We start from the raw sequence: 47,536 nt of genomic DNA on the forward strand, positions 1-47,536 counted from the left end.
CCTGGGACTTTAAGTCCCCTGAAGGGCCGTTGAAGACGACGACGTAGATAGGCTGGATGTGTAAGCGTAGCGATACGTTGAGCTAACCAGTACTAATGACCCGAGAGGCTTAACCTTACAACACCGAAGGTGTTTTTAGAGAGACGAGATTCAGCTTGTTCAAAGATTGGTTCTGGTGGTTGCACGGGAAGAGAGTGTAACGGCTGGAATGAAACAGAATTTGCCTGGCGGCGATAGCGCGGTGGTCCCACCTGACCCCATGCCGAACTCAGCAGTGAAACGCCGTAGCGCCGATGGTAGTGTGGGGTCTCCCCATGTGAGAGTAGGGAACTGCCAGGCATTAATTTAAGGTGCACAGCACCGGTTACTGGAAGACGATTATCCGGTAACGATACAGAATCGGTGGAGCGGTAGTTCAGTTGGTTAGAATACCTGCCTGTCACGCAGGGGGTCGCGGGTTCGAGTCCCGTCCGTTCCGCCACCCTATTTAGGGGCGTAGTTCAATTGGTAGAGCACCGGTCTCCAAAACCGGGTGTTGGGAGTTCGAGTCTCTCCGCCCCTGCCAGGAAATAACCCTTCACATTCTGTGAAGGGTTTTTTTTATCCTTTTTTAAATCCTATTCGATGGATGAATCACACATCCGGCGCACTCTCCTTTTTGTTTTCAATAGAGCTCTACCTTTCAACCCCGAGTAACCGGGACACCACAAAAGACGTATTTCCTTACTGCATTTTGTCTTCTACATCACTGAGTCGTGATGGTATCTAACGATGAGATTGGGACTTTCAGCAACTGCAGTATCAACGCCTGGTGATCGCTATTTTGCAGCCATACGGCATAAAAAGAACGGTTAACTACAGGAGCGGTATCGACGACTTGAAGTTCTCCATATTGCTGTTGCCAATGGTTAGGTAAGAATGCACATCCCCCCAATGTAGATATCAACTGACGCGTTAGCTGGGCGGATGTGGTTGTCATCACCGGCATATGGTCGTTCGGGAATAATCGGTTCTCCTGTTGACGAAAATCGACTCCCCATTCGAGCCTGATATAGGGAAGATGTTCTTTTGATTGTTGCCCCTTAAGCGTAAAAAGCGACAACGAGAAATTTCCGAGCAGTTGGCTGGCAAGTTCTTCCATTTTCGGAGGTTCAGTCGTGATAAGGAGATCTAACTGCCTCTCAAGCAACTGCTGCACCAGAGATTGGCGTAGCGCGATTCTCGCTTCCAATTGGAGCAATGGTCGTTGCAAATAGAGTTCATTGAGCCATGACGTCAAGTAAGCCTCCCAGAGAGAAGCCGTAGCGCCGATGGAAAGAAGGCTATGTTGCTGTGAACGAGCAACCTCTTTCTTCGCGATAGACCAGGTATTGATGAGATTCTCGGCATAGGGAAACAGCCTCTCACCTGCTGGCGTCAGGCGAATATTATTACGATGTCGAGTAAACAGATTAGCGCCAAGTTGGTTCTCGAGTTGACGGATACGGAAGCTAACTGCCGACTGTGTTAGATAGAGCGATTCCGCAGCACGACCAAAGTGCCTGGTTCTACTCACTTCCAGGAAGGTTTTCAATAAGTCGGTGTCCATGCGCTCTCCAAAAAAAATTTATCGTGATGATTTAAATGTTTTGTTTTACAGGAAGTCAAGCCTATCTAATACTCCGCGCCATAAAGGGCACGACCATAAAGCATTAGGAGCGTGTAAAATGGCAGAAAGCTTCTCAACAACCAGTCGTTTTTTTGACAACAAATTCTATCCGCGTGGTTTTTCTCGACACGGCGACTTCACGATTAAAGAAGCCCAACTGCTGGAGCGTCATGGCCATGCAATGCATGAGCTTGATATCGGTAAACGTCAGCCGAGCACGGATGAAGAAATTCAGTTTTTAGCCGTTTGTCACGGTGAACGTAAACCTGAAACAGAATTGGAAAAAATCTGGATAAAATATACGACACGTGTTCGCCGTCCTAAACGTTTTCACACTTTATCGGGTGGAAAACCTCAGATGGACACAGTTGAAGAATTCACAGAAAGTGAAGATTGATAAAATGGGGACGAGGTCCCCATTTTATCTTTTGGCTGAAGGTTATTTCTCTTTAAGCCAAATTTTTATGCAGTTGAATTAATAATCGATCCATACAGCGGTAGCTCAGCGCCTCCGCTAAATGGTTTCGGTTGATACTGACTTCCTCCGACAAGTCTGCAATGGTGCGGGCAACTCTTAGAATCCGATGCCACGCGCGTACTGAAAGCCCGAGCTTACTCATAACCTCTTCGAGATATTGCGCGTCTTTAGATGTCAGATGACAGTGAATTTCTATTTCCCTGGGCCTTAAATAGGCGTTGATCTTATCCGAGCGATCTAATTGCCGTTGCCGTGCAACCGACACGCGCGCACGCACTGTGGCGCTATTTTCCCCCTGACTACGCTGTTTGCGCAGAATTCCCGGCGGCAACAGCGGCACTTCGATAGAGATATCAAACCTATCTAGAAATGGTCCCGAGAGCCGAGTGAGATAGCGTAGAATTTGCTGCGCCGGCATGCGGTTGTGGATGCCCTGATAGTGCCCGGATGGGCTTGGGTTCATCGCCGCGACCAGTTGAAATCGTGCCGGATAGCAGACCTTGGCACGGGCGCGGGAGATAACGATTTCGCCCGACTCAAGCGGTTCGCGAAGCGAATCGAGAACGCGCCGCTCAAATTCCGGCAGTTCATCCAGAAAGAGAATGCCATTATGGGCGAGGGATATTTCTCCAGGCTTAGGTAGAGAGCCGCCGCCAACCAGAGCTGCGATTGACGATGTGTGATGAGGCGCCCGAAACGGCCTGCTACGCCACTTATCCGGCCCGTTATAGCAGCTCACCAGACCATTTATCGCCGCGCTTTCCAATGCCTCTGAATCATTCAGCGGCGGAATCAATCCTGCCAACCGACTCGCAAGCATGGTTTTCCCCGTACCTGGAGGTCCGAGAAACAACAGATTGTGACCCCCCGCGGCGGCAATTTCCAGCGCACGTTTGGCTTGCTCTTGGCCGACGATATCCTGCAAATCTAGCTCGGATTCCACATGATGCTGCTCAGGTGGCAACAGACGATTGCTCGACAGTGTTACCTTGCCATGTAAAAAAGCGCATACCTGCAGCAAATGATTCGCCAGCACCGCTTCACCCTCAGGAATCAGCGCCATCTCCCGTTGATTATCTTCGGGGACGATCAACTGCCTACCCACTTTCTGAGCTTCCAACGCTGCCGAGATAGCGCCGTTAACGCCACGCAGCGCGCCTGATAGGCCCAATTCCCCCAGGAATTCATACTCACGCAGTTTATTACCAGGAACCTGTTCAGACGCCGCTAAAATCGCTAAAGCGATAGGCAGATCGTAACGCCCGCCTTCTTTAGGAAGATCAGCAGGAGCCAAATTGACGGTAATACGTTTGGCGGGAAAGGTGAAACCGCAGTTAAGAAGGGCGCTCCGCACCCGATCGCGGGCTTCCTTCACCGTGGTTTCCGGCAGGCCGACCAGCGTGAGTGCAGGCAGGCCATTGCTGATGTGTACCTCGATCGAGACCTCCGGAGCCTGCATTCCAATCGTTGCCCGTGTAAAGGCTATGGCGAGTGTCATCGTGTTTCCTCCCTTTGCAGGGAATTATGACCGCCGTTTTTTGTGGTAAAAGAACGTCAGAGCGATTTTGCGAAGCGGTGCGAGGAAATAATTCGGCCGCGCTCATTCAGGTATGGAGAATTCCACCCTACGATATTCCGCTCGCGGCAAGCGAAAATTGGAATCGGCTATTGAAGTCATTTATTAAATTTAATAACTGAATAATAAGAATTTTATTTTTCTTAAGACGGAAGTCATCAAATAATAACGGAAAAAAAATGTTGTCAGTCCTCACCTGACTATGGTAACTCTGTAGTCATTCGTTCGACACTGATTAATGAATAAACCGAAAATGAAAGCGTTTGCCCTCGTGATTAGCCTAGTCGTCATTAGCGTGGTGGTGATTATCAACCTACCGTGCGGGGCAGCACTTGGACGAAGAATGGCTTAAAAATCAAGGCCGAATTCAAGAAAAACCCCCGCACCAAATGGTCGGGGGTTTTTTTATGGGATCGAAATTTGTAACAAGGGAGCAGAGAATGGTCAATAGCATAAAATCCTGTCATACCCAAAAGAATTTGGGGAAATAACTATGAATGGGGCTAAGTGGGTGGTACAAGCGTTGCGAGCGCAGGGAGTGGATAGTGTATTTGGCTATCCTGGTGGCGCAATCATGCCGGTTTATGATGCATTGTATGATGGGGGCGTCGATCACCTGCTATGTCGCCATGAACAAGGCGCGGCGATGGCCGCTATCGGCTATGCTCGAGCGACAGGTAAAGTCGGCGTATGCATCGCCACTTCCGGACCAGGAGCAACCAATCTGATCACTGGCCTGGCTGATGCGCTGTTAGATTCTGTACCGATTGTGGCGATCACCGGTCAGGTCGGCTCTTCACTGATTGGGACCGACGCCTTCCAGGAAATCGATGTTCTTGGCCTCTCGCTGGCGTGCACTAAACACAGTTTTCTTGTCGACTCCCTCGAATCCTTACCGGAAATCATGGCGGAAGCCTTTGCTATCGCCCAGAGTGGACGTCCTGGACCGGTACTGGTCGATATCCCCAAAGATATACAGCTGGCCGAAGGCGGCGAATTTACCCCTTACATTCTCCCTCCGGTAAAGACCGACAGCCTGCCGACGCAGTCGCTGGCCGATGCCAATACGTTGCTGGCTCATGCCAAACAGCCCATGCTGTATATCGGCGGGGGCGTGGGAATGGCGCGTGCGGTTCCCGCTTTGCGCGAGTTTCTGGATACGACGCAGATCCCCTGTGTCGTGACCTTGAAAGGGCTTGGCGCCGTAGAGACGGATTACCCCTACTACCTCGGCATGATTGGCATGCACGGGACAAAAGCGGCGAACCTCATGGTGCAGCAATGTGATCTGCTCATTGCTGTGGGTGCGCGCTTTGACGATCGCGTGACCGGTAAACTGAATACGTTTGCCCCTAATGCTAGTGTGATCCACATGGATATCGACCCGGCAGAACTGAACAAGCTGCGTCAGGCTCATGTGGCGTTGCAAGGGGATTTAAACCAACTGTTGGCCGCATTGAAACAGTCGCTGCACATTGATGCCTGGCGTCAGCAGGCGATGTTGATGAAAGCCGAATATCCGTCACGCTACGATCATCCGGGCGAAGCCATTTATGCGCCGGCCCTGCTGAAAACATTGTCTGAACGGATGCCGGCTAACACCGTCATTACTACCGACGTAGGACAACATCAGATGTGGGCTGCCCAACATATGCGGGTTAGTCGTCCGGAAAACTTCATTACGTCTAGCGGTCTCGGCACGATGGGTTTTGGGGTGCCCGCCGCAGTTGGCGCTCAGGTCGCCCGGCCGGATGATACGGTTATCTGTATCTCCGGTGACGGTTCCTTCATGATGAACATCCAGGAGCTGGGCACGATCAAACGAAAGCACCTGCCCACGAAAATCGTGCTGTTGGACAACCAACGATTAGGCATGGTCAGGCAGTGGCAGGAATTATTCTTCGAAGAACGCTACAGCGAAACGACGCTCTCCGATAACCCTGACTTCCTGACGCTAGCCAGCGCATTCGGTATCCCCGGCCAAAGCATTACCCGTAAAGACCAGATTGATTCCGCCTTGAACGCACTGCTGAGTAGCGACGGGCCGTACCTATTGCATGTATCCATCGATTCGTATGAAAACGTCTGGCCGCTGGTGCCGCCCGGTGCCGGCAATGAATCTATGTTGGAGGAGAACGAATGAAACGCCATCAGATTTTAATTCAGGCCCGTTTTCGCCCAGAAACGCTGGAGCGTGTGTTGCGCGTCACTCGCCATCGCGGGTTTCAAGTCTCCGCCATGAACATGTCGTCGCAGCATGACGGCGGCCAGATAAACATCGAGCTGACCGTTGCGAGCCAGCGGCCGGTCGATTTACTGTCAACTCAATTAAACAAACTACTGGACATCTCGCGCGTCGAGATCCAGTCACTGAAAGCATAATAGATACGTGCCTGAGGCACTGAGAAGGAAATTAATAATGACAAAGAAAGCTGACTATATCTGGTTCAACGGCGAAATGGTTCCCTGGGCAGACGCGAAGGTTCACGTAATGTCTCACGCCTTGCACTACGGGACTTCCGTCTTCGAAGGCGTCCGTTGTTATGACTCTCACCGTGGGCCGGTCGTGTTCCGCCACCGCGAGCATATGCAGCGTCTGCATGACTCCGCCAAGATCTACCGTATGCCGCTATCTCAGAGCGTCGACGAACTGATGGAAGCGTGCCGAGAAACGCTGCGTAAAAACAACTTATCCAGCGCTTATATCCGTCCGTTGGTGTTCGTCGGCGATGTCGGCATGGGCGTGAACCCGCCGGATGGTTATAAAACAGATGTCATCATTGCGGCCTTCCCGTGGGGAGCTTATCTGGGCGAAGAAGCGCTGGATCAGGGCATTGATGCGATGGTGTCTTCATGGAACCGCGCGGCGGCCAACACGATCCCGACCGCGGCCAAAGCAGGCGGTAACTATCTGTCCTCGCTGTTGGTGGGGAGCGAAGCACGTCGTCATGGCTATCAGGAAGGGATCGCGCTGGATGTTCATGGCTACGTCTCCGAAGGTGCTGGCGAAAACTTGTTCGAAGTGAAAAACGGCATCATCTTCACACCGCCGTTCACCTCTTCCGCGCTGCCGGGGATCACCCGCGACGCCATTATCACGTTGGCGAAACAAAAAGGATTCGAAGTCCGCGAACAGGTGTTGTCTCGCGAGTCACTCTATCTGGCTGACGAAGTCTTCATGTCCGGCACTGCGGCGGAAATCACGCCGGTACGCAGCGTCGACGGTATTCAGGTAGGCATCGGAAAATGTGGTCCTGTCACCAAGCAGCTTCAGCAGGCGTTCTTCGGGCTGTTCACGGGTGAAACAGAAGATAAATGGGGCTGGCTGGATCCAGTTAACCGTTAATCACATCACCGACTTTCTTTTCTTACCGGCAGCGCAGCTTTGCTGCCGGTCATCTGTTTTGAACTGGAGTAATCAGAGTATGCCTAAGTACCGTTCAGCCACCACCACGCATGGTCGTAATATGGCTGGAGCGCGAGCCTTGTGGCGCGCCACAGGGATGACCGACGCCGATTTTGGCAAGCCTATCATTGCCGTTGTTAACTCGTTCACGCAATTCGTTCCCGGCCACGTCCATCTACGCGATCTGGGCAAGCTGGTCGCGGAACAAATCGAAGCATCAGGCGGCGTAGCCAAAGAGTTCAATACCATTGCGGTCGATGACGGCATTGCGATGGGCCACGGCGGTATGCTCTACTCCCTGCCTTCCCGCGAACTGATTGCGGATTCCGTGGAGTACATGGTGAACGCACACTGCGCTGACGCCATGGTCTGCATTTCCAACTGTGACAAGATCACTCCGGGAATGATGATGGCGGCATTGCGCCTCAACATTCCGGTGATTTTCGTTTCCGGCGGCCCGATGGAAGCCGGTAAAACCAAGCTGTCCGACCAGTTAATCAAGTTGGATCTGGTCGACGCCATGATTCAGGGCGCCAATCCTAAAGTCAGCGATGAAGACAGCCTGCAGATCGAGCGTTCGGCCTGTCCGACCTGCGGCTCCTGCTCGGGTATGTTTACCGCCAACTCAATGAACTGTCTGACCGAGGCGCTGGGCCTGTCGCAGCCGGGTAACGGTTCTCTGTTGGCGACGCATGCCGACCGTAAACAGCTGTTCCTCAACGCCGGTAAGCGCATCGTCGAGCTGACCAAACGTTACTACGAGCAGGATGATGAGAGCGCGTTGCCGCGTAACATCGCCAACAAACAGGCTTTCGAAAATGCGATGACGCTGGACATCGCGATGGGCGGCTCCACCAACACGGTGCTCCATCTGTTGGCTTCCGCGCAGGAAGGCGAGGTCGACTTCACCATGGAGGATATCGATCGCCTGTCGCGCCGAGTTCCGCACTTGTGCAAAGTCGCGCCGAGCACGCAGAAATATCATATGGAAGATGTTCACCGCGCGGGCGGCGTGCTGGGAATTTTAGGCGAGCTGGATCGCGCGGGTCTGTTGCACCGTGATGTGACCAATATTCTGGGCATGTCGTTGCCGGAAACATTGGCGGCCTATGATGTTATGCAGACCGAAGATGAAAGCGTGAAGAAAATGTATGCGGCGGGTCCGGCGGGTATTCGTACCACGCAGGCTTTTTCGCAGGACTGTCGTTGGGATTCGCTGGACACCGACCGAAAGGAAGGGTGTATCCGCACCAGGGAATTCGCCTACAGTCAGGACGGTGGTCTGGCCGTACTGTATGGCAATCTGGCGGAAGATGGCTGTATCGTCAAAACGGCAGGCGTGGATAAAAACAGTCTGGTGTTCACCGGTCCGGCCAAGGTCTATGAGAGCCAGGATGATGCGGTAGAAGCCATTTTGGGCGGCAAGGTAGAAGCTGGCGACGTCGTGGTCATCCGTTACGAAGGGCCGAAAGGCGGTCCGGGGATGCAGGAAATGCTGTATCCGACCAGCTTCCTGAAGTCGATGGGGCTGGGCAAGGCTTGCGCGCTGATTACCGATGGCCGTTTTTCGGGCGGAACATCCGGTCTGTCCATCGGTCATGCTTCACCGGAAGCGGCCAACGGCGGCCTGATTGGGTTGGTGGAAGACGGCGACACCATCGCCATCGATATTCCAAACCGAGGGATTGTTTTGGATGTCCCCGAGAGCGAGCTGGCCCAGCGCCGGGAAGCGCAGCTGGCGCGTGGAGACGCAGCCTGGACGCCGAAAAACCGCGACCGTCAGGTCTCATTTGCATTACGTGCCTACGCCAGTCTGGCGACCAGCGCTGACAAAGGTGCCGTCCGGGATAAAAGCAAGCTGGGAGGCTAAAGCTGATGGCAGTTTCACAACCCCTTTCCGACGCCCCTTGCGGCGCGGAATATCTGCGGGCGGTTCTCCGCTCGCCGGTGTATGAAGTCGCGCAGGTCACGCCGCTGGAGCGGATGGACAAGCTATCCGCCCGTTTGGGCAATGACATTCTGGTGAAGCGGGAAGATCGCCAGGCTGTTCACAGTTTCAAACTGCGTGGCGCCTACGCCATGATGGCCGGGCTGAGCGATGAACAGAAATCCCATGGCGTGGTGACGGCTTCGGCCGGCAACCATGCTCAGGGCGTGGCGCTCTCCGCCAATCGTCTGGGCATTAAAGCCCTAATCGTCATGCCGGTCGCCACGGCGGATATCAAAGTCGATGCCGTACGTGGCTTCGGCGGTGAAGTGTTGTTACATGGCGCTAACTTTGATGAGGCCAAAGCCAAGGCCATCGAACTGTCTGAACGGGATAAAATGACCTTCGTTCCGCCGTTCGACCACCCGGCCGTGATTGCCGGGCAGGGCACGCTGGCAATGGAACTTTTGCAGCAGGATGCGCATCTTGACCGAGTATTCGTCCCGGTTGGCGGCGGCGGCCTGGCGGCGGGCGTGGCAGTATTGATTAAACAGCTGATGCCGCAAATCCAAGTCATCGGCGTTGAAGCCGAAGACTCTGCCTGCTTGCGCGCCGCGCTGGATGCGGGCGAGCCGGTGGATTTAGCTCGCGTCGGTCTGTTTGCCGAAGGCGTGGCGGTCAAACGTATCGGCAACGAGACTTTCCGTCTGTGCCGGGAGTATCTGGATGACGTCATCACGGTCGATAGCGACTCGATCTGCGCTGCGGTCAAAGACCTGTTTGAAGACGTGCGTGCGGTTGCTGAGCCATCGGGCGCGTTGGCGCTGGCCGGGATGAAGAAATATATTCAGCAGCACAACATTCAGGGCGAGCGTCTGGCGCACGTGCTGTCCGGCGCCAACGTCAACTTCCACGGGCTACGCTACGTGTCTGAACGCTGCGAGCTGGGCGAACAGCGGGAAGCGCTGATGGCGGTTACCATCCCCGAGCAGAAAGGCAGCTTCCTGACGCTATGTCAGCTGCTGGGCGGTCGAGCCATCACCGAATTCAACTATCGCTACTCCAGCGATGACGAAGCTTGCATCTTCATGGGCGTCCGCCTCACGCGCGGTCATGAAGAACGGCAGGAAATCCTGTCCGATCTACAGGCGGGCGGCTATCAGGTGGTCGATCTGTCTGATGATGAAATGGCGAAACTGCACGTGCGTTACATGGTGGGCGGGCGGCCGTCCAAGCCGCTACAGGAAAAACTCTATAGTTTTGAGTTCCCTGAATCACCGGGTGCATTGCTGAAATTCCTCATTACGCTGGGAACGCACTGGAATATTTCTCTGTTCCATTATCGTAGCCACGGAATGGACTATGGTCGCGTGTTGGCCGCGTTTGAACTCGCCGAGCGCGATGCCTCGTTTGAGCGCCACTTGAAGGATCTGGGTTATGAGTGTCACGAAGAAACCCAAAATCCGGCTTTTCGATTTTTTATGAAAGGCTAAGGCGACGCTGAGTTTCGCGTACCGGTAGACCGTCGCGCGCCCGCTGGAGGTTCTTCCGCGGGCGCGTAATCATTTGTGGAGAAAGCGGGTGACCGTCGCCTGCTTCCCCTCACTTTTACGGTGGTCATGAGGCATGGCGCCAGGATTCATCGGATTTCGCAACAGGGACTCACCTTTTTGCAGCCGCTGCTTCAACACAACACCAAAGAGTGGTTTGAGGCGCATCGAGCCGACTATGAGGCCACGCTCCTGGTGCCTTTTCGCGCGTTGGCGCACGGGTAAAACCGTAAATTGCTGGCGGCGTGGCTTCCCGTCAGGACATGTCACCGTTGTTTCGTGGCGAATTGGTGACGATGCAGGCCGAAGGCTTCACCCGGCTGGATCTGTTATTCCGCTATCTGATGGACATTGAGGGGACGAAATGGGCCGAGCAGGCAGGCGCTTTCGACGCCTTGTCCGACCGGTCTCTGCCGCCGCAACGGCGGCATCGATCGCGCTATTGCGTCTCCTGTAGCGTCTCCCAGAAGGCGGCAATCAGTGGTTCGCTCAGGCGCTTTTTCTGCATACAGATCCCGAGCGGAATGGGCTCCAGAATTTGTTCTTGCAAGACGAACACACGCTTACGCACGGGGTCAGGGCTATTTTCCAGCACGACGTCGGGGACCAGCGCCACGCCACACCCCACCGCGACCATCGATACCATGGCTTCATGTCCGGCGACGGTCGCATAGATGAGCGGATTGGCGATCTTCTGATGGCGGAACCAGCGTTCGGTGAGTTTTCTGACCGGTCCGTACTGCGGCAAAATGAAGGGAACCTGAGCCCAGTCAGGGTCAGGATCCTGCATTTGCACCTGGACAGGACAAGGCATCGTGGGGATGACCAGCGCGATGCGAATGTTGCCGATGGGGATGAAAACCATGCTGGGCGGCAGCGTTTCGGGATGGCCGGCGATGCTGAGATCGGCGACGTTCGAGCGCACCTTGTCCACGGCGTCGGCGGCATCGCCCGTCGTCAGCTTGATTTCCACCAGCGGGTGGCGAGCGCGGAAGCGATCCAGAATCGTGGGCAAATGACTATAGGCACCCGTCACAGAGCAAAATACCCGTAGTTCGCCGCTGAGCGACTGGCCGTGCTGCGACATCGCCAGCTGCATCTGCTGGTACTGCAACAGCGTTTGCTGGGCGAAAATTTTCAGATGCTCGCCGGCCTCGGTCAATCGCACCGTGCGGTTGTCCCGTAGAAACAGCGCCTGCCCGATGTCTTCCTCCATACGCTGTATCTGGCGCGACAGGGTTGACGGGCTGATATGCATAGCCTTGGCGGTGTGACCAAAATGGTGACTGTCCACCAGGTGCAGGAATAATTTGAGATCGCGTAAATCCATCGAATGCAGGCCTTGTTTGTTATGTTGCAGATTATGCAATGCAGCGTTGTTAATATATCAATTTAAGCAATGCAATTCCTGTCATATGATGTGTCTATTCCGGGGCCGCCGAGGCGGCAACCCAAAGAAACAACGGCAACCAACACATCATTATGGAGCATCTCCACATGGCTAACTACTTTGATACCTTGAACCTGCGTCAGAAGCTGGCGCAATTGGGTAAATGTCGCTTTATGAACCGCGACGAATTTGCTGATGAAGCTAACTACCTCAAGGGCAAAAAAGTCGTGATCGTGGGATGTGGCGCTCAGGGGCTAAACCAGGGGCTGAACATGCGCGATTCCGGTCTGGATATCGCTTATGCCCTGCGTAAAGAAGCGATTGCCGAGAAGCGTGCTTCATGGCGCAAAGCGACCGAAAACGGCTTTACCGTCGGCACTTACGAAGACCTGATCCCGCAGGCGGATCTGGTGGTCAACCTGACGCCGGACAAACAGCACTCCTCCGTGGTACAGGCCGTACAGCCGCTGATGAAACAGGGCGCTGCGTTGGGTTACTCTCACGGTTTCAACATCGTGGAAGTGGGCGAGCAAGTGCGTAAAGACATTACCGTCGTGATGGTTGCGCCGAAATGCCCAGGTACGGAAGTGCGTGAAGAGTACAAACGGGGTTTCGGCGTGCCGACCCTGATCGCGGTTCACCCGGAAAACGATCCGAAAGGCGAAGGTATGGCGATTGCCAAAGCCTGGGCTGCGGCGACCGGCGGTCATCGTGCGGGCGTTCTGGAATCCTCCTTCGTGGCTGAAGTTAAATCCGACCTGATGGGCGAACAGACTATCCTGTGCGGCATGCTGCAGGCGGGTTCTCTGCTGAGCTTCGACAAACTGGTCGCTGACGGCGTTGAACCAGCCTATGCGGAAAAACTGATTCAGTACGGTTGGGAAACCATCACCGAAGCGCTGAAACAGGGCGGTATCTCCCTGATGATGGATCGCCTGTCTAACCCGGCGAAACTGCGTGCCTATGCGCTGTCTGAACAGCTGAAAACCCTGATGGCGCCGCTGTTCCAGAAACACATGGACGACATCATCTCCGGCGCGTTTTCCCGTGGCATGATGGAAGACTGGGCCAACGGCGACGTGAAGCTGCTGACCTGGCGTGAAGAGACCGGTAAAACCGCGTTCGAAAACGCACCGCAGTTCGAAGGCAAGATCAGCGAGCAGGAATACTTCGACAACGGCGTGCTGCTGATCGCCATGGTGAAAGCCGGGGTTGAGCTGGCGTTCGAAACGATGGTGAGTTCTGGCATCATCGAAGAGTCCGCTTACTACGAATCTCTGCACGAACTGCCGCTGATCGCGAACACTATCGCCCGTAAGCGTCTGTACGAAATGAACGTGGTCATTTCCGACACCGCTGAATACGGCAACTACCTGTTCGCCAACGCCGCGGTGCCGCTGCTGAAAGAGACATTCATGAGCAGCCTGCAGCCGGGCGATATCGGTAAATCCGTTGCCGCTACCGCTGTTGACAACGCGCAGCTGCGTGACGTCAATGAAGCCATCCGCAACCATCCTATCGAAGTCGTCGGTAAGAAACTGCGTGGCTACATGACCGATATGAAACGCATTGCGGTTGCCGGATAATCCTGCAGATCGCTAAGACGTTATCCCGGTAATAACAAAGGGCGCAACGAAAGTTGCGCCCTTTTTGATCGTGCCCATCTCCAACGGAATCAGCGCGAGAGCGGCGGATGGATCACCCGCCAGCCCGGCTCTCGTGATTAACGGCGATAGAGCACTTTGATGATGTGGTAGCCGAACTGGGTTTTGACCGGTCCGCACGGCTTGAGCAGCTCGCAGGAGAACACGGCTTTATCAAACGTCGGCACCATATCGCCCTGGCGAAATTCGCCCAGGTCGCCGCCGTTGCGTTTTGACGGACAGGTGGAAAACTTCTTGGCCAACTGCTGGAAGTCCGCGCCTTGTTCTAACTGGGCCAGGATGTCGTTGGCCTGCTGTTCCGTATCAACCAGAATGTGCAGCGCCGAGGCTGTTTTTGCCATGGTATATACCTTTTTAATCGGGGGATGCTGGCAGGCACTGTAACCCGCGTCCAATAGCAATAGCAATGCGCCGTGTCTCGTCGGCGATCGGTTCTGCCACTCTTCCCCGCGCGAGTTTTGCTACAATCGCCTTCCGTTTGAACAAAGAGCAAGACAGATCCATGCGTTTAAATCCCAGCCAACAACACGCCGTCGAGTTCGTGAGCGGTCCCTGCCTGGTCCTGGCCGGCGCCGGTTCCGGCAAAACGCGCGTCATCACGCAAAAGATAGCCCACCTGATACGGGAGTGCGGCTATCAGGCGCGGAATATCGCGGCGGTCACCTTTACCAACAAGGCGGCTCGCGAGATGAAAGAGCGTGTGGCGCAGACGCTGGGGCGGAAAGAGAGTCGCGGCCTGATGATTGCGACTTTTCACACGCTGGGACTGGAGATCATCAAGCGCGAATATGCCGCGCTGAATATGAAATCCAATTTTTCCCTGTTCGACGATCAGGATCAGCTGGCGCTGCTAAAGGAACTGACGGAAACCTGGCTGCAAAATGATAAAGAGCTGTTGCAACAGCTGATCTCGACGATCTCCAACTGGAAAAACGATCTGATCGAACCGGCTCAGGCCGCCGCGCAGGCGAGATCCGAACGGGATCGTTTGTTCGCCCACTGTTACCAGCTTTACAGCGAACATCTGCGCGCCTGCAACGTGTTGGACTTTGACGATCTCATTCTGCTGCCCACGCTGTTGTTCCGGCGTGATGAACAGGCTCGCGAGCGCTGGCAGCATCGTCTGCGCTATCTGCTGGTGGACGAATATCAGGACACCAACACCAGCCAGTACGAACTGGTCAAACAGTTGGTCGGTCGCCGCGCGCGCTTTACCGTGGTGGGTGATGACGACCAGTCGATTTACTCCTGGCGCGGCGCGCGTCCGCAGAACCTGGAGCTGCTGCAGCACGATTTCCCTGCGTTGCAGGTGATTAAACTGGAGCAGAATTACCGTTCGTCCGGACGCATTCTGAAAGCGGCCAATATCCTGATCGCCAACAACCCGCACGTCTTCGAGAAACGACTCTATTCGGAGCTGGCGTACGGCAACGAGCTAAAGATTATTACCGCCAATAACGAGGATCATGAAGCCGAACGCGTCGTGGGCGAGCTGATCGCGCATCACTTCGTCAATAAGACTCAGTACCGTGATTACGCCATTCTTTATCGCGGCAATCATCAGTCGCGGCTGTTCGAAAAAGTGCTGATGCAAAACCGCATACCCTACAAGATTTCCGGTGGCAGCTCTTTCTTTTCTCGTCCGGAAATCAAGGATCTCTTGGCCTACCTGCGCGTGTTGACCAATGCTGACGACGACAGCGCGTTTCTACGTATCGTGAATACGCCGAAAAGAGAAATCGGACCGGCCACGCTGAAGAAACTGGGTGAATGGGCGAATCAGCGCAACCGCAGCCTGTTTAACGCCAGCTTCGACGTAGGGCTTTCTCAGGTCCTGACCGGCCGCGGTCTCGAATCGCTCCAGCGTTTCACGCAGTGGCTGGCCGAGATTGCGCGTCGAACGGAGCGGGAGCCTGTGGCGGCGGTTCGCGATCTCATCCACGGGCTGGATTACGAAAGTTGGCTGTATGAAACCTCCCCCAGCCAGAAAGCGGCGGAAATGCGCATGAAAAACGTCAACCAGCTGTTTACCTGGATGACGGAAATGCTGGAGGGGAGCGATCTGGACGAGCCGATGACGCTGACGCAAGTCGTCACGCGCTTCACGTTGCGGGACATGATGGAGCGCAACGAAAGCGAAGAAGATCTCGACCAGGTGCAACTGATGACGCTGCATGCGTCCAAAGGGCTGGAGTTCCCCAATGTCTATCTGGTGGGGATGGAAGAAGGATTGCTGCCGCATCAGACCAGTATTGATGAAGACAACGTCGATGAAGAGCGGCGATTGGCCTACGTCGGTATCACGCGAGCGCAAAAAGAGCTGACCTTCACGATGTGTCGGGAGCGTCGCCAGTATGGTGAACTGATACGCCCGGAGCCGAGCCGTTTTCTGTTGGAATTACCGCAGGATGACGTTCAGTGGGAGACGGTAAGAAAAGTCGTTAGTGCGCAGGAGCGGATGCAAAAGGGGCAAGGGCATCTGGCGAATATTCGTGAGCAGCTGGCGAAGGCCAGAGAGAAAAAGTAGTCAGGAAGTTACGCCGTCGGAGAAGCCGAACACCGGGTGACCGTTGTTGACGAGGAACACGTATCGTTTACCCCATAGGTGCGTGCGTGGTGCTGAAATGGAAACGCCAGGCGAGATGACTCGCCTGGCGGAAAGCAGATTGCGCTATTACTGGGTCCGCGTTTTGCCTTCAATAGTCACGTTTTTCACCGTGCCGATTTTCCACGGCGTCGTGCCGTTAAGCAGATTCGTGAAGGCCACATGGCTGAACGTGCTGTCTTGCATATCGTTTATGGAGGCCGGAGGGACGCTGTCCAGTTTCAAGTTGTTAAAATTCAGCTGACTGTGCCAAATCCCCTTCGTGCTGTCGCCTACGACCTCAATCGACGGATAGGCGCCTGACGTGCCCTGTACGGTGACGTTGCTGACCGCAAAGTCGTAGAAGCGGGCGGGTGTTTTGGCTGCCGGGTAATCTACGGTCGCATTCGAGTCCGAATAGCTGAGCGTGACGACCACCGCCTGTTTAACGATGTTCTTCATCGCATTGTTACGAAATACCACGCCATGTGCGCCCCCGCCGATATCCGGCGCGCTTTTGGCGCGCAAGCCCACGTCGGTTTTCTGCATTACGTTGTTCTCCGCCACAATATCTTGTATCCAGGCCCCGGTATGACTGCCGGTCACTATCGCGCCATGCCCCATACGGAAATAGTTGTTGAACAGCCATGCGCCTTTCATCGGCTCTTGCTGGTTGGCGTTTTCGCCGGTGCCGGCGGCGAAGTTGATGCAATCATCGCCGGTGTCGAAGACGTTGTTAAACGCCATCACGTTCTGGCTGTTGCCAAACTCCACCCCGTCGGCGTTGTTGGCGTCATAGGTCTGGTGCGTCAGGCCATTCACCACCGCATTGTGGTTTTCCAACAGCATAATGCCGTGGAACGCGGGGTTCCGGACGGTGAAGTCCGCGAGGTAGACGTTTTCCACGCCGCGTAGCGTCATCAGGCTGGAGCGGCCTTGGCCGTAGGCCAGTTTCGCGTCAACGCCATTGTTGACCAGCTTATCCACCTGATTTTTGGCTAAAATACCATCTTGGCTCACTTTGCTGCTATTGCTGGCGACGTATTGAGGCAGCGCCGTACGGGCTTCGTCCGTCACCGTGGCGGTGGTCGCACGCTTCCAGCCATTGCCGTCGATAACGCCCTGACCCACGATACGGATGTTCTGAAACGTTCCCGGCGTACTGCTGTTTTGGTCGATCGCATTGATTAATGAAGCCGGGCGGGTGAAGGTGGAGTAGGGGTATAGCTTATAGCCGTCAGGATAATCGCTGGGGCTGTCCGACCCCAGCAGCGTCGCCCCCTTGACCAGATTAAGCGTCATGTTGCTTTTCAGCCATAGCGCGCCGGTTTTGAATACGCCCGCAGGAATGTCTATCCGACAGCCCGGTTTGCACGCATCAATGGCTTTCTGGATAGCGGCTGTGTTTAGCGTCACGCCATCGCCTTTTGCGCCGTATCGAGAGACGTTCAGCACCTGCGGCGTGCTGGCGGTTTTTGCGGTAACGGCGTTGCTGTCACCGGATACGGTGCCGTCGGCATAAACGACCCGAACGGTAAACTGATACTCGGTATTGGCCTTCAGGTTATCGACTCGCGCATTATGTATCACGATCCGATGCTGGAAGCTGGCGGCGTCATTCTTGTAAAACGCCGACAGATAGCGGCCGGTGGGAGCGTTGGACGCGTTCATCTTGCTTGCCAGGCCGATAAGCCGTCCGCCCTGATAAATCTGGTAGTCGACAATGTTAGATGTGTCTTCCGGCGCGTCCCACACCAACACGATGCTGTGGTCATCAAACGCCAGCGTTGGTACGCGCAGCTGTTGGGGAAGGTTAGCGGCATCTGACGATGCGCAAGTAAACAGTAACAATGCGGCGGCCGCGCTCTGGGAATAGCGCCCGGGCAGGGAGAATCCTTTCATCCTTAATCCTTCATTTTTGAAAATTAGATGTATGCCGTAATGACGGGTTGTTAGGAAGCCGTGCGTTACAGCGGCGATACGTCCTGTATCGATTCAGGGTTGGAAAAACATCGCAGATTTTGAGACGCGAGGGAAGGTAAGGGCAACAATATGTTACCCTTTAGTGACTGATCAGGCAGGGCTTTCTTCAATATCGAGCGGCCAATGGACATAGCTTTGCCAGCGGCTTTCCTGCTCCAGCATCTCGGCTCGCAGCGGATACTGGGATAGCCATCCGGCAGGTAAAATGACCCGCAGCGTTTCGTCTTCCGCGCGTAGCCTGACGGCAGGCAGCGTATCGTCCCGGCGGCGACTGGCAAAAATAATCGCCAGTCGCAGCAGGCGACATAAATGCTGTGCCTGACCCACCGGCAGCGCGTTTTGCTGCGTCAGCGGAATAGGATCGAGCGTATTGCACTGATTGTGTAACAGGGTGGCCAGCAGTTTTTTCTGAGCAGGTGTAAAACCAGGGAGATCGCTGTTGCGGATAAGATAGGCGGCGTGATGGGGAGCTTGACGGAAGTCGATGCTGAGTCCGATTTCGTGAATCAGACTCGCGCTGCGCAGTAGCTCCCGACATCGATCGTCTAATTGCCAGTCCTGAACCAACTGCTGTGCGAAATTGTCCGCCAGTGCGCTGACGCGCCGCGCCTGCTCGCCATCAAGAAGATAGCGCTGTTGCAGATTATGCAAGGTACGGGAGCGGATATCCTGCCCGATGGGCAAATGCAGCATGCCGTATACCAGCCCTTCGCGGAGCGCACCGCCGGCTAACGTCATGGTTTGGATACCCAGTTCGTGGAAGATCGCCAGCAGGATAGACAGGCCGCTTGGGAAAACCAGCGCGCGCTCCAGCGTCAACCCGTCGATTTCGAGTTCTTCCAGTTTGCCGCATTGAATCGCACGTTGCTTAAGCTGTTGCAACTTAGCTAATGTGATGTACTCATCCATCCCCTGCGCGACCATGATTTCTTGCAGCGCCTGTACGGTGCCGGAGGCCCCGACGCAGATCTGCCAGCCTTGCGCCAGCAGGCTTTCTTTTACCGTACGTACCATTTCACGCGCGGCTTCTTCAGCGTGACGGAAATTTTCTTCGCCCAGATTGCGATCCGTGAAGTAGCGCTCCAGCCAGGTCACACAGCCCATCGGCAGGCTGAACAGCTGATTAGTTTGTGCACCGGTGCCCGTCGCCAGTTCGGTGCTGCCGCCGCCGATATCGACGACCAGTCTTTGTTCAGGGCCGCCTGTCGTATGGGCCACGCCCTGATAAATGAGTCGAGCTTCTTCTTCTCCGCTGATCACCTGCACCGGCACGCCCAAAATGCGCTTAGCCTTGTCCAGGAACTCGTCGGCGTTGCTGGCGAGCCTGAGGGTTGCCGTCGCGACGACGCGCACCTGATCCTGCGGAATGTCTTGCAGATGTTCCGAGAACAGTTTCAGGCACTGCCAGCCGCGCTCCATCGCTTCCAGGGACAGGCAACTCTGCTTGTCCAGTCCCGCGGCCAACCTGACTTTGCGTTTGATGCGGGACATGGTCTGTATGCTACCGGCGACTTCCCGGACGACCAGCATATGAAAGCTGTTGGAGCCTAAATCAATGGCGGCATAGAGCGAAGAAGAACTTAGCATCGACATAAGAGCATCAACCCTGCCGTCTACGGTTGTTGTTACGAGGACCACTGCTGCGCCGCTGTGAACTTTGGCGACGCGGACCGGAGGCAGAGCGCGGACGCGTCAGACGTTTAGGCGGCGGAAAATCATTCAACAGCGCTTCGCTATTGTACTTGCTGACCGGAATACGATGACCCGTATATTCTTCGATAGCAGGCAGATTCAGCGCGTATTCTTCGCAGGCCAGACTAATGGAAAAACCGCTTTCGCCTGCCCGGCCGGTCCGACCGATACGGTGAACGTAATCTTCGCAATCATCCGGCAAGTCGTAGTTGAAGACATGTGTGACCAGCGGAATATGGAGGCCGCGTGCGGCGACATCGGTTGCAACCAAAATGTCGAGATTGCCGTGGGTGAAATCTTCCAGAATGCGCAGGCGTTTTTTCTGCGGCACATCGCCGGTCAGCAATCCGACGCGGTGACCATCTGCGGCCAGATGACCCCATACGTCTTCGCAGCGATGCTTGGTATTGGCGAAGATAATGCAACGATCCGGCCACTCTTCTTCGATAAGAGTCTGCAGCAGACGCATCTTTTCTTCGTTAGACGGGTAGAACAGCTCTTCTTTGATCCGGTGACCGGTTTTCTGATCCGGCTCCACTTCCACATATTCCGCGTTGTTCATCTGCTCGAAAGCGAGTTCACGAACACGGTAAGATAACGTGGCGGAAAACAACATGTTGAGACGCTGATCGGTAGCTGGCATGCGTCGGAACAACCAACGAATATCTTTGATGAAACCCAGATCGTACATGCGATCCGCCTCATCCAGCACCACAACCTGAATGGCACCCAGATTGACGTAGTTCTGCTTGGCGTAGTCGATTAGACGACCGGTAGTGCCGATCAGAATATCAACGCCGCTTTCCAGCACCTTCAGCTGTTTGTCGTAGCCGTCGCCGCCGTAGGCCAGGCCCAGTTTCAGACCGGTGGCCTGCGCCAGCGCTTCAGCATCTGCGTGGATCTGCACGGCGAGTTCACGCGTCGGCGCCATAATCAGAGCGCGAGGCTGGTTAGTTTCACGTTCAGCCGAAGCAGGATGGGAAAGCAGATAATGGAAAGTAGACGCCAGGAATGCCAGCGTCTTGCCGGTACCGGTTTGCGCCTGACCTGCGACATCACGGCCTGACAACGTCAGTGGTAATGTCAGCGCCTGAATCGGCGTACAGTTATGAAACCCTTTACTTTCAAGCGCTTCTATAACCTGCGGGTGCAGTGCGAAGTCGGAAAACTTCTGTTCGGTTAAGTGTGTTTTGCTCATAGTATGGTAGAATATCAGCTAACTATTGCTTTACGAAAGCGTATCCAGTGAAATAAGAAATAAAGCCAACCCCAAGGTTGGTTAATGCTACACCAACTGGTTGGACATAATCCTGCGGAGTAAAACATGAGCGATAAAATTATTCACCTGACCGACGGCACTTTCGATAAAGACGTATTGCAGGCCGAGGGCGTAACGCTGGTTGATTTCTGGGCTGAATGGTGTGGTCCTTGTAAAATGATCGCTCCCATTCTGAATGAAATCTCCGAGGAATACGCGGACAGACTAACTGTAGCCAAACTCAACATTGATGAAAACCCGGCTACGGCACCTAAATATGGTATTCGCGGAATCCCGACTCTGCTGCTGTTCAAAAATGGCGAAGTGGCGGCCACGAAAGTCGGCGCATTATCTAAAGGTCAGTTGAAAGAGTTCATCGAAGCTAACCTGTAATTCGTACTAAACAGGGCGATTCCCTGGGCGTCTTCCGGCAATGAGAATTTCTCTTACTGACCGCTGGACGCCCACAGGGAAGCATGCTAGATTCATCCTCACTGCATATCGTACTTACCTGTAGTTTGAGCTCTTCGGGCTTGAGCCTAAAGTTAGAATCTAAAGCAATATTCTGTGTCAAAATCGGAAAAAGTCATCTAAATTAACGATGTTCTCCCCCCGGTTTGGCAATCTGACAGTTATAAATTAATTTGTTTTGAAGGTGTCTTCGATCTTTGCCGTGTGTATGCGCAGAGTCCGCATGATTCAGTCCGGCACAAAGCTGGCATTCGGTGATTGAAGGCCGTTATAAGAGGCACGGATGATCCTGCCATACCATTCACGTTAATAGTTCGAGATTTACCCCGAGTTTAAGAACCCACCACTATGAATCTTACCGAATTAAAGAATACGCCAGTTTCTGAGTTGATCACTCTTGGCGAAAATATGGGGCTGGAAAACCTGGCCCGCATGCGTAAACAGGACATTATTTTCGCCATACTGAAGCAGCATGCAAAGAGTGGCGAAGATATCTTCGGCGATGGTGTGCTGGAAATATTGCAGGATGGGTTTGGTTTTCTACGTTCCGCCGACAGTTCCTACCTCGCCGGTCCTGATGATATCTACGTTTCCCCCAGCCAAATCCGCCGCTTCAACCTCCGTACTGGCGACACCATTTCCGGTAAAATTCGCCCTCCGAAAGAAGGCGAACGCTATTTCGCCCTGCTGAAAGTCAATGAAGTCAACTACGACAAACCGGAAAATGCCCGCAGTAAGATTCTGTTCGAAAACCTGACGCCGCTGCACGCCAATTCGCGTCTGCGCATGGAACGCGGCAACGGTTCGACGGAAGATTTGACGGCACGCGTATTGGACCTGGCTTCTCCGATTGGTCGCGGTCAGCGTGGTCTGATTGTGGCGCCGCCGAAAGCGGGTAAAACCATGCTGTTGCAAAATATCGCGCAGAGCATCGCCTACAATCACCCTGACTGCGTGTTGATGGTATTGCTGATCGACGAACGTCCGGAAGAAGTGACCGAGATGCAGCGTCTGGTGAAAGGCGAAGTGATTGCTTCCACCTTCGACGAACCGGCTTCTCGCCACGTTCAGGTTGCCGAAATGGTGATTGAGAAAGCGAAACGTTTGGTTGAGCACAAGAAAGACGTCATCATCCTGCTGGACTCCATCACCCGTCTGGCTCGCGCCTACAACACGGTCGTTCCGTCCTCCGGTAAAGTGTTGACCGGTGGGGTAGACGCCAACGCCTTACATCGTCCGAAGCGTTTCTTCGGTGCGGCCCGTAACGTTGAGGAAGGCGGTAGCCTGACCATCATCGCCACCGCACTGGTTGATACCGGCTCGAAGATGGATGAAGTGATTTACGAAGAGTTCAAAGGTACCGGTAACATGGAACTGCACCTCTCTCGTAAAATCGCAGAAAAACGCGTCTTCCCGGCGATTGACTACAACCGTTCCGGCACGCGTAAAGAAGAGCTGCTTGCCAGCTCCGAAGAGCTGCAAAAAATGTGGATTCTTCGCAAGATCATCCACCCGATGGGGGAGATCGATGCTATGGAATTCCTGATTAACAAACTGGCTATGACGAAGACCAACGATGAGTTCTTCGACATGATGAAGCGTTCGTAAATCACGCTACTGGTTTGAGAAAACGCCACGCTGAGTCGTGGCGTTTTTTATTTTGCTCTATAATGCTGGCGTGGAAGAGTTTTGGCGTAATTACGTGCTGCTTAATGCATCACTCCATGCCTTGCCCATATACCGTTTTGTCCTGTGCTTTTCATGCTTTCTCTTTGAAAAGTTAGGTAAAAATAAGGCATTCATAAAACAGCCAGTTGTATTATCAAGCGCTGTAAATCGTGAACTTACTCATTATGAGTACTCAATTAGCGTCTACATTTCTGTTTTCTTTTCTTTTTCTGCTGCTGGCTCGCAAAGCGGCGAGGAAAAGCGGGCTCGTTGATCGCCCTAACTTCCGTAAACGTCATCAGGGACTAATACCGTTGGTGGGAGGAATTTCGGTTTATGCCGGGGTCTGCTTCACTTTTCTCATGACCGATGATTATATTCCGCATGCTCGCCTCTATCTGGTTTGCGCGGGCATTCTGGTCGTCGTCGGCGCGCTCGATGATCGCTACGACATCAGTGTGCGCCTTCGCGCGACGGTACAGGCGGCGGTTGCTGCGGCGATGATGGGGTTTGCCGGTCTGACGCTCCAGCACCTGGGGTATATCTTCGGTGACTGGAACCTGAGTCTTGGGCCTTTCAACTATTTGCTGACGCTTTTCGCCGTTTGGGCCGCGATAAATGCGTTCAATATGGTGGACGGCATCGACGGGCTGTTGGGCGGGCTGTCCAGCGTGTCATTCGGCGCGATCGGCATTCTACTTTATCACAGCGGAAACCATAGCCTGGCGCTGTGGAGCTTCGCTATGATTGCTGCGACCTTACCCTACATCCTCCTGAATCTCGGCGCTTTCGGCCGACGGTACAAAGTTTTTATGGGCGATGCGGGCAGCACCATGATGGGCTTTACGGCGATCTGGCTCCTGTTGCAAAGTACGCAGGGAGAAGCACACCCGATCAACCCGGTGACGGCGCTGTGGATCATTGCCATACCGCTGATGGATATGGTCGCCATCATGTATCGCCGTCTGCGCAAAGGCATGAGTCCGTTTTCCGCGGATCGACAGCATATCCACCATCTGGTCATGCGGGCAGGCTTCACCTCTCGTCAGGCATTTGTGCTGATTACGCTGTCAGCCGCAGTGCTGGCGGCGATAGGCATGGCGGGAGAGTTCCTGCCATTTATTCCTGAATGGCTGATGCTAGTCTTATTCCTGCTCATGTTTTCCCTCTACGGCTTCTGCCTGAAGCGTGCGTGGCGGGTGGCGCGTTTTGTGAAGCGGGTAAAACGTCAGCTGCGCGAGCGGTCTTACTCTCAACCACGATAATCTGGGGATAGAATGAGTACAGAGAATCACGTTGTCCGGCAGAACCAGTGGGATAATGAACTGGATGTCCGCAGCCTGTTCCAGGCGCTTTGGCAAGGAAAACGCTGGATCGCCGGTTCGGCCATACTGTTTGCGGCCCTGGCTATGCTATATGCCTGGCTCGCGCCGCAAGAGTGGAGCGCCACGGCGATCACGGATAAACCTACCGTGAATATGCTAGGCGGTTTTTATTCTCAGCAGCAGTTCCTGCGCAACCTGGATGCCAAATCTTTTGCGACCCCGCCCGCAGAGCAGCCTCCTATCACTGCGGAAGCCTATGCTGAGTTTGTGATGCAGACCGCGGCGTACGACACACGACGTGATTTCTGGCTCCAGTCTGCCTATTATCGTGCGCATCAAAAAGGCGATACGAGAGCGGACGCCGCGTTGCTGGATGAGCTGGTAAATCAGATTCAGTTCACGCCGTATGACGAAGCCAAGAAAACCAACGATAGCGTGAAGCTGACGGCGGAAACGTCGGCCGATGCGAACGTCCTGCTGCGTCAATACATTGCATTCGCCAGCCAGCGCGCCGCGTCTCACCTTAACGAGGCGCTCGACGGTGCCTGGGCGGCTCGCACGGTGTTTATGCGTTCGCAGATCAAGCAGCAGGAATCCGTCGCTAAAGCCGCCTACGATCGTGAGCTGCACGCCGTCGAACTGGCTTTGCAGGCCGCTCGCCAGCAAGGAATTCGCCATAATGCGGCGGAGACGCCCGCTAACGAGCTGCCTCCTTCTGAACTATTCCTGCTGGGGGTGCCGATGTTACAAGCCCGGTTGGAGCTTTTGCAGGCAGGCGGCCCGCAGTATGACAGCGATTACGACCGAAATCGGGCGCTGCTGAATACGCTGCTGGTGGGGCCTGTGGTTGAAAAACAGTTCCAGACCTATCGCTATCTGCGCACGCCGGAAGAGCCGGTGAAACGCGACAGCCCGCGTCGCCTGCTGCTGCTGGTGATGTGGAGCAGCATGGGACTGGTGATTGGCGCAGGCGTAGCATTGGCGCGTCGTCGCTGACAGGTTTAGCCTGTGGCGGAACGCCCTATTTTATCTGACTAAAGAGCATCGAATGTGAAAGTCCTGACGGTTTTCGGCACCCGCCCAGAAGCGATTAAAATGGCGCCATTGATTCACGCACTGGCTCAGGATACGTTTTTCGAGTCAAGAATCTGCGTCACGGCTCAGCACCGGGAAATGCTGGATCAGGTCCTGGAACTGTTTGGGATTGAGCCAGACTTTGATCTCAACATAATGCAACCGGGGCAGGGGCTTAGCGAGATCTCATGCCGTATCCTCTCGGGGCTGAAACCTGTTTTAGAGGCGTTCCGTCCCGATCTGGTGCTGGTGCACGGCGACACGTCTACCACGCTAATGGCCAGCTTGGCCGCGTTCTATCAGCGTATTCCGGTTGGGCATGTCGAAGCGGGACTGAGAACGGGCGACATTTATGCGCCATGGCCGGAAGAGGCGAATCGGACGCTCACCGGCCATCTGGCTCAATTTCACTTTGCGCCGACCGATAGCGCCCGGTTGAATCTGCTGAAAGAAAATGTGCCTGACGCCGCCATCAACGTGACCGGCAACACGGTGATCGACGCGCTATATTGGGTTCGCGACCTGATTGCCCGCGATCCTAAACTGAATCGGCCATTACAGGCGCAATACGCCTTTTTATCCGAACAGCGCAAAATGATTCTGGTCACGGGACATCGTCGTGAAAGTTTCGGCAACGGCTTCGAACGGATATGCCACGCGCTGGCCGAGATCGCCCATCGTCATCCGGATGTCCAGATTGTGTATCCGGTGCACCTTAATCCCAACGTTAGCGAGCCGGTGAATCGCATTCTCAGCGGCATCGACAACATTTTCCTGATAGCGCCACAAAATTACCTGCCGTTCGTCTACCTGATGAACCGCGCCTACCTGATTCTGACGGATTCGGGCGGTATTCAGGAAGAAGCGCCTTCGCTCGGGAAGCCGGTCCTGGTCATGAGAGACACGACTGAAAGGCCGGAGGCGCTGGCGTCCGGCGTCGTGAGGCTGGTCGGCACCGATACAACGAAGATTTTGCATAACGTCTCGGAGCTGCTGACGGATGAGTCAGCCTACCGGGCCATGAGTCAGGCACAGAATCCTTATGGCGACGGTCACGCCAGCCAGCGTATCCTCGCGGCATTAAAAGAAAATCAGGTAAGGTTATGAGTTTTAATACAATTTCAGTTATTGGCCTAGGGTATATCGGTTTGCCCACCGCCGCGGCGTTTGCATCGCGGCAGCACAGCGTGGTGGGGGTTGATGTGAATCGCCGCGCCGTGGAGACGATCAATCGCGGCGAAATTCACATTGTTGAGCCGGATCTGGAACAAGTGGTCAGTACGGCCGTGGCCGAAGGTTATCTGCGCGCCTCTGAGCAACCGGTGCCTGCCGATGCCTTTCTTATCGCCGTACCGACGCCATTCAAGGGCGACCACGAGCCGGACCTGAGCTACGTACGCGCGGCCGTCGAGTCCATCGCTCCCGTACTGGTGCCCGGCAATCTGGTTATTCTGGAGTCGACCTCTCCGGTCGGCACGACCGAACAGATGGCCGAGTGGCTCGCGCAGGCGCGCCCTGACCTGACGTTTCCCCAACAGGTTGGCGACGCGGCGCAAATCAATGTGGCGTACTGCCCGGAACGCGTATTGCCCGGGAAAGTGATGGTGGAGCTGATCAAAAATGACCGCGTCGTCGGCGGCATGACGCCGACCTGTTCGGCGCGCGCCTGTAAGCTCTATCGTCTCTTTCTGGAAGGTGAGTGTGTGGTTACTAACTCCCGCACCGCTGAAATGTGCAAGCTGACGGAAAACAGCTTCCGCGATGTGAATATCGCCTTCGCCAATGAGCTGTCGCTGATTTGCGATGAACAGCAGATCGACGTTTGGGAACTCATCCGATTGGCAAACCGCCACCCGCGCGTCAATATCCTTCAGCCGGGGCCGGGCGTCGGCGGTCACTGCATCGCGGTCGACCCTTGGTTTATCGTGGCGCAAAATCCCGCGTTGGCGCGGCTGATCCATACCGCCCGGCTGGTCAACGACGCCAAGCCGCAGTGGGTGGTGGACCGAGTGAAAGCGGCCGTCGCCGAAGCGTTAGTGAATACTGACAAACGTCCGAGCGAGCTTCGCGTCGCCTGTTTCGGGCTGGCGTTTAAACCGGATATCGACGACTTACGCGAAAGTCCGGCGCTGGATGTCGCGACCCGAATTACCGAATGGCATATGGGAGAAACGCTGCTCGTCGAGCCGAATATCCGCCAGTTGCCTGATTCGCTGCATGATAAGGCGAGGTTAGTGGATTGCGCCACAGCCTTACAAGCCGCTGATGTACTGGTCATGCTGGTCGATCACCGTTCGTTCCGCGCGATTGCGCCGGAACAGGTCAGCCAACGTTGGGTGGTGGACACCAAAGGCGTGTGGCGATAGCCGCCCCGCCGATCATCCCCTTCGCACGATAACAGGACATCGCTTATGCCGCTGCATGCCAATGTGGAACCTCTGAGTTGGGAAAGCGCTTTTTTTCATCGCGCCAGCGGCAGGCTATTCTTTTCCGACTCCGCGCCGGTGCTCAGCGGAGCGGCGCTGGCGCCGTACGACATCGTTCAGGCGAAAATCCCGGCGCATGAGACCACGCGGGCGGACGCGTTGTCCGCACTGGGTTTTCGGCTGGCGGAAAGCGAGGTCGATCTTAGCGTGTCTTTAGCCGACCGGCCGGACGCCGAGGCGATCGACGGCGTACGTCGGGCCGTGGAGAGCGATCTCCCCACGCTGCGCGAGGCGGCTCGCACGACGTTTGCGCTCAGCCGTTTTCGCACGCCGTGGTATGCGCCGGAAGACAGCGGACGATTTTATGCCCGCTGGGTGGAAAATGCGGTGCTCGGAACGTTTGACGACGTGTGTCTAGTGCTGGAAGACCGTCGCCACCGGCCCCAGGGGTGGGTGACGTTGCGACAGCTGCCGGAGCAGGAGGCGCGCATCGGTCTACTTGCGGCATGGCCGGGACAAGTCGGACGCGGCACAGGACGCCGCCTGATGCAGGCGGCGAAAGCGTGGTGCCGACAGCAGGATGTCCTACGTCTACGGGTGGCGACCCAACTTGGCAATATTGCGGCGTTGCGGCTTTATCTCGGCAGCGGCGCGCGAATCGACAGCACAGCCTATTGGCTATACAGGTGACGATATGATCCCATTCAATGCTCCGCCCATCGTAGGTTCCGAACTGGAATATATGCAGGCTGCCATGCGCAGCGGCAAGCTGTGTGGAGACGGCGGTTTCACCCGCCGCTGTCAGCAGTGGCTGGAGCACTATTCCGGCAGTCCCAAAGTGTTGCTGACGCCTTCTTGCACCGCTTCGCTGGAGATGGCTGCGCTGTTGCTGGATATCCAGCCTGGCGACGAGGTCATCATGCCGAGCTATACGTTCGTGTCGACGGCGAACGCCTTCGTGCTTCGCGGCGCCACCATCGTCTATGTCGATATCCGCGCGGATACGTTAAACATTGATGAAACCAAGATAGCCGCCGCGATTACTGACCGTACCCGCGTTATCGTGCCGGTGCACTATGCGGGCGTGGCGTGTGAGATGGATGCCATTATGGCCCTGGCGCAGAAACACGGGCTGTACGTGGTGGAAGACGCCGCGCAGGGCGTGATGTCCAGTTATAAAGGACGGCCGCTAGGCTCGATAGGCCATATTGGCTGCTTCAGCTTTCATGAAACCAAAAATTACACGGCGGGCGGTGAAGGCGGGGCGACGCTGATTAACGACCCCGCGCTGATTGACCGTGCGGAAATCATTCGCGAGAAAGGCACTAACCGCAGCCAGTTTTTTCGCGGTCAGGTTGATAAGTACACCTGGCGCGATTTAGGCTCCAGCTACCTGATGGCGGATATCCAGGCGGCTTATCTGTGGGGACAATTGGAAGCCGCACAGCGCATCAACGAGCGCCGACTTAGCCTGTGGGACGCCTATTACGCCGCGTTCCGTCCGCTAGAACAGGCGGGTAAACTGGCACTGCCGACGGTCCCGGCTGACTGCATACACAACGCCCACATGTTTTATCTACGGCTACGCGATATCGAACAGCGCAATGACTTTATCAGTTATATGAAAGAAGCCGAGATTCTGTCCGTCTTCCACTACATTCCGCTGCACAGTAGCCCGGCAGGGCAGCAGTTCGGGCGTTTCTCCGGCGAAGATCGCTTCACCACTCGCGAGAGCGAACGGCTAGTGCGTCTGCCGTTGTTTTACAACCTGCGCAACGTAAATCAGCGTACCGTCATCAGCACGGTGCAGAGCTTCTTCTCCTGATATGTCGCTCGCCAAGGCATCAGTCTGGACGGCCGCCTCAACGCTGATCAAAATTGGGGTTGGTCTGGTCGTCGTCAAGCTGCTGGCCGTCGCTTTCGGACCCAGCGGCGTAGGACTGGCGGGCAATTACCGCCAGTTGATCACCGTGCTGGGCGTACTGGCGGGCGCCGGCATTTTCAACGGCGTCACCAAATACGTCGCGGAATATCAGCAGCGTCCGGCAGAGCTGCGATCTCTGTTAGGCACCGCGACCACGCTGGTGACCGCGTTTTCTCTGGCGCTAGCGCTCCTGCTATGGTTGGCGGCGGCACCGATAGCGGGAGCGTTATTCGGTGATGCGCGTTTCGCCTCTGTGGTTCGGGCGTTGGCGCTGCTTCAGGTCGGTATCGCCTATGCCAACCTGTTTTTGGCGATCCTGAAAGGGTATCGCCATGCGCGAGGCAATGCGCTGGCGATTATTGCAGGCAGCCTGATTGGGTTGCTGGCCTATCTGGCCTGTTTCTGGCTGGGCGGCTACCATGGTGCGCTGGTCGGTCTGGCGTTGGTGCCGGCGCTGATCGCGATTCCGGCGGCATGGTGGCTCCAACGTTCGACCCCGCTGCGCTGGCCGATGCTAAAGCCGCTCTGGGAGCAGATGCTGGCGGGGCGGCTGGCCAAATTTACCCTGATGGCGCTGATGACAGCGATCACGCTGCCGGTCGCTTATATCACCATGCGTAATCTGCTCGCCGCGCACTATGGCTGGGAAGCGGTCGGGATCTGGCAGGGCGTAACCACTATTTCCGACGCCTATCTACAGTTCATCACGGCAGCGTTCAGCGTCTATCTCCTGCCGACGCTGTCACGGCTGACCGAACGCAGAGATCAGGCGCGGGAAATTGTGACGTCGCTGAAGTTTGTGCTGCCCACAGTGGCAGTAGTGAGTTTTGTCGTCTGGCTACTGCGCGATGTGGCGATCTGGCTGCTGTTTTCACATCAGTTCGTTGCGATGCGCGATCTTTTTCCCTGGCAGCTAGCAGGGGATGTGATGAAAGTGGGTGCTTACGTTTTCGGCTACTTGGTCATTGCCAAAGCCTCTCTGCGCTTTTACTTGTTGACCGAAATCAGCCAGTTTCTCCTGCTGATGGGATTCGCGCATTGGCTGATCCCCTTGCATGGCGCACTGGGCGCAGCACAGGCTTATATGGCAAGCTATCTGGTCTATTTCCTGCTGTGTTGCGGCATATTCATTATTTACTGTAGGCGAGCATGACCCCCTTAATTCACGTGCTGGGTGCGGATATTCCTCATCATAATCAGACGGTACTGCGTTTCTTTAACGACGTGCTGGCCCCGACGCTGCCCGCTGAGCAGGTGCGGCGCTTTATGGTGGTGGCTCCGGAGAAGGCCGCATGGCTGCAAAATTTGCCGGCGCTGGCCGTCGACTGCTATCCCGATAAACGTGCGCTGGCGAAAGCGCTTGTCGCGCAGGCCAGAGCGCGCCGTGATACCCGTTTCTTCTTTCATGGCCAGTTCAACCCGTGGCTGTGGCTGGCGCTGCTGACGGGCGGCATCCGTCCCGCCCAGGTTTATTGGCACATCTGGGGCGCGGACCTGTATGAAACGGCTAGCGGCATGGCTTCTCGTCTGTTCTATCTGATGCGTCGCCGTGCGCAGGGGCGCATTGGCCGAGTGTTCGCAACGCGCGGCGATTTGAACTATTTTGCGCAGCGGCAGCCGCAGATTCCCGCCCAATTACTTTATTTCCCCACGCGCATGGACCCAACGCTGGCTGCGTCAAGCGACCTGAAAGGCCAGGCCGGGCCGATGACCATTCTGGTCGGCAATTCCGGCGATAAAACCAACCGGCATATTGAGGCGCTGCGGGCGATTCACGAGCAGTTTGGCGAGCGTGCGCGGGTGATCGTCCCCATGGGCTATCCCGAGAATAACGATGACTATATTGCGCAAGTCCAGCAGGTCGGCGATACGCTGTTCGGGGTGAAACGCTTTCAACTGCTGCGTCAGAAGATGGCGTTTGACGATTACCTGGGAATGCTGCGCCGTTGCGATCTGGGCTACTTCATCTTTGATCGCCAGCAGGGCATTGGTACGCTGTGCCTGCTAATACAGTTCGGCGTTCCGTTCGTCATTAGCCGTCACAATCCGTTTTGGCAGGATCTGCAGGAGCAACATTTGCCGGTGCTGTTTTACGGCGAACCATTGGATGAGGCGGATGTACTGGAAGCGCAACGGGCGCTAGCTCGGGTCGATAAACGGCACATTGCGTTTTTCAATCCAAACTATATTCATGGCTGGCGTCAGGCACTGGCGCTGGCGGCGGGAGAACCGGTATGACCGAATGGCAGGTCTGCGGACTTCTGGGGGTGTACCTCGTCTCCGTGCTGTTCATCCTGTTTCTGACGTGGCAAGAGTTCAGACGGGTGCGGTTCAACTTTAACGTGTTGTTTTCGTTATTGTATCTGCTCACGTTTTATCTCGGCTTCCCGTTTACCTGCCTGCTGGCGTTCCGGTTTAATGTGTCGGTAGTCCCGGCGCAGTACCTACTGATGGCTCTGCTATCGGCGACGGTGTTCTACGCCATTTATTATGTGGCGTATAAAACCCGGCTGCGCGCCTCGCCTGCCGTTTCTTCCCCCCCGATGCTGAGCTTCTCCCGGGTAGAGACGCACCTGGTCTGGGGACTGCTGGCGCTGGTGGCGGTGGTGACCGTCGGCATCTTCTTTCTCCACAACGGTTTCTTGCTGTTTAAGTTGCGGGCTTACAATCAGATCTTCTCCAGCGATGTGTCTGGCGTAGCGCTGAAACGCTTTTTCTATTTCTTTATTCCGGCGATGCTGGTGGTCTATTTCCTGCGTCAGACGCAACGTGCCTGGCTGGGATTCTTGCTGGCGACGGTGGCTTTCGGCATGTTGACTTACATGATTGTCGGCGGAACGCGGGCCAACGTCCTGATCGCCTTTTCGCTGTTTCTGTTTATTGGCATCGTGCGCGGGTGGATCTCACTGTCGATGTTGGTTGCGGCGGGATTGATGGGGATCGTCGGGATGTTCTGGCTGGCGCTGAAACGCTATAGCCTTGATGTCAGCGGCGCCGAGGCGGTTTACACGTTTCTGTATCTGACGCGGGATACGTTTTCCCCATGGGAAAATTTGGCCCGGCTGTGGCAGTTTTACGACGAAATTCATTTCCAGGGACTGGCGCCCATCATTCGCGATTTTTATGTCTTTATTCCCGGCTGGCTGTGGCCGGGACGACCTGCGCTGATCCTCAACAGCGCCAACTACTTCACCTGGGAAGTGCTGAATAACCACAGCGGACTGGCGATGTCGCCCACGCTGATCGGCTCGCTGCTGGTCATGGGCGGCGCGGCGTTTATTCCGTTGGGCGCCGTGGCCGTCGGGCTGATTATCAAGTGGTTCGATTGGCTTTATGAGCGCGGTCGCCAAAGTTCTAATCGCTATAACGCGGCGATTTTGCAGGCTTTCTGCTTTGGCGCGATATTCAACATCATCGTGCTGGTCAGGGAAGGGATGGATGCCTTCGTCTCTCGGGTGGTGTTTTTCTGTCTGGTCTTTGGTGCTTGCCTGGTGCTGGCCAAGCTATTGTATTGGCTGCTGCTCGTGGGAGGGGTTATTCGTCAGCGCTGGCGGATAACCCCGCCCCCCAAGACGGAGCAACATACTGCGCCCGCGAGTCAGCGACGCTAATAATGGGGAAAATAATGGAACACAATGGTGCGATCCCACAGTACCAGATTCGCGGGATCCCTCTCTACGGCTTCGAGAACATGACGCAGTGCGTGGACTATCTGCTGGCAGGCGAACAGGTCAAAACCGGTACGTTGGTGGCGATTAACGCCGAAAAAGTTCTGGCGACAGAACGGGATTCCGCGCTGAAGGCGCTGATTGACGCGGCGGAATACAAATATGCCGACGGCATCAGCATTGTTCATTCTATCCGGCGGAAATATGCCGGTGCCCGCGTGGAGCGCATCGCCGGGGCCGACCTCTGGGAAGCCTTGATGCAGCGCGCCGGCGAGCGTGGAACGCCGGTCTTTCTCATCGGCGGCAAACCCGAGGTGCTGGCCCAGACGGAACGGGAGTTGCGTTGTCGCTGGCAGGTGAATATCGTCGGCTCGCAGGACGGCTATTTCAGCGTTGAACAGCAGACGGCGTTGTTCGAGCGCGTGCGCGACAGCGGCGCAAAGCTGGTGACGGTAGCGATGGGCTCTCCCAAGCAGGAACGAATCATGCAGGACTGCCGTCTGGTGTATCCTGAAGCGCTTTATATGGGCGTAGGCGGTACTTACGACGTATTTACCGGGCACGTGAAACGCGCGCCAAAACGCTGGCAGAACCTGGGGTTGGAGTGGTTGTATCGGCTGCTGTCTCAACCCAGCCGGATCACGCGGCAGATAAAGCTATTGCGCTATCTGGCTTATCACGTCAGCAGACGCCTGTAGTCCGGCTTCCTCCCCGCGTTTGCTTGAATGCTATCGATTGAGTTATAAGCAAACGCATACCTTTCTTATTTAGTTATAACTCCTTCCCCGAAGATGTTAATCCCAACAGCATTGCTGTATCTTTTCCGGCGCCCTGTTTCGGGCGGCGTTTTTTTGCGCGAGAGGTACCGTTGACCGTTGCCGGCGAAATAAAACAATTCATTAACTCGGCAGAAACAAACACAACATGGAATGATAGAGGATTTATGACAAAAAAAGTCAAAGAAGATCAGCTCCACCGGGGTCTGGAGGCAAGACATATTGAACTGATCGCGCTTGGGGGCACCATCGGCGTCGGTTTGTTTATGGGCGCGGCGAGCGCGCTGAAGTGGGCCGGTCCTTCCGTCCTGCTGGCGTATATCGTAGCTGGCCTTTTTGTGTTCTTCATTATGCGTTCGATGGGCGAAATGCTGTTTCTCGAACCGGTGGCCGGTTCGTTCGCCGTATATGCTCACAATTATCTCAATCCCTTTTTCGGCTATCTCACCGCCTGGAGCTACTGGTTCATGTGGATGGCCGTCGGTATCTCGGAAATCACGGCGATAGGCGTTTACGTCCAGTTCTGGTTCCCGGAACTTCCCCAGTGGATACCGGCGATAGCGGCCGTCGTGCTGGTGGCGGGCGCCAATCTGGCGGCGGTGCGCTTGTACGGTGAAATCGAATTCTGGTTCGCGATGATCAAAATCACCACCATTATCGTGATGATTGTGGTCGGCGCGGGCGTGATTTTCTTCGGACTGGGCAACCACGGCGAAGCAATCGGTTTTGCTAACCTGACGGCACATGGCGGCTTCCTGGCCGGCGGCTGGAAAGGACTATTGTTCGCACTGTGCCTGGTGGTTGCCTCGTATCAGGGCGTGGAACTGGTGGGTATTACGGCAGGCGAAGCCAAAAACCCGCAGGTGACGTTGAAACGTGCCATCAATAATATCCTGTGGCGTATCCTGATCTTCTACGTGGGCGCGATTTTCGTCATCATCACTATCTTCCCATGGAACGAAATCGGCACTACCGGCAGCCCCTTCGTATTGACCTTTGCCAAAATCGGTATCACGGCGGCGGCAGGTATCATCAACTTCGTCGTGCTGACCGCAGCGCTGTCCGGCTGCAACAGCGGCATGTATAGCTGTGGGCGTATGCTCTTCTCCCTGTCCAAAAACCGTCAGTTACCGGCAGCCTTGGGCAAAGTCACCGCCAGCGGCGTACCTGCGGCGGGCGTAATGGTCTCTATCCTGTGCCTGATCGCCGGGTCGGCCCTGAACTACCTCATTCCTAATCCGGAAAAAGTCTTCGTCTACGTGTATAGCGCAAGCGTTCTGCCGGGCATGGTGCCGTGGTTTGTGGTCCTGGTCAGCCAGCTGCGTTTCCGTCGCAAACATCAGGCTGCCATTGCAGGTCACCCCTTCAAGTCAATCCTGTTCCCGTGGGTTAACTATCTGACGATGGCGTTCCTGCTCTGCGTATTGGTTGGGATGTACATCAATGCAGATACCCGTCTGTCGCTGATCGTGGGTTTGATATTCCTGGCCTTCGTCAGCATGATTTATGCGGTTCTCGGTCTGGGTAAAAAGCAGGCTGAAGTGAAATAATCACCCGTAAACAGCGGGTGGGAAAGCGGTAGAGTCGATGATTTTAAGGGAAATGAGCAAAGCGTAAGCAAACGCGCTCTTTCTACGAAAAAGCACTAGACAGGCTTCTATTAAATCCGTAGTATCCCCACCCGCAACGGCGCTACGCGCCCGTAGCTCAGCTGGATAGAGCGCTGCCCTCCGGAGGCAGAGGTCTCAGGTTCGAATCCTGTCGGGCGCACCATTCGAAGCATTTATATGAATGTAGTGCGGGAGCTGCGGAGGTACTTAATGACTCCGTGAGAAGTGAGTACCGGAAACGTAGTAAAGAAGTGGTAATATGGTGGCTATAGCTCAGTTGGTAGAGCCCTGGATTGTGATTCCAGTTGTCGTGGGTTCGAGTCCCATTAGCCACCCCAATTTCTAAAGTTTGTGACATGCGAAGGTGGCGGAATTGGTAGACGCGCTAGCTTCAGGTGTTAGTGTCTTAACGGACGTGAGGGTTCAAGTCCCTCTCTTCGCACCACACAAGCTCAGATGTCAGTGACATCATGAAGTAGTAGTACAGCATCACCCGTCGGCGAGTAGCGCAGCTTGGTAGCGCAACTGGTTTGGGACCAGTGGGTCGGAGGTTCGAATCCTCTCTCGCCGACCACTATTCTCAGGGTCTTGTTTGCGTAGTAGACAGGGCCATAAAGAAACCGTTGGTGAATTTCACCGGCGGTTTTTTTTCGTCTGTTGTTTGGTCTCGTGTCATGCGAGCGATCTGCCGACGTCTCACTCATTTTCCCGGCTTACTTCTTCCTCTTCACCACGCTGCCAGAGTTGTTTTTGGCAGGCTAGTTTACGTCCTAGGTATCAACCCTATTCAGGACAAGACTACACAGAGGGACTATCCACTTCATCTTCCTTCTCGGGTATGGCTGAAATAATCATCTCAGAAACCATCCTTCGTTATTGAATGCCAATACACCTATCTATAGATATAGTCTCTTTACTTATCTCGATAACTTTATTTCGGAAATATCTCCTTATTTTATGCCGTGATAGTTTCATGATAATAAAACAGTTGAATGAGGAAGATGTTAGTGTCAACCTCATCTTAAGTCAGCGACAGTTTTCCATCGGTAATAATTTATTCTTCCTCTTTATTTAGCATAGTTATCAATCAATAAAAGGGATTTTTCATTTATTAAGGAGAATAAGAATGATTTCATGTTTGACGGAAACACGCTTTCACTTTAGCTTTTTATATGAACGAATGCGGCATAGGAAAATCTTGTGGGTGGTAAAGAATCCGCGTCAATTAAATAAAGCAATCCTTGATAGCGTTCATTCATTATTATCAAAAAAAGAATTTATTGACGAGAACGATATTTGTTTGCTTGAAGAAGCCTATGGAACGTTAAGTCCTGCTGAGATTTATTTAGCTGAACGTTATGGCGTGCCCTCACACCACATACTCAGTGCGGAAAATATCATCGAGGCGCGCCACTTTGATGAAATGTGTCTGCAAAACGTCCTGTCGCGTTACGCGCAACGTGGGCGCAAAGGCGCCATCGTGTTTCGGGATTTCGCATTGGATACGCGTTGGATGACTTTTTTTGACGGCCGCGTCGTTAACGCGCATTTCGCCATGCTGCCCTACGCATCGGGCCAGTATGCCATCGAGCAGGCCGCCGCAACGGGCGAGAACCGGAAGCTAGAACGAGCGGCGGGCGCCACGTTACATTATCTTGATGGGGTTCGCGATACGCTGTCTCTTATCGCACAGGAGGCGTTGCTCAACCTTTGGAACCTGCCGTCGATATGGGCGGTCAAGGGCGAGTCCTACTTGATTGCTTTCCGGCTTCTGGATGACTATCTGAATACCGGGACGGCTTTTAGCCGGCGAGATGTAATTCAGCGAGACATCGCCAATGGCTATGGGCTATTCGCGCGAGCAACACTTTCGGAGGATGAAAAGTGCCTTGCCCAGAAAAACTTTCTGCGTATGAAAAGGAACTTCATCTACGAATAACAAAAACAAACCATTTTTTATTTCAACCTATTAAGGCATCGTGCCGCACGAACTCTCTTATTATTCTATTTCTATGGAGAAGTCATCACGACGACGCGTTTAAATGATTATAAAAATAGTATTGATTTGTGATGATTAACATAATGGCAATAATAACTTTCGACAGTAAGGGACGTCATTTCATTGCTTAATTATTTTTCCCCGAGAAATCATTTTTCAAAATGGGATGACCCTGTACAGGATCGTAGTGCCGTATAAAAAACATAATCGGTTCCGTTATTCCGCTATATCAATTTTGTGTGCCGCCGGTATCAGGCTGCCGCGTGTGAATGTTGGCTCTTTTTGCCAATAAGGCGAAAGGGGATGCCGTGCAGGCATTCCCCTATATACTAAAACTGTGTCGACTGCGTCAGCGTCGGATCGATAAGAAAGTAAGTCTTCCCATAGACGGCGTCATCATCAATGACCTGCTGGATCTGGCGAGCTACATCTTCCCGATGGATCAACCCGAAAGCTTCCTCTTGTACCCGGATGGACAGGCCGGTTCCTGACCCGGACTTGAGACCGCCGGGTCGGAGTATGCATCCGTTCAATCGGCTGGTCTTCAGCCAGCTTTCCGCTAACGATTTTTCCCGAACAGCGTGGCCGAAGATCTCCCGCGCTTTCGGCGACAGCAAATGCCAGCTTTCCCCGCAGCCAATGGACGTAACCAGCACCATGTGGCCGATACCGTAGCGCTCCGCGCTATCGATGATAAGCCGATTACCGGCGTAGTCGGCCTCCGCGCTGCCCAGCGTGGAAACGATCCGCGCCTGCGGACCCGCAGTTTCGCAGGCGGTCTGGACGCTGCGCGCATCCAGCGCATCCCCTTCTACTACCGTGGCGCCACACTCACGCAGCGCCTGTGCCTGCTCGGCGTTGCGGACCAGCGCGGTAATGGCGCGCGACTCCTGCAACCCCAGCGCCACCAGCGCCCGGCCGACGCCGCTCGCCCCGCCAAAAATCAGCCACGGATGTTTTTCCATCAGTTCGTTTCCTGTTTCGCTACACGATTTGCCCATCGCGACATCCAAATGTTTCATCTGTTAAGCCGCTGCCTGTGGTAACAGTAACGGCGGGATTAACGTTTGCAAAGCCTGCAGTAGATTGCTTGCCCAGAAACGTCCGTCCGCCGTGAGATGAAAACGCGCGCCGTTCAACCGCAGCAGACCGCATAGTTGCCATTGTTGCAACAGCGGCAGCAAAGGCGTGGGATCGTCCAGCACACGCGCCAGATCGTAATATCCGGCATCGATGCCGCCCTGCAGATCCAACCGCCAGCGGTACTGATCGCTTTGGGGCGTCATCATGGCAATGGGTTTACGGCCTTCGCCGATCGCCCGGTAATAGTCGTCCAGATGACGCGCCATCATGTAAGACTGCCCGCGCAGACTTCCCCCCGCGCCGCTGCCGAGCGCAAGATAGTCCGCGCCCTGTTTGATGAGCAGATTGTACAGATTGCGTTCACGGGTGTGGCGAGACCAATGACTGTTACTAAGCTGACGCCAGTTTTCATCCGCCAGGAATTGCTCCCCGATCAGGTAAAGCTCGCGGCACAGGCTCACGTCGGGCAGCGTTACCCGCTGATTTTCGACGGCTTTCGCCAGCAGGGTATTGGGCAGCAGGTTCAGGGCGTAGAGATCGACCCCGTCCAGCGGTAGATCGCGTACGATCGCCAAATCTTCCCGCCAGCTTTCTACCGTCTGATCCGGCAGGCCAAACATCAGATCGCAAATGATGGCCGCGCGGTCGCGTTCAGCCAGTTTGCGGATAAATGCCATCGCTTCTTCCCGGTTGGCCCGGCGCCCCAGCCGCTGACGGACGCGTGTCTCGAAGGTCTGAATGCCGATAGAAAAGCGGTTGGCTCCGGCTTCCAGACAGGCGTCAATGCGCTCATCGTCGAAGTTGAAGATGCGCCCTTCGACGGTGATTTCGCAATCCGACGCCAGCGGCAGCTGCTTACGCAGTGTGCTGATAATCTGGTGAAGCTGTCGGGCCGTCAGCGCCGAGGGGGTGCCTCCGCCCAGATAGATAGCGTGGATTGGTGAAGACTGGTGCAGCGGACTGTCCGCTTCCAGGTCCAGTTCTCGCATTAGCATGTCGCAATAACGCGCGATAGCTTGCTCATCTTGCTTGTTCTGGTAAAAACCGCAAAATTTGCACTGCGTGGCGCAGAACGGAATATGCACATACAGCAAGCGCTTGTTGCCGGTCTGAGTGGTACTCAGCAACCCCTGCCAGGCGGCATCGATTTCCCCAGAAGGAAGTGGTCTTTGCTGGCGCCAGGGCATGGTGGCCCAGCGACCGCTAAAGGGAAGTCCGTGTTCAGCTGCGAAAAAAGGTGAAAGATCAAGAGACATAGATGGCGTGTTCCTCTGTAAATCTGCCGGTCACTCTTGAATGTAAATGAAAATAGAAATCATTTATCTCCGGAGATGGAGGAAAAGCATAATACAGCCGCTCGATGGGAAAGTTGACGTATATCAGTAGAAAATCCGACATTGTGTCGGTAAAGGCTCTGAAAAGGGCCAAAATTCATTAAATTTTGTTAATGTGCTCGCCACCGCCTCACCGGAGCAGTGAGACCAACGGCGCAAAGAAATAATCCACTCTTTTCGCCCCATCGTCGCTCGGCCTAGTGATAAATCACGTTGTTCTTTACGCGAACGAGCACTTTTCTATGGTTTTTAATAGATTGCAAGCTAAGTAAATTCTTGCTTAAAAATGATAATGATTGTTATTATCTGAGAAGGGATAGGGGCGCCTTTTGACCAAGACCTCCTATCTTCATGAAAATTATAAGGTCATGTTTAAGCTTGCTGAATCACTTCACCCGGTGTTCAAAAAAGCGCTAACCCCACATGCACTTGGGTTTCAGGGGATTTGCATGCGTATTCTTGTGGTTGACGACGATTCTGTTCATTGTCACTGGCTCTGCGAAAAACTACACGCTCACGGCCACTCTTGCCGTATCGTTCATGACGGCGGCAATGCATTAAAAGCGATACAGCAAGAGGTTTACGACGTTGTCCTGCTTGACCGCATGTTGCCGGTGATGGACGGCTTTACCGTGCTGCGCGAACTCAAAGATCGGCCACACCCTCCCATCATGCTGCTTTCCACGCTGGACCGCGACGTTGACCGCGTGATGGGGCTTGAGCTGGGCGCGGAAGACTACTTGGGAAAACCCTTCAATTTTGACGAGCTGCGCTTACGGCTGAATATCATGGTCGGACGCGCTCGTCGACGTACTGAGTCCAGTTCCGTACTGACTTTTTTCGATCTGAAGGTCGACTGTCTGCAACGCACCGTATGGCGAGATGGGAAACGCATTGAGCTGACCGACAAGGAAATTAAGCTGCTGATAATTCTGATGGAATCCCCCGGCAAAGTGTTCAGCCGAATGCAGCTGTTAGAGCGAGTATGGGGGTATCATTTCAACCCGCAGACTAATCTTATCGACGTTCATATGTCCAAGCTGCGCGCTAAAATCGACAAGGGTTTCGCGCAGCCGCTCATCAAGACACAGCGCTCGGTCGGCTACTGTTTAAGTGTGGAAGAGAAGGCGCTTCCTCTTTCCAATGACCGTATGGAATTACCCCAATAAACGTGCTGAAACTGCGACTCAGGGGGTTGGCGGCTGATAGTGGTGTCGCCCACGATCAGTACGTATCGTATACGGTAGGCACACGGTTAAATCATAAGATTCATCTCTGCTTTTGACAGTCACCTTGCCCTAAATCACCGTTAACCTCTTCGTCCCGGGATTGTCAGTAATTCGGTATGGGATATTTTGACGCAATCCTCTGTTTTCTATGTAAAAATGAATTTTCACCCCGATGCGGCCAATTCAGAAAAGCGACGAAATAAATCCTCAACTTCTCTTCATAACCTCTATCTGAGGATGTCAAAACTGCGGCCAGTGACATCGCTCGTCACGATCTGCCACCCGCGAGCCGTCGTTTTGCCCGCACGCTCGTCTCAGCGGTGAGCCGGACTGCGATGCCCCCGCGGCGTTACGCCTGCCGGGGGAAGGTCGCTATTTTTTTTTCGAGGCTGTGCTGCTCCCGGCAAAGATCGACCGCTTTCAAATCGGACAAGAAGGACTGACGCCAGTGGCTGATGTCATTGCGGTTGATCACCGCCATCATGTCGCTGTGACGGGCGATCCTCTCCGCCAGCGGCATCGTTAACGCTTGATCCAGCGCGCTGGCGACCTGATCGCGATCGTACGGATTGACGATCAGCGCGGAGGTCAGTTCATTCGCGGCGCCGGCGAATTTAGACAGAATGAGCACGCCCGGATCGTTTGGATCCTGTGAGGCGACGTACTCCTTGGCGACCAGATTCATGCCGTCGCGTAGCGGCGTGACCAGTCCGACCTCGGTGTAGCGGAAAATCTTCATCAGCAGTCGGCGTTCAAAGTGCTGATTGAGGTAGTACAGCGGCGTCCAGTTCAGCGTGCCGTAGCGGCTATTGATGCGCCCAGCCTCGGTTTCCAGCTGATGGCGGATGTCCTGATAGGCCTGCACGTCGCCGCGCGAAGTCGGGGCGATCTGCGTATAGCGGACGTGACCGCGATGCTGTGGATAGTGCTCCAGCAATGACTCGAAGGCCAGGAAGCGTTCGGGCAGCCCCTTGGAGTAGTCTAAACGCTCTACCGCGATGACGTTCTTCAAATTCACCAGGCCGCGACGGGCCTCTTCCAGCTTGGCGGGCAGCGGACCCTCCGCCATTTTGCGGATGCTCTCCGGTTCGATCCCGATAGGATACACCTCGGTGCGGAACAGGTTGCCGAACGCGCTGTAAGTCTGTTCGCCGACGGTTTTAACGGGCGTCAGCAGGGACAGGCTTTCGAGAAACGCCTGACGGTCATGTTCGGTCTGGAATCCCAGCAGGTCATACTCACACAGTTTTTCCAGCAATTCCTCGCAGGGCGGCAGCGCGTTGAAGATATCCGGCGCCGGGAAAGGGATATGCAGGAAAAAGCCCATCCGATTGTTCAAGCCCAATTGACGACATGCGGCGCCGAACGGCAGCAGATGGTAGTCGTGAACCCACAGAATATCGTCCTCTTTCACCAGCGGTTGCAGGCGTTCCGCCAGCAGCGTATTGACGCGGCAATAGCCTTCCCACGCGCTGCGGTCGTACGACACCAAATCGAGACGATAGTGGAAGGCGGGCCAGAGAACGGTATTGGAGAACTGGCAGTAATACTCTTCGTAATCTGTATGGCTTAGGTTAAACGAGGCGTAGGTGATGCCGTCGTTTTTCTGGATCCTCAGAGGCAACGGATCGTCGCTGATGTCTCCGTTCCAACCGTACCAAAGCCCGCCGCTGCTTTTGAGCGCATCCAATATGCCGACAGCAAGACCGCCGGCGCTCTGTCTCTTGCTATCGGGGGCGGCAATTCTATTTGATATGACGACTAATCGACTCATAGCTTTAGCTCCTTACCATTGAAATTTTGTTTTCATACATGGCCTGCTGCTGTGTGAGCCAAAGATGGACCGCTGCCACGTTGGCGAGTCGGTAGCGCGCTTCGCTGGGCCCTGGGCCGACTTTGACGGAAATGCCGCCGAGGGCGTTCACCTGACGGAAGCCAGCTTCGTCGGTGGTATCGTCGCCGATGAAAAGCGGAGTGCGTCCGGCGAAAGGCGAAGATTCCATGAAGGTTTTGATGGCGGCGCCCTTGTTTGCCCCACGTGGTTTCAGTTCCACCACGCATTTGCCGGTTTGTACGGTCAGCTGCGGATAGCGCTCACATAGCGACTCAGCCAGCGCGGTGACCTCCGGCTTATAATCTGGGGCCTGACGGTAGTGCAACGCGAAGGACGCGCCTTTGTTTTCCAGTCGGCAGCCGGGAAGCGCGGCCAGCGCGGCGGTTAGCGCTTCCTGCAAAGGGCCGACGATATTGGCGGGAAGGCGCGTATCATGACGTTGCCCGCTGATTTCGCGTCGTTCCGCGCCGTGGATCCCTGCTGCGGGCAAGATGAGCGGGGCGACCAGCGCGTCCAGCTCTGCGATGGGACGTCCAGAGATTAACGCCAGCGCGCCATCGTTACCGGTAAACAGGGTACGCAGCGTATTGCAAATCTCGGGTGGGACGACCACCTGTTCGGGGGTGGGCTGAATTTCGGCCAGCGTACCGTCGAGATCGATGAAAAATGCATAAGCATCTAAGCGTAAAGGGGGTTCTGGTGCCTTATCTGTCATCGTACCGCTCCTCCTTTTAAGAAATCATTTGGAATCCATTTGGCGCTGAGTTGCTGCTGCGCCCGTTAGCTCCTTTAGCTGATCCATCAAATTAAGGCAGTAACGTTAATTATAGGTAGCGATGAATAATTCGCTAACTAAATGATGGTTTTTTATCCATGATATGTGACGACATTTCAACCCTGTATTTTATGTGGATTTTGCTTTTTGTATTGATTATTAAGTCTTTTAAGATTTTTTATTGCTGTTCTATCTTAGTCTCATACGGTATATGTCCCACTGATTCAGTGTGCTATATTTTTAAGCTAATACGCTGTTTTCAGCAGTCTTTCCTCCTTTTTCCGGCCTGACCAAAACCTGGTTGAACTCGACGCGAAGAGTAACCTATGGCTTCTCACCTAATTGATCTTCTTCTGATTGGAAACAATTTCGGCGCCGCCGACATGCGTGAGGTAGGGTCTGAACGTAATTGACTGACGGAACAGGTGCAGGGGGTAAGTCGCGCTACGCGTCTCCGAATTGCTTACCGAGGGCAAGATGATTGCCGCCGAGTCGCGGCGTTTCTTCGAAACGTTTTGGAGGTCGGCTGGTGTACTGGTTGCGGATCCTCGTTTATGCGCGGCTGAAGAAGATAATAAGCCAGTTGCGTCAGCGATAAGGAGCGAATTTGATCCACACTCAACATCTGATCAAACGCTTCGGCGATCGCGCGGCGCATAACGACATCAGTCTCGACGTCGCGAAGAGGAACGTGGTGGCGATTATTGGGTCGTACGGCTCGGGAAGTCGCCGCGGCTACGCTGGATGAACTTGCTGGAGTCGCCGCAAGCAGGCACGATTATCATCGGCGAACACACGCTGGACCCAGAGCGGGTGCATTAAGTGCTGCAGTCCATTGAGCTGCTGGCGAAAAAAGACACCACAATGGCGATTTCACCCACGAGAGGCCGTTTGCCTAAAGCGGTGGCGGTTCAGGTGATTGTCATGGCTGACGACCGCCTTGTGGAGCAGGGACCGGGGGAACAGGTCATCAGTTTTGCCGACAACCTGCAGACGCAGCGCCCCCTGCGGCCGTTACCGACGATTCAGGAATCGACAGAGTCTGTGATCTGATCGATTCTCACTTTTGTTACGCCCGGCGTTGTCCGACGGCGTCACCGTTAGGAGTTTCCCATATGAGAGTGAACCCTCAGCATGAACCTTTGGCGCAGTATGTTCAGGCGTTCCGCCACGATATGCACCAGTATCCCGAACTGTCTCATCAGGAGTTCGAAACCACCCGTAAAATCCGCTCCGAGCTGGAAAAAGAGGGCATTCGCATCCTCGACCTGCCGCTGAAAACCGGGCTGGTGGCAGAGATCGGCAGCCCCGAGGCGGAGCCGATGGTCGTGGTGCGCGCGGATATTGATGCCTTGCCGATTGAAGAAGAGTCCGGCGTCGCGTTCAGCTCTCACCACCAGGGCGTGATGCACGCCTGCGGGCACGATTTTCATACGTCGGCGGCGCTGGGCGCGGCGATATTGCTGAAACGGGCAGAGTCCGAGCTAAAAGGCCGGGTGCGCATTCTGTTTCAGGCAGCGGAAGAGACCGGATTAGGGGCGCCTGACGTCATCGCTACCGGCGCGCTGGACGGAGCGACGGCGATTTTTGGGATCCACAATGATCCAACGCTGCCGGTCGGCGTGATCGGGGGGAAGGATGGCGCACTGACCGCGGGCGTCGATCGTTTTGAAGTCAAGATCGCCGCCAAAGGGTGTCACGCGGCCAAACCGCACGAAGGTAATGATCCGATCGTGATTGTGGGACAGCTGATCGGCGCGGTGCAAACGATCATCAGCCGTAATGTACCGTCGGACAACAACGCGGTGGTGTCGATTACGCAGGTGCATAGCGGCAGTACCTGGAACGTCATCCCCGATACGGCCTATCTGGAAGGCACGGTGCGGACCTTTAGTGCGGAAGCGCGCGACCTGATTGAACAGCGTTTTCGGCAAATTATTGCGGGTATCGCCAGTACCTACGGTGCGGAGATTGAACTGCTCTGGCACGCCGGGCCGCCGTCAGTCGTCAATACGCCTCGTTGGGTGGAATTTTCCCTGCAGGTCGCCAGCGATGAGGGGTTCGAGGCTCGTCGGGTAGAAGCCAGTCCTATCGGTGAAGACTTTTCATTTTATCAGCAGCAGCTACCGGGTACGTTCATGATGGTCGGCTCCGGCGGGCCGTACGCGCTGCATCACCCTAAATTCCGGGTGGACGACCGGGTACTGTTCCCGACGGCGCATTATCTGTACAGCCTGGCGCGCAAGAGCCTGGAGCAACTGTCGCAGGAAGCATGATCACCGCAGCCACGAGGCTGATAAAGGGGGCCTTCTGGCATCCCCGTTGACCGTCGCAGATAAAGGCGGTCTCTTACCGCAAAGCCCTGGTTTTTGGCCGTAAGTGGTGATCTCGGGGCTGTCTTCTTTTAGCGACAGTTCCAGTCGCAAACTGTCGCCAAAAGAAGACGGATAACACATTGATTATCCATGCTTATTTATAATCAATGCCAGACTGTCTCTCACAGGTGACAGGCTGGCGTTTTTGCTTTTACGCCTTGGGATAGAGTCAGCAGCGACGGCATGACAGACTCAGTATTAAATCTTATTGTTTTTCAAATAATTATTAGTGGTTTGGCCTTTAAGATTAATCACTATGGCAAGAGTGGCACGGTTGATGCAGAATGCTCACCGTAGATGCTCATTCCATTTTCTATGTTTGCTTCGGCTTCATAACCCTGGGAATGACGCAGAGCCCTTATCGGTGCCTATCGTCCACCATGACATGAAGACTATTTCATGAAACGTTTCGGACATTACGTTGAGTGAGGCACCACCCCTAGTCTTTAAGACCTGATGTTTATTGACGCTTGTCGACGTTCGGCAAGCGTTTTTTTTTGTGGGTTGGACAGGGCACAGTGCAGCGATAGGGTTATTCAGAAGAGGGCCGGGTGATGGCGTTGGCAAGTTCACGATGGATCGCTGACCCTGCGCAATAGTTAAAAAGTTGATGTGAAAATTATTGCATCGGCAACAATTCAAGTTTCTCGCCGCTAGAGTGAATGATCAATCGCCCTCACCTATCAGCATGACAGACTCTGGCGATCGCTAAGTCAAATTATCAGAACAATTGCCAAATCTGCGCAACTTCTTGCGCACTTTCCAGCACAAATCACTTTTTGCGCAATGTTTGCAAACGATCTGCGCAT

General features: G+C 54.8%; 39 protein-coding genes, 6 tRNA genes and 2 rRNA genes. 36 read left to right on the forward strand and 11 right to left on the reverse strand.

Annotated elements, in window-relative coordinates; all coding sequences use genetic code 11:
- The 4 genes from BLU64_RS15895 to BLU64_RS15910 all read left to right on the forward strand — a co-directional run.
- Positions 1-117, forward strand: a 23S ribosomal RNA gene (locus BLU64_RS15895); the annotation flags it as partial.
- Between the two features lie 106 nt (positions 118-223).
- Positions 224-339 (forward strand): 5S ribosomal RNA (rrf, locus tag BLU64_RS15900).
- Between the two features lie 65 nt (positions 340-404).
- A tRNA-Asp gene (locus BLU64_RS15905) sits at positions 405-481 on the forward strand.
- 8 nt (positions 482-489) lie between these two features.
- Positions 490-565 (forward strand) — tRNA-Trp (locus BLU64_RS15910).
- Between the two features lie 180 nt (positions 566-745).
- Here the strand turns inward: BLU64_RS15910 and hdfR are convergent.
- Complete coding sequence (gene hdfR / locus BLU64_RS15915; RefSeq protein ID WP_026743741.1) at positions 746-1,588, reverse strand: HTH-type transcriptional regulator HdfR; 843 nt, start codon at positions 1,586-1,588, stop codon at positions 746-748.
- A 118-nt stretch (positions 1,589-1,706) separates the two neighbouring features.
- Between hdfR and BLU64_RS15920 the strand changes: the two genes are divergently transcribed.
- Entirely contained in the window at positions 1,707-2,045 is a 339-nt protein-coding gene (locus BLU64_RS15920) for a MaoP family protein (RefSeq protein ID WP_026743740.1), read from the forward strand.
- A 52-nt stretch (positions 2,046-2,097) separates the two neighbouring features.
- Here BLU64_RS15920 and BLU64_RS15925 read toward each other — a convergent pair whose 3' ends face one another.
- Positions 2,098-3,624 (reverse strand): YifB family Mg chelatase-like AAA ATPase, encoded by a 1,527-nt coding sequence (locus BLU64_RS15925; protein ID WP_074729368.1) that lies wholly within the window; start codon positions 3,622-3,624, stop codon positions 2,098-2,100.
- A 331-nt stretch (positions 3,625-3,955) separates the two neighbouring features.
- On the opposite strand from BLU64_RS15925, the gene ilvL reads away from it, so the two are divergent.
- From ilvL to BLU64_RS15960, 7 genes are all read left to right on the forward strand, one after another.
- A complete protein-coding gene (gene ilvL / locus BLU64_RS15930; RefSeq protein WP_071999801.1) occupies positions 3,956-4,054 on the forward strand; it encodes an ilv operon leader peptide in 99 nt (32 codons plus the stop codon).
- A 141-nt stretch (positions 4,055-4,195) separates the two neighbouring features.
- On the forward strand, positions 4,196-5,845 hold the full coding sequence (gene ilvG, locus BLU64_RS15935) for an acetolactate synthase 2 catalytic subunit (protein ID WP_026743738.1): 1,650 nt from the start codon (positions 4,196-4,198) through the stop codon (positions 5,843-5,845).
- Positions 5,842-6,084, forward strand: a complete 243-nt coding sequence (ilvM, locus tag BLU64_RS15940) for an acetolactate synthase 2 small subunit (RefSeq protein WP_026743737.1) — start codon at positions 5,842-5,844, stop codon at positions 6,082-6,084. The genes ilvG and ilvM overlap by 4 nt, the downstream gene beginning before the upstream one ends.
- 37 nt (positions 6,085-6,121) lie before the next feature.
- The gene (gene ilvE, locus BLU64_RS15945; protein ID WP_026743736.1) at positions 6,122-7,048 is read left to right on the forward strand and encodes a branched-chain-amino-acid transaminase; all 927 of its coding nucleotides are present in this window, start codon (positions 6,122-6,124) and stop codon (positions 7,046-7,048) included.
- 79 nt (positions 7,049-7,127) lie between these two features.
- Entirely contained in the window at positions 7,128-8,978 is a 1,851-nt protein-coding gene (gene ilvD / locus BLU64_RS15950; protein WP_074729370.1) for a dihydroxy-acid dehydratase, read from the forward strand.
- 5 nt (positions 8,979-8,983) lie between these two features.
- A complete protein-coding gene (gene ilvA / locus BLU64_RS15955; protein WP_026743734.1) occupies positions 8,984-10,528 on the forward strand; it encodes a threonine ammonia-lyase, biosynthetic in 1,545 nt (514 codons plus the stop codon).
- 75 nt (positions 10,529-10,603) lie between these two features.
- Positions 10,604-10,810: a DUF2461 family protein gene (locus tag BLU64_RS15960; protein WP_074729372.1), complete on the forward strand. Its 207-nt coding sequence runs from the start codon at positions 10,604-10,606 to the stop codon at positions 10,808-10,810.
- Between the two features lie 214 nt (positions 10,811-11,024).
- Here the strand turns inward: BLU64_RS15960 and ilvY are convergent, their stop codons facing one another.
- Entirely contained in the window at positions 11,025-11,915 is an 891-nt protein-coding gene (gene ilvY / locus BLU64_RS15965) for an HTH-type transcriptional activator IlvY (protein WP_026743733.1), read from the reverse strand.
- Between the two features lie 167 nt (positions 11,916-12,082).
- Between ilvY and ilvC the strand changes: the two genes are divergently transcribed.
- Complete coding sequence (gene ilvC, locus BLU64_RS15970) at positions 12,083-13,561, forward strand: ketol-acid reductoisomerase (RefSeq protein WP_074729374.1); 1,479 nt, start codon at positions 12,083-12,085, stop codon at positions 13,559-13,561.
- Positions 13,562-13,698: 137 nt separating this feature from the next.
- On the opposite strand, the gene ppiC is transcribed toward ilvC, so the two are convergent.
- A complete protein-coding gene (ppiC, locus tag BLU64_RS15975; protein ID WP_026739275.1) occupies positions 13,699-13,980 on the reverse strand; it encodes a peptidylprolyl isomerase PpiC in 282 nt (93 codons plus the stop codon).
- 161 nt (positions 13,981-14,141) lie between these two features.
- Between ppiC and rep the strand changes: the two genes are divergently transcribed.
- The gene (gene rep / locus BLU64_RS15980; protein WP_026743731.1) at positions 14,142-16,166 is read left to right on the forward strand and encodes a DNA helicase Rep; all 2,025 of its coding nucleotides are present in this window, start codon (positions 14,142-14,144) and stop codon (positions 16,164-16,166) included.
- A 147-nt stretch (positions 16,167-16,313) separates the two neighbouring features.
- On the opposite strand, the gene BLU64_RS15985 is transcribed toward rep, so the two are convergent.
- The 3 genes from BLU64_RS15985 to rhlB form a co-directional block, all read right to left on the reverse strand.
- Positions 16,314-18,125 carry a glycosyl hydrolase family 28 protein gene (locus BLU64_RS15985; protein ID WP_026743730.1) on the reverse strand — a complete coding sequence of 604 codons (1,812 nt, stop codon included), beginning with the start codon at positions 18,123-18,125 and terminating at the stop codon, positions 16,314-16,316.
- Between the two features lie 171 nt (positions 18,126-18,296).
- Positions 18,297-19,793, reverse strand: coding sequence for a guanosine-5'-triphosphate,3'-diphosphate diphosphatase (gene gppA, locus BLU64_RS15990; RefSeq protein WP_026743729.1), 1,497 nt, complete (start codon positions 19,791-19,793; stop codon positions 18,297-18,299).
- 13 nt (positions 19,794-19,806) lie between these two features.
- Positions 19,807-21,096, reverse strand: coding sequence for an ATP-dependent RNA helicase RhlB (rhlB, locus tag BLU64_RS15995; RefSeq protein ID WP_026743728.1), 1,290 nt, complete (start codon positions 21,094-21,096; stop codon positions 19,807-19,809).
- 126 nt (positions 21,097-21,222) lie between these two features.
- On the opposite strand from rhlB, the gene trxA reads away from it, so the two are divergent.
- The 18 genes from trxA (at position 21,223) to BLU64_RS16085 (ending at position 38,037) form a co-directional block, all read left to right on the forward strand.
- Positions 21,223-21,549, forward strand: a complete 327-nt coding sequence (gene trxA / locus BLU64_RS16000) for a thioredoxin TrxA (RefSeq protein ID WP_026739280.1) — start codon at positions 21,223-21,225, stop codon at positions 21,547-21,549.
- Between the two features lie 426 nt (positions 21,550-21,975).
- Positions 21,976-23,235 carry a transcription termination factor Rho gene (gene rho / locus BLU64_RS16005; protein ID WP_027063767.1) on the forward strand — a complete coding sequence of 420 codons (1,260 nt, stop codon included), beginning with the start codon at positions 21,976-21,978 and terminating at the stop codon, positions 23,233-23,235.
- A 230-nt stretch (positions 23,236-23,465) separates the two neighbouring features.
- On the forward strand, positions 23,466-24,560 hold the full coding sequence (gene wecA, locus BLU64_RS16010; protein WP_026743726.1) for a UDP-N-acetylglucosamine--undecaprenyl-phosphate N-acetylglucosaminephosphotransferase: 1,095 nt from the start codon (positions 23,466-23,468) through the stop codon (positions 24,558-24,560).
- 12 nt (positions 24,561-24,572) lie between these two features.
- Complete coding sequence (gene wzzE / locus BLU64_RS16015; protein WP_026743725.1) at positions 24,573-25,616, forward strand: ECA polysaccharide chain length modulation protein; 1,044 nt, start codon at positions 24,573-24,575, stop codon at positions 25,614-25,616.
- 54 nt (positions 25,617-25,670) lie between these two features.
- A complete protein-coding gene (gene wecB, locus BLU64_RS16020; RefSeq protein ID WP_074729376.1) occupies positions 25,671-26,801 on the forward strand; it encodes a non-hydrolyzing UDP-N-acetylglucosamine 2-epimerase in 1,131 nt (376 codons plus the stop codon).
- A complete protein-coding gene (wecC, locus tag BLU64_RS16025) occupies positions 26,798-28,060 on the forward strand; it encodes a UDP-N-acetyl-D-mannosamine dehydrogenase (protein ID WP_074729378.1) in 1,263 nt (420 codons plus the stop codon). Before wecB ends, wecC begins: the two co-directional genes overlap by 4 nt.
- 45 nt (positions 28,061-28,105) lie before the next feature.
- Positions 28,106-28,810: a dTDP-4-amino-4,6-dideoxy-D-galactose acyltransferase gene (rffC, locus tag BLU64_RS16030; protein ID WP_074729380.1), complete on the forward strand. Its 705-nt coding sequence runs from the start codon at positions 28,106-28,108 to the stop codon at positions 28,808-28,810.
- Positions 28,811-28,814: 4 nt separating this feature from the next.
- Positions 28,815-29,945 (forward strand): dTDP-4-amino-4,6-dideoxygalactose transaminase, encoded by a 1,131-nt coding sequence (gene rffA / locus BLU64_RS16035; protein WP_026743721.1) that lies wholly within the window; start codon positions 28,815-28,817, stop codon positions 29,943-29,945.
- Position 29,946: 1 nt separating this feature from the next.
- On the forward strand, positions 29,947-31,197 hold the full coding sequence (gene wzxE / locus BLU64_RS16040; protein WP_026743720.1) for a lipid III flippase WzxE: 1,251 nt from the start codon (positions 29,947-29,949) through the stop codon (positions 31,195-31,197).
- Positions 31,194-32,282 (forward strand): TDP-N-acetylfucosamine:lipid II N-acetylfucosaminyltransferase, encoded by a 1,089-nt coding sequence (locus tag BLU64_RS16045; protein ID WP_074729382.1) that lies wholly within the window; start codon positions 31,194-31,196, stop codon positions 32,280-32,282. Before wzxE ends, BLU64_RS16045 begins: the two co-directional genes overlap by 4 nt.
- A complete protein-coding gene (wzyE, locus tag BLU64_RS16050; protein WP_074729384.1) occupies positions 32,279-33,655 on the forward strand; it encodes an ECA oligosaccharide polymerase in 1,377 nt (458 codons plus the stop codon). The genes BLU64_RS16045 and wzyE overlap by 4 nt, the downstream gene beginning before the upstream one ends.
- Positions 33,656-33,669: 14 nt before the next feature.
- A complete protein-coding gene (wecG, locus tag BLU64_RS16055; protein WP_026743717.1) occupies positions 33,670-34,410 on the forward strand; it encodes a lipopolysaccharide N-acetylmannosaminouronosyltransferase in 741 nt (246 codons plus the stop codon).
- A gap of 245 nt (positions 34,411-34,655) precedes the next feature.
- Complete coding sequence (gene thrP / locus BLU64_RS16060; RefSeq protein WP_026743716.1) at positions 34,656-36,038, forward strand: bifunctional threonine/serine APC transporter ThrP; 1,383 nt, start codon at positions 34,656-34,658, stop codon at positions 36,036-36,038.
- Between the two features lie 146 nt (positions 36,039-36,184).
- Positions 36,185-36,261, forward strand: a tRNA-Arg gene (locus BLU64_RS16065).
- A gap of 99 nt (positions 36,262-36,360) precedes the next feature.
- Positions 36,361-36,436 (forward strand) — tRNA-His (locus BLU64_RS16070).
- Positions 36,437-36,456: 20 nt separating this feature from the next.
- Positions 36,457-36,543, forward strand: a tRNA-Leu gene (locus BLU64_RS16075).
- Positions 36,544-36,595: 52 nt separating this feature from the next.
- Positions 36,596-36,672: transfer RNA gene (locus BLU64_RS16080), tRNA-Pro, on the forward strand.
- Between the two features lie 552 nt (positions 36,673-37,224).
- Entirely contained in the window at positions 37,225-38,037 is an 813-nt protein-coding gene (locus tag BLU64_RS16085; RefSeq protein WP_074729385.1) for a hypothetical protein, read from the forward strand.
- Between the two features lie 389 nt (positions 38,038-38,426).
- Here the strand turns inward: BLU64_RS16085 and BLU64_RS16090 are convergent, their stop codons facing one another.
- A complete protein-coding gene (locus tag BLU64_RS16090; RefSeq protein WP_036153438.1) occupies positions 38,427-39,062 on the reverse strand; it encodes an SDR family oxidoreductase in 636 nt (211 codons plus the stop codon).
- Positions 39,063-39,122: 60 nt separating this feature from the next.
- Positions 39,123-40,436, reverse strand: coding sequence for a heme anaerobic degradation radical SAM methyltransferase ChuW/HutW (gene hutW / locus BLU64_RS16095; protein WP_026743713.1), 1,314 nt, complete (start codon positions 40,434-40,436; stop codon positions 39,123-39,125).
- Positions 40,437-40,963: 527 nt separating this feature from the next.
- On the opposite strand from hutW, the gene BLU64_RS16100 reads away from it, so the two are divergent.
- A complete protein-coding gene (locus BLU64_RS16100) occupies positions 40,964-41,683 on the forward strand; it encodes a response regulator transcription factor (RefSeq protein WP_051625576.1) in 720 nt (239 codons plus the stop codon).
- 409 nt (positions 41,684-42,092) lie between these two features.
- On the opposite strand, the gene otsA is transcribed toward BLU64_RS16100, so the two are convergent.
- Both otsA and otsB read right to left on the reverse strand, forming a co-directional pair.
- On the reverse strand, positions 42,093-43,517 hold the full coding sequence (gene otsA, locus BLU64_RS16105) for an alpha,alpha-trehalose-phosphate synthase (RefSeq protein WP_026743712.1): 1,425 nt from the start codon (positions 43,515-43,517) through the stop codon (positions 42,093-42,095).
- Positions 43,518-43,521: 4 nt separating this feature from the next.
- A complete protein-coding gene (gene otsB, locus BLU64_RS16110) occupies positions 43,522-44,292 on the reverse strand; it encodes a trehalose-phosphatase (protein ID WP_074729387.1) in 771 nt (256 codons plus the stop codon).
- A 667-nt stretch (positions 44,293-44,959) separates the two neighbouring features.
- Here otsB and BLU64_RS17690 point away from each other — a divergent pair.
- From BLU64_RS17690 to BLU64_RS16120, 3 genes are all read left to right on the forward strand, one after another.
- Positions 44,960-45,100 (forward strand): hypothetical protein, encoded by a 141-nt coding sequence (locus BLU64_RS17690; protein ID WP_235195119.1) that lies wholly within the window; start codon positions 44,960-44,962, stop codon positions 45,098-45,100.
- 74 nt (positions 45,101-45,174) lie between these two features.
- Positions 45,175-45,405 carry a hypothetical protein gene (locus BLU64_RS17695; protein ID WP_026743710.1) on the forward strand — a complete coding sequence of 77 codons (231 nt, stop codon included), beginning with the start codon at positions 45,175-45,177 and terminating at the stop codon, positions 45,403-45,405.
- A 62-nt stretch (positions 45,406-45,467) separates the two neighbouring features.
- A complete protein-coding gene (locus tag BLU64_RS16120) occupies positions 45,468-46,628 on the forward strand; it encodes an amidohydrolase (protein ID WP_026743709.1) in 1,161 nt (386 codons plus the stop codon).
- Positions 46,629-47,536: the final 908 nt, after the last annotated feature.

Source organism: Lonsdalea quercina (assembly GCF_900107885.1).
Lineage (GTDB): Bacteria > Pseudomonadota > Gammaproteobacteria > Enterobacterales > Enterobacteriaceae > Lonsdalea > Lonsdalea quercina.

Bases quoted from the DNA above. Each gene is read 5' to 3' on its own strand.
- hutW (WP_026743713.1), bottom strand. From the start codon at position 40,436: ATGTCTCTTGATCTTTCACCTTTTTTCGCAGCTGAACACGGACTTCCC.
- BLU64_RS16085 (WP_074729385.1), top strand. From the start codon at position 37,225: ATGATTTCATGTTTGACGGAAACACGCTTTCACTTTAGCTTTTTATAT.
- BLU64_RS15925 (WP_074729368.1), bottom strand. From the start codon at position 3,624: ATGACACTCGCCATAGCCTTTACACGGGCAACGATTGGAATGCAGGCT.
- ppiC (WP_026739275.1), bottom strand. From the start codon at position 13,980: ATGGCAAAAACAGCCTCGGCGCTGCACATTCTGGTTGATACGGAACAG.
- rho (WP_027063767.1), top strand. From the start codon at position 21,976: ATGAATCTTACCGAATTAAAGAATACGCCAGTTTCTGAGTTGATCACT.
- otsB (WP_074729387.1), bottom strand. From the start codon at position 44,292: ATGACAGATAAGGCACCAGAACCCCCTTTACGCTTAGATGCTTATGCA.
- otsA (WP_026743712.1), bottom strand. From the start codon at position 43,517: ATGAGTCGATTAGTCGTCATATCAAATAGAATTGCCGCCCCCGATAGC.
- trxA (WP_026739280.1), top strand. From the start codon at position 21,223: ATGAGCGATAAAATTATTCACCTGACCGACGGCACTTTCGATAAAGAC.
- BLU64_RS15920 (WP_026743740.1), top strand. From the start codon at position 1,707: ATGGCAGAAAGCTTCTCAACAACCAGTCGTTTTTTTGACAACAAATTC.
- thrP (WP_026743716.1), top strand. From the start codon at position 34,656: ATGACAAAAAAAGTCAAAGAAGATCAGCTCCACCGGGGTCTGGAGGCA.
- rhlB (WP_026743728.1), bottom strand. From the start codon at position 21,096: ATGAGCAAAACACACTTAACCGAACAGAAGTTTTCCGACTTCGCACTG.
- ilvM (WP_026743737.1), top strand. From the start codon at position 5,842: ATGAAACGCCATCAGATTTTAATTCAGGCCCGTTTTCGCCCAGAAACG.
- BLU64_RS16045 (WP_074729382.1), top strand. From the start codon at position 31,194: ATGACCCCCTTAATTCACGTGCTGGGTGCGGATATTCCTCATCATAAT.
- rffC (WP_074729380.1), top strand. From the start codon at position 28,106: ATGCCGCTGCATGCCAATGTGGAACCTCTGAGTTGGGAAAGCGCTTTT.
- BLU64_RS15985 (WP_026743730.1), bottom strand. From the start codon at position 18,125: ATGAAAGGATTCTCCCTGCCCGGGCGCTATTCCCAGAGCGCGGCCGCC.
- wecG (WP_026743717.1), top strand. From the start codon at position 33,670: ATGGAACACAATGGTGCGATCCCACAGTACCAGATTCGCGGGATCCCT.
- rep (WP_026743731.1), top strand. From the start codon at position 14,142: ATGCGTTTAAATCCCAGCCAACAACACGCCGTCGAGTTCGTGAGCGGT.
- rffA (WP_026743721.1), top strand. From the start codon at position 28,815: ATGATCCCATTCAATGCTCCGCCCATCGTAGGTTCCGAACTGGAATAT.
- ilvG (WP_026743738.1), top strand. From the start codon at position 4,196: ATGAATGGGGCTAAGTGGGTGGTACAAGCGTTGCGAGCGCAGGGAGTG.
- ilvL (WP_071999801.1), top strand. From the start codon at position 3,956: ATGAAAGCGTTTGCCCTCGTGATTAGCCTAGTCGTCATTAGCGTGGTG.
- ilvA (WP_026743734.1), top strand. From the start codon at position 8,984: ATGGCAGTTTCACAACCCCTTTCCGACGCCCCTTGCGGCGCGGAATAT.
- ilvD (WP_074729370.1), top strand. From the start codon at position 7,128: ATGCCTAAGTACCGTTCAGCCACCACCACGCATGGTCGTAATATGGCT.
- ilvC (WP_074729374.1), top strand. From the start codon at position 12,083: ATGGCTAACTACTTTGATACCTTGAACCTGCGTCAGAAGCTGGCGCAA.
- wzxE (WP_026743720.1), top strand. From the start codon at position 29,947: ATGTCGCTCGCCAAGGCATCAGTCTGGACGGCCGCCTCAACGCTGATC.
- hdfR (WP_026743741.1), bottom strand. From the start codon at position 1,588: ATGGACACCGACTTATTGAAAACCTTCCTGGAAGTGAGTAGAACCAGG.
- gppA (WP_026743729.1), bottom strand. From the start codon at position 19,793: ATGCTAAGTTCTTCTTCGCTCTATGCCGCCATTGATTTAGGCTCCAAC.
- ilvY (WP_026743733.1), bottom strand. From the start codon at position 11,915: ATGGATTTACGCGATCTCAAATTATTCCTGCACCTGGTGGACAGTCAC.
- wecC (WP_074729378.1), top strand. From the start codon at position 26,798: ATGAGTTTTAATACAATTTCAGTTATTGGCCTAGGGTATATCGGTTTG.
- wzzE (WP_026743725.1), top strand. From the start codon at position 24,573: ATGAGTACAGAGAATCACGTTGTCCGGCAGAACCAGTGGGATAATGAA.
- BLU64_RS16100 (WP_051625576.1), top strand. From the start codon at position 40,964: ATGCGTATTCTTGTGGTTGACGACGATTCTGTTCATTGTCACTGGCTC.
- BLU64_RS16090 (WP_036153438.1), bottom strand. From the start codon at position 39,062: ATGGAAAAACATCCGTGGCTGATTTTTGGCGGGGCGAGCGGCGTCGGC.
- ilvE (WP_026743736.1), top strand. From the start codon at position 6,122: ATGACAAAGAAAGCTGACTATATCTGGTTCAACGGCGAAATGGTTCCC.
- BLU64_RS16120 (WP_026743709.1), top strand. From the start codon at position 45,468: ATGAGAGTGAACCCTCAGCATGAACCTTTGGCGCAGTATGTTCAGGCG.
- wzyE (WP_074729384.1), top strand. From the start codon at position 32,279: ATGACCGAATGGCAGGTCTGCGGACTTCTGGGGGTGTACCTCGTCTCC.